Source organism: Pantoea sp. Taur, from assembly GCF_009830025.1.
GTDB lineage: Bacteria > Pseudomonadota > Gammaproteobacteria > Enterobacterales > Enterobacteriaceae > Pantoea > Pantoea communis.
This window is the reverse complement of the sequence record NZ_SZZZ01000024.1, coordinates 1-57,671: the sequence shown is the minus strand read 5'-3', so window position 1 is coordinate 57,671 and position 57,671 is coordinate 1. Positions and strand designations below refer to the sequence as shown.

The 57,671-nt window shown below is 53.9% G+C and carries 51 protein-coding genes and 1 tRNA gene (1 of these 52 running past the window's edge); 27 read left to right on the top strand and 25 right to left on the bottom strand.

The annotated features are described in order from the left end of the window. Window positions 1-2,387, top strand: the 3' portion of a protein-coding gene (gene rcsC / locus FD744_RS22570; RefSeq protein ID WP_160869508.1) for a two-component system sensor histidine kinase RcsC. 466 nt of this gene lie to the left of the window's left edge; 2,387 of the gene's 2,853 nt are visible here — the last part of the coding sequence; its start codon lies beyond the left edge, outside the window; its stop codon occupies window positions 2,385-2,387. Between the two features lie 41 nt (window positions 2,388-2,428). Here the strand turns inward: rcsC and rcsB are convergent, their stop codons facing one another. The 4 genes from rcsB to FD744_RS22550 all read right to left on the bottom strand — a co-directional run bounded on the left by rcsB (window position 2,429) and on the right by FD744_RS22550 (window position 7,270). After that, entirely contained in the window at window positions 2,429-3,079 is a 651-nt protein-coding gene (gene rcsB / locus FD744_RS22565; protein WP_034825012.1) for a response regulator transcription factor RcsB, read from the bottom strand. Between the two features lies 1 nt (window position 3,080). Beyond that, on the bottom strand, window positions 3,081-5,738 hold the full coding sequence (gene rcsD / locus FD744_RS22560) for a phosphotransferase RcsD (protein ID WP_160869520.1): 2,658 nt from the start codon (window positions 5,736-5,738) through the stop codon (window positions 3,081-3,083). 23 nt (window positions 5,739-5,761) lie between these two features. Further along, the gene (locus tag FD744_RS22555) at window positions 5,762-6,916 is read right to left on the bottom strand and encodes an MFS transporter (protein ID WP_034825009.1); all 1,155 of its coding nucleotides are present in this window, start codon (window positions 6,914-6,916) and stop codon (window positions 5,762-5,764) included. An 81-nt stretch (window positions 6,917-6,997) separates the two neighbouring features. Beyond that, window positions 6,998-7,270, bottom strand: a complete 273-nt coding sequence (locus FD744_RS22550; RefSeq protein WP_160869506.1) for a hypothetical protein — start codon at window positions 7,268-7,270, stop codon at window positions 6,998-7,000. A gap of 555 nt (window positions 7,271-7,825) precedes the next feature. On the opposite strand from FD744_RS22550, the gene ompC reads away from it, so the two are divergent. Further along, window positions 7,826-8,926 (top strand): porin OmpC, encoded by a 1,101-nt coding sequence (ompC, locus tag FD744_RS22545; protein ID WP_160869504.1) that lies wholly within the window; start codon window positions 7,826-7,828, stop codon window positions 8,924-8,926. A 312-nt stretch (window positions 8,927-9,238) separates the two neighbouring features. On the opposite strand, the gene FD744_RS25420 is transcribed toward ompC, so the two are convergent. Next, window positions 9,239-9,391, bottom strand: a complete 153-nt coding sequence (locus FD744_RS25420; protein WP_167347126.1) for a hypothetical protein — start codon at window positions 9,389-9,391, stop codon at window positions 9,239-9,241. A 399-nt stretch (window positions 9,392-9,790) separates the two neighbouring features. On the opposite strand from FD744_RS25420, the gene apbE reads away from it, so the two are divergent. The 3 genes from apbE (at window position 9,791) to FD744_RS22530 (ending at window position 13,223) form a co-directional block, all read left to right on the top strand. Then, window positions 9,791-10,828, top strand: coding sequence for an FAD:protein FMN transferase ApbE (apbE, locus tag FD744_RS22540; RefSeq protein ID WP_160869502.1), 1,038 nt, complete (start codon window positions 9,791-9,793; stop codon window positions 10,826-10,828). A 15-nt stretch (window positions 10,829-10,843) separates the two neighbouring features. Beyond that, complete coding sequence (gene alkB / locus FD744_RS22535) at window positions 10,844-11,485, top strand: DNA oxidative demethylase AlkB (protein WP_160869500.1); 642 nt, start codon at window positions 10,844-10,846, stop codon at window positions 11,483-11,485. 85 nt (window positions 11,486-11,570) lie between these two features. After that, window positions 11,571-13,223, top strand: a complete 1,653-nt coding sequence (locus FD744_RS22530; RefSeq protein WP_160869498.1) for a multidrug ABC transporter permease/ATP-binding protein — start codon at window positions 11,571-11,573, stop codon at window positions 13,221-13,223. A gap of 155 nt (window positions 13,224-13,378) precedes the next feature. Here FD744_RS22530 and FD744_RS22525 read toward each other — a convergent pair whose 3' ends face one another. Together FD744_RS22525 and FD744_RS22520 are read right to left on the bottom strand one after the other, a co-directional pair. Then, entirely contained in the window at window positions 13,379-14,104 is a 726-nt protein-coding gene (locus FD744_RS22525; protein WP_160869496.1) for a 4'-phosphopantetheinyl transferase, read from the bottom strand. An 80-nt stretch (window positions 14,105-14,184) separates the two neighbouring features. Further along, window positions 14,185-14,388, bottom strand: a complete 204-nt coding sequence (locus FD744_RS22520) for a hypothetical protein (RefSeq protein WP_034824993.1) — start codon at window positions 14,386-14,388, stop codon at window positions 14,185-14,187. Window positions 14,389-14,598: 210 nt separating this feature from the next. Here FD744_RS22520 and FD744_RS22515 point away from each other — a divergent pair, with 210 nt between their 5' ends. Continuing rightward, entirely contained in the window at window positions 14,599-15,150 is a 552-nt protein-coding gene (locus FD744_RS22515) for a GNAT family N-acetyltransferase (protein WP_160869494.1), read from the top strand. Window positions 15,151-15,203: 53 nt separating this feature from the next. Here the strand turns inward: FD744_RS22515 and FD744_RS22510 are convergent. From FD744_RS22510 to FD744_RS22500, 3 genes are all read right to left on the bottom strand, one after another. After that, a tRNA-Pro gene (locus FD744_RS22510) sits at window positions 15,204-15,280 on the bottom strand. A gap of 72 nt (window positions 15,281-15,352) precedes the next feature. Then, window positions 15,353-17,104, bottom strand: a complete 1,752-nt coding sequence (gene yejM, locus FD744_RS22505; RefSeq protein WP_160869492.1) for an LPS biosynthesis-modulating metalloenzyme YejM — start codon at window positions 17,102-17,104, stop codon at window positions 15,353-15,355. A 23-nt stretch (window positions 17,105-17,127) separates the two neighbouring features. Continuing rightward, on the bottom strand, window positions 17,128-17,355 hold the full coding sequence (locus tag FD744_RS22500; protein WP_034824987.1) for a YejL family protein: 228 nt from the start codon (window positions 17,353-17,355) through the stop codon (window positions 17,128-17,130). A 158-nt stretch (window positions 17,356-17,513) separates the two neighbouring features. Here FD744_RS22500 and yejK point away from each other — a divergent pair, with 158 nt between their 5' ends. After that, a complete protein-coding gene (gene yejK, locus FD744_RS22495; RefSeq protein WP_034824985.1) occupies window positions 17,514-18,518 on the top strand; it encodes a nucleoid-associated protein YejK in 1,005 nt (334 codons plus the stop codon). Between the two features lie 57 nt (window positions 18,519-18,575). Here yejK and rplY read toward each other — a convergent pair whose 3' ends face one another. Further along, window positions 18,576-18,860, bottom strand: coding sequence for a 50S ribosomal protein L25 (gene rplY, locus FD744_RS22490; protein WP_034824983.1), 285 nt, complete (start codon window positions 18,858-18,860; stop codon window positions 18,576-18,578). A 128-nt stretch (window positions 18,861-18,988) separates the two neighbouring features. Beyond that, complete coding sequence (locus FD744_RS22485) at window positions 18,989-20,743, bottom strand: DEAD/DEAH box helicase (protein ID WP_160869490.1); 1,755 nt, start codon at window positions 20,741-20,743, stop codon at window positions 18,989-18,991. Between the two features lie 168 nt (window positions 20,744-20,911). On the opposite strand from FD744_RS22485, the gene rsuA reads away from it, so the two are divergent. The 3 genes from rsuA (at window position 20,912) to FD744_RS22470 (ending at window position 23,580) form a co-directional block, all read left to right on the top strand. Next, window positions 20,912-21,634 carry a 16S rRNA pseudouridine(516) synthase RsuA gene (gene rsuA / locus FD744_RS22480; RefSeq protein ID WP_058961320.1) on the top strand — a complete coding sequence of 241 codons (723 nt, stop codon included), beginning with the start codon at window positions 20,912-20,914 and terminating at the stop codon, window positions 21,632-21,634. A 12-nt stretch (window positions 21,635-21,646) separates the two neighbouring features. Then, on the top strand, window positions 21,647-22,837 hold the full coding sequence (locus FD744_RS22475; protein WP_160869488.1) for a Bcr/CflA family multidrug efflux MFS transporter: 1,191 nt from the start codon (window positions 21,647-21,649) through the stop codon (window positions 22,835-22,837). 416 nt (window positions 22,838-23,253) lie between these two features. Continuing rightward, a complete protein-coding gene (locus FD744_RS22470) occupies window positions 23,254-23,580 on the top strand; it encodes a hypothetical protein (RefSeq protein ID WP_034824977.1) in 327 nt (108 codons plus the stop codon). On the opposite strand, the gene yejF is transcribed toward FD744_RS22470, so the two are convergent. The 9 genes from yejF to yeiP form a co-directional block, all read right to left on the bottom strand. Next, window positions 23,574-25,163: a microcin C ABC transporter ATP-binding protein YejF gene (gene yejF, locus FD744_RS22465; protein ID WP_160869486.1), complete on the bottom strand. Its 1,590-nt coding sequence runs from the start codon at window positions 25,161-25,163 to the stop codon at window positions 23,574-23,576. The two genes, FD744_RS22470 and yejF, sit on opposite strands and share 7 nt — an antisense overlap. Next, window positions 25,160-26,185, bottom strand: coding sequence for an ABC transporter permease (locus FD744_RS22460; RefSeq protein WP_058961322.1), 1,026 nt, complete (start codon window positions 26,183-26,185; stop codon window positions 25,160-25,162). The genes yejF and FD744_RS22460 overlap by 4 nt, the downstream gene beginning before the upstream one ends. Next, a complete protein-coding gene (locus FD744_RS22455; RefSeq protein ID WP_034824974.1) occupies window positions 26,185-27,276 on the bottom strand; it encodes a microcin C ABC transporter permease YejB in 1,092 nt (363 codons plus the stop codon). Before FD744_RS22455 ends, FD744_RS22460 begins: the two co-directional genes overlap by 1 nt. Window positions 27,277-27,286: 10 nt before the next feature. Continuing rightward, a complete protein-coding gene (locus FD744_RS22450; RefSeq protein WP_160869484.1) occupies window positions 27,287-29,095 on the bottom strand; it encodes an extracellular solute-binding protein in 1,809 nt (602 codons plus the stop codon). A gap of 65 nt (window positions 29,096-29,160) precedes the next feature. Next, window positions 29,161-30,726: a cyclic di-GMP phosphodiesterase gene (locus FD744_RS22445; RefSeq protein WP_034824972.1), complete on the bottom strand. Its 1,566-nt coding sequence runs from the start codon at window positions 30,724-30,726 to the stop codon at window positions 29,161-29,163. Window positions 30,727-31,024: 298 nt separating this feature from the next. After that, complete coding sequence (mepS, locus tag FD744_RS22440; protein ID WP_034824970.1) at window positions 31,025-31,600, bottom strand: bifunctional murein DD-endopeptidase/murein LD-carboxypeptidase; 576 nt, start codon at window positions 31,598-31,600, stop codon at window positions 31,025-31,027. Between the two features lie 516 nt (window positions 31,601-32,116). Next, complete coding sequence (locus FD744_RS22435; RefSeq protein ID WP_034824968.1) at window positions 32,117-32,824, bottom strand: phosphatase PAP2 family protein; 708 nt, start codon at window positions 32,822-32,824, stop codon at window positions 32,117-32,119. Between the two features lie 45 nt (window positions 32,825-32,869). Then, complete coding sequence (locus FD744_RS22430; RefSeq protein WP_160869482.1) at window positions 32,870-33,844, bottom strand: GTP-binding protein; 975 nt, start codon at window positions 33,842-33,844, stop codon at window positions 32,870-32,872. Between the two features lie 95 nt (window positions 33,845-33,939). Further along, window positions 33,940-34,512, bottom strand: a complete 573-nt coding sequence (yeiP, locus tag FD744_RS22425) for an elongation factor P-like protein YeiP (RefSeq protein WP_034824964.1) — start codon at window positions 34,510-34,512, stop codon at window positions 33,940-33,942. Between the two features lie 149 nt (window positions 34,513-34,661). Between yeiP and FD744_RS22420 the strand changes: the two genes are divergently transcribed. From FD744_RS22420 to fruA, 4 genes are all read left to right on the top strand, one after another. Further along, window positions 34,662-34,916 carry a YkgJ family cysteine cluster protein gene (locus FD744_RS22420; RefSeq protein ID WP_160869518.1) on the top strand — a complete coding sequence of 85 codons (255 nt, stop codon included), beginning with the start codon at window positions 34,662-34,664 and terminating at the stop codon, window positions 34,914-34,916. Window positions 34,917-35,192: 276 nt separating this feature from the next. Further along, window positions 35,193-36,323: a fused PTS fructose transporter subunit IIA/HPr protein gene (gene fruB / locus FD744_RS22415; RefSeq protein WP_034824960.1), complete on the top strand. Its 1,131-nt coding sequence runs from the start codon at window positions 35,193-35,195 to the stop codon at window positions 36,321-36,323. After that, window positions 36,320-37,258 (top strand): 1-phosphofructokinase, encoded by a 939-nt coding sequence (gene fruK, locus FD744_RS22410; protein ID WP_038645831.1) that lies wholly within the window; start codon window positions 36,320-36,322, stop codon window positions 37,256-37,258. The genes fruB and fruK overlap by 4 nt, the downstream gene beginning before the upstream one ends. A gap of 16 nt (window positions 37,259-37,274) precedes the next feature. Then, complete coding sequence (gene fruA, locus FD744_RS22405; protein WP_058962260.1) at window positions 37,275-38,969, top strand: PTS fructose transporter subunit IIBC; 1,695 nt, start codon at window positions 37,275-37,277, stop codon at window positions 38,967-38,969. 51 nt (window positions 38,970-39,020) lie between these two features. On the opposite strand, the gene nfo is transcribed toward fruA, so the two are convergent. After that, on the bottom strand, window positions 39,021-39,866 hold the full coding sequence (gene nfo, locus FD744_RS22400; protein WP_034824954.1) for a deoxyribonuclease IV: 846 nt from the start codon (window positions 39,864-39,866) through the stop codon (window positions 39,021-39,023). A gap of 230 nt (window positions 39,867-40,096) precedes the next feature. Here nfo and FD744_RS22395 point away from each other — a divergent pair, with 230 nt between their 5' ends. From FD744_RS22395 to FD744_RS22370, 6 genes are all read left to right on the top strand, one after another. Beyond that, window positions 40,097-40,414, top strand: coding sequence for a hypothetical protein (locus FD744_RS22395; RefSeq protein WP_160869480.1), 318 nt, complete (start codon window positions 40,097-40,099; stop codon window positions 40,412-40,414). 120 nt (window positions 40,415-40,534) lie between these two features. Beyond that, on the top strand, window positions 40,535-40,912 hold the full coding sequence (locus tag FD744_RS22390) for a YkvA family protein (RefSeq protein WP_160869478.1): 378 nt from the start codon (window positions 40,535-40,537) through the stop codon (window positions 40,910-40,912). A 9-nt stretch (window positions 40,913-40,921) separates the two neighbouring features. Further along, window positions 40,922-41,788, top strand: coding sequence for a DNA-binding transcriptional regulator YeiE (gene yieE / locus FD744_RS22385; protein WP_160869476.1), 867 nt, complete (start codon window positions 40,922-40,924; stop codon window positions 41,786-41,788). 137 nt (window positions 41,789-41,925) lie between these two features. Continuing rightward, entirely contained in the window at window positions 41,926-43,392 is a 1,467-nt protein-coding gene (locus tag FD744_RS22380) for an amino acid permease (protein ID WP_034824946.1), read from the top strand. Between the two features lie 174 nt (window positions 43,393-43,566). Then, complete coding sequence (locus FD744_RS22375) at window positions 43,567-44,646, top strand: iron ABC transporter permease (protein WP_034824944.1); 1,080 nt, start codon at window positions 43,567-43,569, stop codon at window positions 44,644-44,646. After that, entirely contained in the window at window positions 44,646-45,434 is a 789-nt protein-coding gene (locus tag FD744_RS22370) for an ABC transporter ATP-binding protein (RefSeq protein ID WP_034824935.1), read from the top strand. The genes FD744_RS22375 and FD744_RS22370 overlap by 1 nt, the downstream gene beginning before the upstream one ends. Window positions 45,435-45,576: 142 nt before the next feature. On the opposite strand, the gene fghA is transcribed toward FD744_RS22370, so the two are convergent. The 3 genes from fghA to FD744_RS22355 are packed head-to-tail and all read right to left on the bottom strand — an operon-like array spanning window position 45,577 to window position 48,514. Next, the gene (fghA, locus tag FD744_RS22365; RefSeq protein WP_058962266.1) at window positions 45,577-46,419 is read right to left on the bottom strand and encodes an S-formylglutathione hydrolase; all 843 of its coding nucleotides are present in this window, start codon (window positions 46,417-46,419) and stop codon (window positions 45,577-45,579) included. 12 nt (window positions 46,420-46,431) lie between these two features. After that, the gene (locus tag FD744_RS22360) at window positions 46,432-47,556 is read right to left on the bottom strand and encodes an S-(hydroxymethyl)glutathione dehydrogenase/class III alcohol dehydrogenase (protein ID WP_160869474.1); all 1,125 of its coding nucleotides are present in this window, start codon (window positions 47,554-47,556) and stop codon (window positions 46,432-46,434) included. 46 nt (window positions 47,557-47,602) lie between these two features. Beyond that, window positions 47,603-48,514 (bottom strand): LysR family transcriptional regulator, encoded by a 912-nt coding sequence (locus FD744_RS22355; RefSeq protein ID WP_038645851.1) that lies wholly within the window; start codon window positions 48,512-48,514, stop codon window positions 47,603-47,605. Between the two features lie 104 nt (window positions 48,515-48,618). On the opposite strand from FD744_RS22355, the gene FD744_RS22350 reads away from it, so the two are divergent. The 7 genes from FD744_RS22350 to mglC all read left to right on the top strand — a co-directional run bounded on the left by FD744_RS22350 (window position 48,619) and on the right by mglC (window position 56,854). Continuing rightward, on the top strand, window positions 48,619-49,749 hold the full coding sequence (locus FD744_RS22350) for a YbfB/YjiJ family MFS transporter (RefSeq protein ID WP_160869472.1): 1,131 nt from the start codon (window positions 48,619-48,621) through the stop codon (window positions 49,747-49,749). 125 nt (window positions 49,750-49,874) lie between these two features. After that, window positions 49,875-50,540, top strand: a complete 666-nt coding sequence (gene folE / locus FD744_RS22345) for a GTP cyclohydrolase I FolE (RefSeq protein ID WP_034824925.1) — start codon at window positions 49,875-49,877, stop codon at window positions 50,538-50,540. A gap of 51 nt (window positions 50,541-50,591) precedes the next feature. Continuing rightward, window positions 50,592-51,752, top strand: coding sequence for a DUF418 domain-containing protein YeiB (gene yeiB / locus FD744_RS22340; RefSeq protein ID WP_058962269.1), 1,161 nt, complete (start codon window positions 50,592-50,594; stop codon window positions 51,750-51,752). A gap of 141 nt (window positions 51,753-51,893) precedes the next feature. After that, window positions 51,894-52,934: an HTH-type transcriptional regulator GalS gene (gene galS, locus FD744_RS22335; RefSeq protein ID WP_160869470.1), complete on the top strand. Its 1,041-nt coding sequence runs from the start codon at window positions 51,894-51,896 to the stop codon at window positions 52,932-52,934. A 304-nt stretch (window positions 52,935-53,238) separates the two neighbouring features. Beyond that, a complete protein-coding gene (mglB, locus tag FD744_RS22330) occupies window positions 53,239-54,234 on the top strand; it encodes a galactose/glucose ABC transporter substrate-binding protein MglB (RefSeq protein WP_034824919.1) in 996 nt (331 codons plus the stop codon). Between the two features lie 70 nt (window positions 54,235-54,304). Further along, window positions 54,305-55,825: a galactose/methyl galactoside ABC transporter ATP-binding protein MglA gene (mglA, locus tag FD744_RS22325; protein ID WP_034824907.1), complete on the top strand. Its 1,521-nt coding sequence runs from the start codon at window positions 54,305-54,307 to the stop codon at window positions 55,823-55,825. Window positions 55,826-55,843: 18 nt separating this feature from the next. Continuing rightward, window positions 55,844-56,854 (top strand): galactose/methyl galactoside ABC transporter permease MglC, encoded by a 1,011-nt coding sequence (mglC, locus tag FD744_RS22320; RefSeq protein WP_034824905.1) that lies wholly within the window; start codon window positions 55,844-55,846, stop codon window positions 56,852-56,854. Window positions 56,855-57,671: the final 817 nt, after the last annotated feature.

Below are 57,671 nucleotides of genomic sequence, written 5' to 3'. Positions count from 1 at the left end.
GTCTGGCCGATTTCGCCATTGGTAACAACAATTCAGTCGATCGTGAACGGAGCCTGAAAGCCCTGCGCGAGCGGGTGCTGCACTATCGCAGCGGCAACGAAGAAGAGCGGCGTAATCCGATGTACTGGATTACGCCGAGCAGCCAGCCTGGTGTCGGTAATTTCTATATGGTGATGCCGGTGTATGTGGCCAACAAGCTACAGGCGTTGCTGGGCGTGGAACAAAATATCCGTCTTGATGAGTTTATTCAGCCGGGCGGCTTGCCGCTGGTTGCCACCATTACTGATGAGAACTACCGTCCGTTGCTGAGTTCGCGTCGCGGTGGCCCCGGCTACTCTTTTGACGATCTGCCGGATGACAGCACCTGGTTTGGTTATCTTGATAGCTATCGCCAGTTAGTCCTGAAGAAACCGCTGCCGCCGTCCAATCTTAACGTGGTGTGGTCACTCTCTACTGACGTGCTGGTGGATCAGCTCAAGCTGATGCTGATTAACGCGCTGTTGCTGAATATCTTCAGCGCATTGATCTTGTTCACGCTGGCATGGATATTCGAACGCCGTATGTTCCTGCCAGCGGAAGATAACGCACATCGGCTGGAAGAGCACGAGCAGTTCAACCGCAAAATTGTCGCTTCGGCGCCGGTCGGCATCTGTATTTTGCGCACTAGCGACGGCACCAATATTCTGAGTAACGAACTGGCTCACAACTATCTGACGCTGCTGACGCAGGAAGATCGTCAGCGCCTCAATGAGATTATCGGGGGCCAGCAGGTCAACTTTGTCGATGTGCTCACCGGTACCAATACCAACCTGCAAATCAGCTTTGTGCATTCACGCTATCGCAATGAAAACGTAGCAATTTGCGTGCTGGTAGACGTCTCAGCGCGTGTGCGCATGGAGCAGTCGTTGCAGGAGATGGCGCATGCGGCAGAGCAGGCCAGCCAGTCCAAATCCATGTTCCTTGCCACCGTCAGTCACGAACTGCGCACTCCGCTGTACGGCATCATCGGTAACCTCGACCTGCTGCAAACCAAGTCGTTGCCAAAAGGTGTGGAATCGCTGGTGACGGCGATGAACAACTCATCGAGCCTGCTGCTGAAAATCATCAGTGATATTCTCGACTTCTCGAAAATTGAGTCGGAGCAGCTGAAGATTGAGCCGCGCCCGTTCTCGCCGCGTGAGGTGGTCAATCACATCGCCAGCAACTATCTGTCGCTGGTGGTGCGTAAACGTCTAACGTTATATGTGATGATCGAAAATGATGTGCCGCTGACAATGGATGGCGATCCAATGCGTCTGCAGCAGGTCATTTCTAACCTGCTGAATAACGCGATCAAGTTCACCCATACCGGCTGCATTATTCTGCATGCTTATGTCAAAGATGGGTATTTAGCCTTCCGCGTGCGCGATACCGGCGTCGGTATTCCAGCGAAAGAAGTGACGCGTCTGTTCGATCCCTTCTTCCAGGTGGGCTCTGGCGTGCAGCGCAACTTCCAGGGCACCGGGCTGGGTCTGGCAATCTGTGAAAAGCTGATCAACATGATGGACGGTGATATTGAGGTCGACTCTGAGCCGGGCATGGGTAGCCAGTTTATCATCCGTATCCCCATTTACGCTGGACAACAGCCTGCGCCGCCGCTGCTGGATGGTTTGCAGGAAAAAGCCATCTGGCTGGATATGCGCAATGATTATCTCGCGGTCTTCCTGCTGCGTCTGTTGCAGCAACAGGGCATTGCGATCGCGCATTATCAGGGTAATGCCGGTAGCGACGATGTGATTATTAGCGACCATCAGGATACGGTGTCACAGTCCGTGCGCGCGCAGATTCACATCTGCGGTCAGCACATCGACATGCCGCAGGAAACCGCGCCGGGTCAGTGGGTGCAGAGCAGTGCGATGCTGCACGATCTGCCTTCATTACTTGGCCGCATCTATCGCCTCAATATTGATAGCGAAACCAGCACGCCGTTGCAGTTGGCCGCACCGCAAGAGGCCAACCGTTACGATGACATTATGGTATTGATTGTTGATGATCACCCGATTAACCGTATGTTGCTCTCCGAGCAACTCGGCACACTGGGCTATCAAACCAAAACTGCACAGGATGGGGTCGATGCGCTGAATGTGCTAAGCCGTAATCACATTGATATTGTGCTGAGTGACGTCAATATGCCGAATATGGATGGTTATCGCCTGACGCAGCGCCTGCGTCAGCTGGGCCATGCCTTCCCGGTGATTGGGGTGACAGCCAATGCGTTGGCAGAAGAGAAGCAGCGCTGTATGGATGCCGGGATGGATAATTGCCTATCCAAGCCTGTTACGCTTGATGTGTTGAAATCGACGTTGGCAATCTATGCCGAGCGGGTAAGAAAAAGCAGGAAAGGGTAGTACAGAAGAACAGGCGCACCGAAGTGCGCCTTTTTTACATCTTAATCTCTTTCAACCTGAGTCGCGCTCACGGAAGAGAGGTAATTCAGCAGGGCGATATCATTTTCCACCCCGAGCTTCATCATCGCCGATTTCTTCTGGCTACTGATGGTTTTGATACTGCGGTTCAGTTTCTTAGCGATTTCCGTTACCAGGAAACCTTCGGCAAACAGGCGCAGAACTTCACTCTCTTTCGGCGACAGACGTTTGTCACCGTAACCGCCAGCACTGATTTTCTCCAGCAGTTTCGCCACGCTTTCAGGCGTATATTTTTTGCCTTTCTGCAGGGCTGCCAGCGCTTTTGGCAGATCGGTCGGTGCACCTTGCTTCAGTACAATCCCTTCGATATCCAGATCCAATACGGCGCTCAGGATCGCTGGGTTATTGTTCATGGTCAGAACGATAATTGAGAGATCCGGATAGTGACGTTTGATGTACTTAATCAGTGTGATGCCATCACCGTATTTCTCGCCTGGCATAGAGAGATCGGTAATCAGAACGTTAGCATCCAGTTTGGACAAGCTGTTAATCAGTGCTGTTGAGTCTTCAAACTCACCTACAACGTTGACCCATTCGATCTGTTCCAGAGACTTACGGATACCGAACAGAACAATCGGATGGTCATCGGCAATAATTACATTCAGGTTATTCATCTTATGGGTTACCTTGCTGCAGCAGTTGGTTGACGTATGCGTCAATTTCACTGGTGGTATTTATAATGGTTAAATCTTCACATAGTTTTATGTGATTTTCTAACTCTTCACAAAGCTGTTTACCTGGAACCAGATTTAGCATGGCGAACACGCCTTTCAGGCGATGTGCAGTCTGAGCAAGCGAGGGATAATCCTTCTCCGCTGCCTCAGTATACAGTCTCTTCACATCAGGCGGTACTGTCTCGGTAAACAGCTGGAAATAGCCTCCGCTCAACAGCGGCGTGGCAGCCTCATCTTCACTACTTTCCTCCATCAAATCATGAGCCATTTGCTTTTCAATCAGTGCCAGCAGCGCGTCAAGCAGCGCATTGCTGAGATTGAAATTGACCCGGTATTGCTGATCGTTCAATGCGTGGTGACCCATTTCGTCACCGGCTAATAGCAGAGCCCAGCCATTGAGGCGGGCGGGATCGTCAGTGATCAGCACATCATGATCCTGACCGGATAAACGTTCGTCAGAGGTCAGGCAATTCGCTCCCCAGTTTTCTAACTGGCGGCAAACAATTTTGTGCACATCCTCGACGGCGATATCGACCAGTGCGGTTACACCTTCCAGCAGCTTCTCTTCCTGCTCGCCTTGTAGTTCCAGCGCGAGGGGCAGTTGAATATTATAGCGTGTGCCGATATCGGGTTTGGCGATGATCTCCAGCTGGCCACCCATTTGCTTGCACAGCTGCTTGCAGAGGAAAAATGCCATGCCAGAGGCCTGACCGTAACGATCCTGGGTGGTTTCGCCCAGATACGGGAAATCAACATTGGCCAGCTCATCGACACTCAGGCCTGAGCCGGTATCCACCAGTTGCAGCAGCACTGAGTTAGGTTTGTTCTCGCTGGCCTTAATCTCCAGCGTAATTTTGCCCCACTGCGTGGTGGTGAGCGCATAGTGCATCAGGGTGGTCAGGACTTTGCGCAGTGCACGGCGATCGCCAAAGCGCATCTCGTCGTTGGCCAGATGGTTGTTGACCACCAGCGCCAACCCTTTACGGCGCATCAGCGGTAGGCTCTCTAGCGCGATGTCATCCAGCAACTCCTGCAAATTGAACACGCTAGCATCCGGCGACCAGTCGTGTGCTTCCAGGCGGTTCAGCAATACAATGTCATCGACCAAACGAGACAGGCCCTGACTTTCATCAAGCAAATCCAGCACGCTTTCGTCTTCATCACGCTGGCTGAGTTGCACCAGTTGCGCCACCATACTCTCTAGCGGACGGTTGAGGGCGTGGCCGAGATTTTGCATCAGCTGCTGACGCATCTGATGATTACGATCCAACACTTGCTGTGCCTTCTGCAGTTTTTTATTCACCAGCAATTCACGGTCCTGATCGCGCATCATAAACAGCTGAGTATGCGGTGACAGCACGCTACGGGCGTGGCGGATCTCATACACCTCGTTGTTGATGGTGGCCTGCAGCACGCCCTGATGCTGATCGGACATATTGATGATTTTCTGCAGGTTCAGATGGGGTAACAGATGCTCAGCAATCTTGTTGCTCAACAGCGTGCGATTGGTAGCGAAGTCATACACCAGCAAACCCACCGGCAGGCTCGCGACAATCTCTTCATTCAGCATGCGCAGCGAATCTAACTCGGCGCTTTGGTTCTCGTTCGGGCGCAATGACTGCTGACGCAATAAGGTGATGCCGGCAATCGAGAGCAGTAACAGCACCAGATTGATCAACAGCGGCCACATCAGATTATGCAGGGTATCCAAAGCGAGGCTGGTGAGCGGCACGCGATATACTAACTGTAACGAAGTGCTGGGCAGTGACGCCGCAATGACGAGATTAGGATTCGCCAGTGAAACAGATGTCGTTTCGCTAGTGGCATCGTCGCTGCTGGTGCTGGAAGATTGCGTGGCATCCTGAATCAACTGGAAATTTTCCAGCGGCATGCTGTGCGGGATCAAATCGTTGATCGGCAGATCAAAAGCGACCACCGTGGCGAGGTGACCAGGCTGGTTGAAGGTGGTGCGCAGGGTAAAGTAGTGATCGTTCTGCCAGGCGAAATGGCGCAGCGGTGAGAAGCTTTCACGTTCGTCCAGCGCATTGGCCTGTTGCAGCATCTCGGCACGGCGGCTGTCGACCAGCGTATTGATGGCGCTCTCTTTATAACGCGTTGCCATATCTTTTAATGGCAGCGTCGAGATCATGATCAGGCTGTTGTCCTGGCCATTGAGGAAATACATCGACCAGCTGGGATTCTCTGCACCCCACAGCGTATCGAGGTAGTTGGACATGCGCATCGTCATATCCAGCGTGCTGCTGTCGTGGGAGCCAAAGATCAGCGCCTCCGTTTTACGGCGCGTCTTTTCCAGGTAGTAAACATCCGGGCGCAGGCGGGTTTCCAGAAGATTGGTGTTGGGTGCAGATCCGGCCGCACTGGTGGCGAGATTTTCATAAATCTGCCAGGTCGCGAAACGCGAAGCGTCGATGCGTTTTTGTACGGCACGCGCTAAATCGGTCATCGCGTAACGCTTCTCAGTAAGCCAGGCGTTAACACTGTTGTGCACCATAGCTCCCAGGGCCAGAAACAGCACCAGGTTGAACACCACGAAGAAGCGGGTGACGTTACCCGAGGTCAGCGGAAATTTGTAAGGCAGCATAGTGTCTCAGGATCCTGCGATTAGCGCGCCACCAGGCGAGCACTGGCGGCAACGGCCAGCAGCAGCAGGGCGATCAATAAAAATGCGCCACTCAAACTGAGCCACTGGGAAATAAATCCGATTAGAGCCGGACCTGAAAGAATACCTGCATAGCCTAATGTTGTCATGGCAGAAATCGCCAGATTCGACGGCATATCGTGTTGATTCCCGGCCGCATTAAACAGCATTGGCACGGTGTTGGCTAAGCCGAATCCCACCAGCAGGAAAGCCAGCAGTGCAACCTGTGGCCACGGCAGTAACACCGCCAGCGTCATACCCGCTGCAGCGGCTAACGCACCCGTGACCATGACGGGATAGCGGCCAAAACGTTGAATGACTTTATCACCGGTGAGACGTCCGATTGTCATCGCCACGGAGAAGATGGCATAGCCCAATCCCGCATGTGCTACGTCCATCTCTGTGTTTTGCAGTAACAGCAGTGCGCTCCAGTCAAGCACCGCGCCTTCTGCCAAAAACAGAATGAAGCACAGTAACCCCAGGAAAGCGACCCAACCGCGTGGGATCACCAGCCAGGGTTGATCGGGCTGATGCAACCGTTCAGTCATTAACGTTGGCAGGCTGATCACCAGCAGCACCACGATTAACACCATCACCACCGCGACAGCATGCAGGGGCGAGAGACCACTGGCCAGCAATAAACTGACGCTACCGGCACCAATAATCCCGCCAAGGCTGAAGAAACCATGGAAACCCGACATCATCGGCTTGCGTGCCGCTTTCTCCACTTCAACGGCCTGCACATTCATGGCGACATCCAGCATGCCTAACCCGGCACCGAAGATCATCAGTGCCGCAGCCATCAACCACATCACATTTAGCAGAGTGAGCAGTGGCAGGATCGCCAGCACCACTAACGTGGAACATAACATCACCCGGCGGCCGCCCACGCGGGCAATCAGCGCACCGGTAATCGGCATCGCTGCTAGCGATCCCACACCGAGACACAGCAGCAGCCCACCTAACGATGCGCCGCTCAGTGCCAGACGCTGGCTGGCAAAGGGCACCAATGGCGCCCATGCCGACATGCAAAGTCCGGCGATCAGAAAGACGATGCGTGTCCCCATGTTGACACGCTGATGCAAATGATTGTGCTGTGCGGCGTCCAGTGCTGTCATAAAAGTCTTTTTCAATAGCCGTCAAAGCGACGAAGTTTAGCATTAAAGCTGACGTCTCACCGCAGTTCAAAACCGATGAGTTCAGAAAAGATGAGCGCCAGAAACAGGCATATTACCGAGTTTTGGCGTGGCGTGACGCTTTTCCAGAACTTTCCTGGCACTTTCACGGCCTTCCTGCCGCGAACAATCGGTCGCAAATTGAAATTTCATGATGGAAAAGGATGAATATAAAATCATCATCGGTAATAAATCAGCGCTGCACTTTGCCTTAACCAATTGAATAAGAGAAGACTCATTTAGGCTAATAGGAGAGAGTCTGGGCCAGTGCATATTCCAGTATTCTTCATTACGCACAGAAATTAACATTGCAGAATGATGGCTATCGATTGAACAAAAAGTGCGAAAAATAGCTTATAATGCGCCGGAGAGATTGTGTTAATTTAACCCAATCAACTAACTTTACTTAAAATTACGCGGGGATGAGTGATTTTGGCAAAAAAAATGCCGGACAAACATGTCCGGCGGGAATTAGGGTAAAACAACTCATTCGGGGTGAATGAAGGGAATAATGAAATAAATGATGATAGCGGGAGTAATTGTATGCGCTGAAGTGACTTTAGTTTTATCATTCAGTGCGGCAGGGTGAGTCAATTTAAGTTGTTGTTATTAAATGGATAAATAATCGATTACCAATATGTGCTGTATTCTTTGTTGATCCGTGCTGATTATTAGTTCCACGATATTTACATTTGGAAATAACTATTAAATATAATGAAACACTTTTGGAAATTTAGTATCATTTTCGTGATAGATTATTGCCCCGTATAAAATAACAATGGCTTGCCGGCTGAATTTTAATCGTTCAGTTTGCAGTGGCATAAATAAAGGCACATTAAAGAGGGTAATAAAATGAAACGTCGCGTTCTCTCCCTGATGATCCCTGCATTGCTGGTTGCAGGTTCAGCAAGCGCAGCTGAAATTTACAACAAAGATGGCAACAAATTAGACCTCTACGGTAAAGTCGATGGTCTGCACTATTTCTCCGACAACTCAGGTTCAGACGGTGATCAGTCTTACCTACGTTTCGGTTTCAAAGGTGAAACTCAGGTCACAGACCAACTGACCGGTTACGGCCAGTGGGAATACCAGGCTGCCCTTAACACCTCTGAAAACGAAGGCACCGCCAACAGCTTTACGCGTGTCGGCTTTGCCGGTGTGAAATTCGGTGATGCCGGTTCATTCGACTACGGTCGTAACTATGGCGTGATCTATGATGTTTCGGGCTGGACTGACGTATTGCCAGAGTTCGGTGGCGATACCTACGGCGCGGACAACTACATGTTCCAGCGCGGTAACGGCATGGCGACCTACCGCAACACCAACTTCTTTGGCCTGGTGGATGGCTGGAACTTTGCAGTCCAGTATCAGGGCAAAAATGACAACCCAACTGAATCCTCTAGCGGCCGTGATGTGCTGGGTGAGAACGGTGATGGTTACGGCCTGAGCACCACTTATGACATCGGCTCCGGTTTCGGTATCGGTGCAGCGATGTTCCAGTCTGACCGTACTAATAACCAGAACACCGGCGCTATCCTGGGTCGTGGTGATAAAGCTTCTGCTTACACCGGTGGCCTGAAATATGACGCCAACAACGTGTATCTGGCCGCGATGTACACTCGTTCGTACAACGCAACGCGCTTCGGTTCCAGCAGCGCAACTTCTTACGGTTACGCGGATACGGCGGATAACTGGGAATTGGTGGCACAGTACCAGTTTGACTTCGGTCTGCGCCCATCCCTGGCGTTCGTTTCTTCTCGCGGCAACGTGCAGAACTACGGCGATCAGAACCTGAAAAAATATGTTGATGTGGGTGCGACTTACTACTTCAACAAAAACATGTCGACCTATGTTGATTACCAGATCAACATGCTGGACGACAACAACTTCACCAATGCGGCCGGTATCAACACCGACGACATTGTGGCACTGGGCCTGGTTTACCAGTTCTAAGTTGAAGCTTGGTAGGGCGCGCCACCGTGCGCCCTCGGCGGCCTTCGGGTCGCCGCTACTGCATCTGTTGCATTAACGCACTTAGTCATACCTCCACGATCTCCTTTGCCTGTTTCCTCCTCTGTATTCGCACAATGGCACCGTCGACCAGCAACATCATCTGTGCAGCCTTAAACTGCCTTTATGCTGGCAACTTCTCAGGGATTTTCTTTTTTAACGGCTGACCGATAGCGGCAGAAGAGTCTTTGTTTCACTGTAAGGCAGGAAGACGCCCGGATGACCATCCGGGCCTGGGCGAGCGGAGTGATGATATTACGATACAGGGCGCCATTTTTTGGCTTTTGGCGCGGGCACTACCGACGTATGGGGCGTGGGTGTGCTGCCTTCCATTGCGACGCCTGCCAGCGTAAACGCGGAGAAGCGCAACCAGTGTTGCCAGGTTTGTTGGGTTTTTGTCTTATCCATTTTGCACCTCGCTGATGTTCAACTCAGTCTCAACGGTGCAGAATTCATGCCAGGTCACCGCTCTCAGCGCCACGCGGCCTCAATCTGATTTGCTACACTCCGGCAGCGCTGAAGCGGTGCATATCATTAATCCATGGTGCAAAAATTTAACGTTTGCGCGAGGGGTAATGCTGAATCAGGCGATGGCGATAGTGTTGCCAGCAGCGGAAAGTCCCGAAGATGAACAGAACGGCGGATACAGCGAGAATCATAAAAATCATCTGTCGCTCCTGTGCGGTTGGGGGCTTGAACGCTCAATCCTGTGCAAGTCAGGTATGAACATCAAGCAGCTTTAGCCTGTTTTACAAGCGATTTATGCTTTGAAACAGGATGAATTAATGAGTTACAGATGAGGAAGTGATGAGTATTAAGAATATTCTGCTAATTGGTGTTATGACCAGCGCGTTGTTCGGCTGCGACCAGCAGGCCTCCCGTAGCGCACTGGTGCTGGAAGGGAAAACCATGGGCACCCAGTGGCACGTCAGCCTGGCGGGCGTCGATCCCCAACGGCAGGCCGCTTTGCAGCAGGCTATTCAGCAGCAGCTTGATCGCGATGATCATGAGCTCTCTACCTGGAAAAAGGATTCGGTGCTGTCGCGCTTCAACCAATATCAGGGTAATCAGCCGCAGCCGGTGAGCGCGGATATGGCGGATATCGTGGTTGAAGCTCTGCGCATCGGTCATAAAACCGAGGGTGCGATGGATATCACCGTCGGCCCGCTGGTCAATTTGTGGGGGTTCGGGCCCACCAAACAGCCTGCGCACACACCGAGCCAGACGCAGATTGATGCAGCGAAAGCGCAAACCGGCTTACAACATCTGCATGTGATCCAGAGCGTAGACGGACAGTGGTTGCAGAAAGATCTGCCCGCGCTGGATGTCGATCTTTCGACCATGGGGGAGGGATATGCCACCGATCATCTGGCACGATTGATGGAGCAGCAAGGCATTACCGACTATCTGGTGTCGGTGGGGGGCGCAGTACTAACCCGTGGGCAGAATGCCAGTAACCAACCCTGGCGTGTGGCGATCCAGAAACCCACCGATCGTGAAAACGCCGTCGAAGCGCGCGTTGACTTACAGGGGCACGGAATCAGCACCTCAGGCAGCTATCGCAACTATTATGAGCTGGACGGCAAACGCATTTCGCACGTGATCGATCCCGCGACCGGACGCCCCATCGAACATAAACTGGTGTCGGCCACCGTGATTGCGACTACCGCGCTGGAAGCCGATGGCTGGGATACCGGGTTGATGGTGCTGGGCAGCGAACGGGCACAAGCGTTGGCAATCAAGGAACATTTGGCGGTTTATCTGATCAGCAAGCAGGGTGACGGCTTTACGCACTGGATGTCACCCCAGTTCAAATCCTTCCTGATCGATCAGGAAAGCAAATAACGGCAGGAGGCGCAGATGTTGGATCTGTTTAGTGAAGAAGCACCCTGGCAGGAACCGTTAGCGGAAGGCGCGGTGATTTTACGGCGCCGCGCGCGCGATGAAGCGGACGCATTGCTGGCGGCAATACAGGAGATTGCCGGGCAAAATCCCTTTGCTCACCGCATCACGCCGGGCGGGCATCGCATGTCGGTGGCGATGACCAACTGTGGCGACTTAGGCTGGTCAACGGATTCGCGCGGCTACCAATACACGGAGCAGGATAATGCCAGTGGGCACAAATGGCCGCCGATGCCTGCGCTGTTCCGCACGCTGGCGCAGCAAACCGCGCAGGAAGCGGGTTTTTCCGGCTTTAACCCGGATGCCTGCTTAATCAACCGCTATGAACCCGGTGCCAAACTCACCTTGCACCAGGACAAGGACGAGAGGGACTTGCGTCAGCCGATAGTTTCAGTGTCATTAGGCCTGCCAGCGGTGTTCCAGTTTGGTGGTTTTGAGCGCGGTGATGCCACGCAGCGGGTGCTGCTGGAGCACGGTGATATCGTGGTGTGGGGCGGCCCCTCACGCCTGCGTTATCACGGCATTCTGCCGCTCAAACCCGGTATTCACCCGGCAGCGGGCGCCTTTCGCTTTAATCTCACTTTCCGCCGCGCCCACTAACGGCGCGGTGAATGAGAATTAATCTTGCTATCATCCGGAGCGCCATTAAACTGCAGGCTGCTTGGTTGACCTCCGGAATCTGTTAATGGTATTGCTGCATGTGGTTTATCGCCAGTATCGCTGGCCTTTTATTGGCGTCATTTTGCTGACGTTGTTAAGCGCCGCGCTCGGCATCGGCTTAATCGCCTATATCAATAACGAGCTGATCGTCGCGGTGAATACCTCGATTTCTGTGCTGCCGAGTTTTCTGGGGCAGCTGTTTCTGCTGATGGCCGTGACGCTGGGATCGCAACTGGCGTTGACTCAGCTTGGTCATCACTTTGTCTGGCGCCTGCGCGGCGAATTCATCAAACGTATCCTCGATACACGCGTCGAACGCATTGAGCAGATAGGTAACGCGCAACTGCTGGCAGGACTCACCAGTGATGTGCGAGCCATCACCATCGCCTTTGTCCGCCTGCCGGAACTGATTCAGGGCATCATTATTACCCTGGGTTCCGCGCTCTATCTGGCGTGGCTGTCACCTAAAATGCTGCTGATCACCTCGCTGTGGTTAGTAATCACGCTGGTCGGCGGCTGGCTGCTGGTGTCACGCGTTTATCAACACATGGCGAAGCTGCGTGAAATCGAAGACGATCTCTATCGTGATTTCCAGACCATTATTGAAGGACGCAAAGAGCTACAGCTCAACCGCGAGCGCGCTCAACTGATTTACGACAACGTCTATCAGGAAAACGCCACAAGCTATCGTCATCATATCGTTCGTGCCGATACCTTCCATCTCAGCGCGGTTAACTGGTCAAATATCATGATGCTGGGCGCGATTGGCATTGTGTTCTTTATGGCTAACGGTCTGGGTTGGGCGAACACGGCGGTGGCCGCTACCTATTCACTGACGCTGCTGTTCCTGCGCACGCCGTTACTGGCCGCAGTAGGTGCCTTGCCGACCTTGCTCAGTGCGCAGGTCGCCTTCCGTAAAATCAACACCTTCGATCTCGCGCCTTATGATGCACAGTTCAAAGTGCTGCCACAGGTGAGTAACTGGCAAACATTGGAACTGCGCGATGTCTGCTTCCATTATGGCGATCACGGTTTCCAGGTTGGACCGATTAATCTGACGCTGCGTCGCGGTGAGTTAGTGTTCCTGATTGGGGGCAACGGCAGTGGCAAGTCCACGTTGGCGATGCTGCTCACCGGCTTGTACCAGCCACAATCGGGCAGTTTGCTGCTGGATGGCAAAGTGGTTGACTGGCATAACCTCGATGCTTACCGTAAACACTTCTCAGCGGTGTTTACCGATGTACATTTGTTTGATCGCCTGATCGGTCACGGCGGTCAGCCAGCGAATCCTGGGCTGGTGCAGCAGTGGCTGGAACGCCTGAAGATGCAGGATAAATTGAAGCTGCAAGGCAATAAGGTGCTGAATCTGCAGCTCTCTAAAGGGCAAAGTAAGCGACTGGCGTTGCTGCTGGCAGCGGCAGAGGAACGCGACATCTTGCTGCTGGACGAGTGGGCTGCCGATCAGGACCCGCATTTCCGCCGCATCTTCTACCGCGAACTGCTGCCCTGGCTGCAGGCGTCGGGCAAAACCGTGTTTGCTATTAGCCATGATGATCACTACTTCATTCACGCCGACCGCTTGCTGGAGATGCGCGAAGGCCAGCTGAGTGAACTCACCGGTAACGAACGTGAGATGGCTACGCTGGATGCGGTGAAGCGCACCGACACCGGCCATTAACATCTGTCGGGAAAGCTTAGCAAAAAGCCTTATTGGGCAAGGTGTTGCCAGGCGAGTAAGGTGAGTTTCAACAGAGATTCCTCGTCTCTGTCTCCCTGGAACACTTCTGTCGTTTTGTGTTGTCACCGGCTTAGATTGATTCTGAGCCGGTTTTTTTATGGGTTATTCAGGGGATGAGCGATCAGCGTGATAACGCGGTCGCCGCGTCGCCAGAAGTGCGCCTGCAGGCGAGTACCGGCGTTAAACTCGCGTGAAAAGTCCTGCGTCAACGTGAGCGTGGCGCGGCCTTGCGTCAAATCCCACTCCAGCAACTCCGCTTGCAGAAAATCCATCAGCTGATGCAACTGTGGCCACAACGCTTTATAGACACTCTCTTTCAGTGAAAACAGCAAAGTGGCCGCCGCTGCAAACGGCAGTGCAGCGGCGGTTAACCGTTGACGCTCTGCACTGCTCATCAGCATCTCCGCCGTTTCCTCTGCGGTCTGTTCTGCCATCACTTGCTCGACATCAACGCCTATACACAGGGGCGCCTTCGTTGCCGCGATGACGGCCATTTGCTGCGAATGCGAGAGCGAGGCCTGAATCCCCACCGGCCATACAGGCGAGCGATCGGGCGCATTACGCAGGATAAAGTCAGGCATCGCGAAGCGCGCCAGCATCTGTTGTGCCAGCCAACGACTGGCTAAATGCTCAGCCTTACGCTTGGTGACGGCACTGTGTAGCGCCAGTGGTAGCGGGAGCTGCCAGTGTTGATGCAGATCGCTGTGCCATGCCTGCTGATTAAATTCACACCACGCAATAGGGAGCGGAGAACTTGTCATAGCCGCAGCGGTAATAAACGGAGAGGGGGGCAGTGCCAGGGGAATTTCAGAAGCAAACATTAAGCATCACGGCTGAAGGTTAAAACGCTATTTTTACCCGTCAGCCGTGAAAAGAGCAAGCCAAAGCGGCTCACCCACGTTTAGTGATTAGGCGGAATTGACATGCCTTTGATCTGTACCACAAAGTGCTCGTTGCCTTTGGTTATACGCGCACCGCGGTCACACCACCGCGAAGCCAGGCGGAAAAAATCGTCGCTGCCGATATCGTAAGCCAGTTCAACTTTACTGATACCTGAATGCAGGAGTTCTTCCGCGTCCTGCAGGTTTTTAGCTTTGATGACCATAATAAGTGTCCATCGAAAAACAGGAAGGATAAGAGTAATTAAACTGTATGACAGTTTTGTTTCAATCAGATGAAATGCTGTCATATTTGACGAAAAATGTGATCCCGCTCCGCTTTGATTGCTTTCGGTAACTGACTGATTATTTCCGAGAAGATTTCCCACTCAGGCCGTTTTACGATAATACTGAATGGGTTAACCAAGGAGCTTGTTATGGAAATACCGCGTCTGGAAACGCCCCGTTTACTGCTGCAACCGCTGCGAAGCGAAGATGCGATTCAGGTACAGCAGGTTTTCCCGCGCTGGGAAATCGTGCGGCATCTGATCGGTTCTGTGCCCTGGCCTTATCCCGCTGATGGCGCCCGTCAATATATTGAGGATATGGCGCTGCCCGCAATGAAAGCAGGGCAGGCGTGGCACTGGAGCCTTCGCCATCGATCTGAACCTGATAGTCTGATTGGTTTAATCTCACTACGTCTGGGGCCGGAAGATAACCGGGGATTCTGGTTGGTGCCTGAATGGCAGAAGCAGGGATTGATGAGTGAAGCCTGCGCAGCAGTCACCGAATTCTGGTTTATCCATCTCGACCAGACGCGTCTGCGTGTGCCCAAGGCGATGGATAATCTGGCTTCTCGTCGCATCTCGGAACGCACTGGCATGCGGTTAGTGGATACCTATCGCAAAACTTTTGTTGAGGGCGAGTTACCTGCGGGCACCTGGGAGCTGACGCGTGACGAATGGCTGGCGCAGCGTGACAGAGGGTAGCGGCCTTCAGAAAGCAAAAAAGCAGCCTTAATGGCTGCTTTTTTATAGGATTTTGGTCGGCACGAGAGGATTTGAACCTCCGACCCCGGACACCCCATGACCGTGCGCTACCAGGCTGCGCTACGTGCCGAACGTGGAGAAGTAGTCTACTGGTTCCGCTCACGATTGCAATATGCGCAGGTTTTAACTGCCTCATTATTAATCAGTTTGCGGTAAAGCGCTTCTCTTCTGTCAACACCTGAAGCAGCAACGCCAGCTGCGGTTTATGATCCTTCAGCTTATTGCCCTGTGCATCGTAGGCGCTGTAACTGCCGTTGTTATTCAGCACCAGCGTCACGGTTGGCGTAGTCACCACCAGTTTGCCCTCTTCACTACTGGCGACCCAGTTGTGGCTGCGCTGAGCAGCAAACAGGTCTTCACCCTGTGAATAGTTGGCCGGATTGGTGCGCACGTGCAGCAGACGTTGCATTAACGTCGTCATCACATCCTGCTGGTCGGTCAGACGATCGATGGTCTGCGCCGGCGTATTCGGCCAGTGCACCACCAGAGGCACCCGTAACGTTGCACGGTTGCCCGGATTATCATCATTATCCGGCGTAACCGCACGCTGGGCGGTAATCACCACCACGGTATTTTTGAGCAAATCGCGTTGCTGCAACGTCTGTAGCACGGCCGCAATTTGCTCATCAACGCTGTTAGCCTGGCGCAAATAGCTGCGCTGACGCGCTTTAATGCTTTCGCCAGTCACGTTGACGCCATCAAGTGAAATCCAGGAGAACCACGGCGCACCCTCGGCTTTCTGGCCATTGAGCCAGTTTTGCCATTGGTTCACCGTCGTGCTGTTTGGCTGAGCCTCCGCCTCTGGCAGGCTGTAATCCGCTAACAGCGCCTGGCGATACAAGGGCTGGCTGAAGCCGTCGGAGGAGAACAGACCAAACTGATACCCCTGCGAATTCAGCGCACCAAGTAATGCCGAAGGCATGCGCGCAGCAAGTACGCCATCCATATAGCTGGAGGAGATGCCGTAGAACAGACCGAACATGCCTTTTTCCGGCGCAATCCCGGCACTGTAGTGTTGGGTAAAACGTACGTTGTCACTGGCAAACTGATTCAGCGATGGCAGTGCCTTATCCAGATTGTCATGACTCAAACCATCAACGGTCAGCAGCAGCAGGTTGTGCCGCGTGCCGCCATCGCGGAAGGTGATATCACTCAGCGGATACTGCACTGACAGCGCCTCAGGATCACCCTGTTGCACCAGACGACGCTGATACTCCTGCGCATCCAGCAAGCCATGACGTTCAAGAAAACGTCGCGCGGTCATCGGATAGGAGAGCGGCAGATTGGCGCGCTGCATGGTAATCGGGCGATAGAAATTAGCATCGGCCCAGATATACAACAGATGGCTGGCAAAGAAAGCACAGATAAACAGCGCGGCCAGCGGCTTACCAAATGAGCGTCGATTCAGGCTGCGCAGCTTCTGCCAGCTCCAGGTGGCAAACAACATCTCCACGAGGAAGATGACTGGTACGCTAATAAACATCAGCTGCCAGTCACGCGCCATCTCGCTTTGGTCGGGGTTGATGACCAACTCCCACACCACCGGATTCAGATGGAGGTGGAAGCGGTTGAATACCGCGCTATCGACCATAATCAGCGTCAGCCCGGCAGTGGCGATAATCGCCGACAGCACCCTAAGCAATCGCTGTGACATCACCACAAAGGTGAGTGGGAAGATAATCAGCAGATAACCGGCAAACACAATAAAGCTAAAGTGGCCAATCCAGCTGGTATAGGCATAAATACGGCCCGCAAGCGAGGCGGGCCAGTCGGCGACCAACAGGTAGCGGCTGCCTAAAATCAGCGCGAAGATGATGTTAAACAGGGCAAACCAGTGCCCCCAGCTGATCATCTGGGAGACTTTTTCGCGGTAGCGCTGCCGGTTGGTTACCATATTTATGAGGTCAGATCTGCAATTTAGTGGGCGTTGTCATCGCGAACGGAAGACTGCAACGCTTCCGCGAAAGATTTCGCCAGGCTGCGGCGCTGGGCCGGCGAGACACTGGTGTTAATCAAATTGGTTACCATGTTCCCTAACACCATCAGGGAAAGGTCGGTTGGCGCTTTGTCTTTTTCAAGAATCTGCGCCATCTGCGCGAGAAGCTTCTCTACGCGCTCGTCGCTATAACGGGATGATTGTGGCATATCGTCGACTAATCAAGTGTGAAAAGGCGGTATATTACCGTAACAACGCGCTTTTTTCCGCAATTAAATCGCAAGCAGAGCGATCAGTTTGTGCGTGGAGTTGAAAGCAGCGGCGGGCGGTGTTTGAATACGCGCCTGAGCCCAAAGGAGAGTCTACCATGAGTCTGGATATCGACCAGATTGCCCTGCATCAGTTAGTCAAACGTGATGAAAACCAGCTTGAGGTGGTCCTGCGCGACACTTTGCTGCCCGCGACCCGTGCGGTAGAAGAGATGGCAGAAGAGCTGCATCGGGTGTACAGCGCCAAAAGCAAAGCCTATGGCCTGTTTAATGAAGAGAGTGAACTGGCCGATGCGCTGCGCAATTGCCGCAAAGGGGAAGATGACTTTCTGGCCTTTAGCCGTGCCGCGACCGGGCGTCTGCGTGATGAGCTGGGCAAATATCCGTTTGCGGAAAGTGGCGTGGTGCTGTTCCTGCACTATCGCTATCTGGCGGTGGAGTATTTGCTGGTGGCGATGCTGAGCAGCCAGTCAAGCATGCGCGTCAATGAACAACTGGATATTAGCAGCACTCATTATCTCGATATTAATCATGCGGATATTGTGGCGCGTATCGATCTTACTGAATGGGAAACCAACCCAGAATCCACCCGTTATCTGACCTTCCTGCGTGGACGCGTCGGGCGCAAAGTGGCCGATTTCTTTATGGATTTCCTCGGTGCCAGCGTTGGACTCGATACCAAAGCACAGAACCGGGGGTTGCTGCAGGCGGTAGATGATTACTGCGCGGAATCGAATCTCGATAAGAACGAGCGCCAGAACTATCGTCAGCAGGTTTACAGCTACTGCAACGACCAACTGCAGGCAGGTGAGGAGATTGCGCTGGAAGATTTGTCCAGTGAACTGCCGCCGCTGGGAGAGAAAACCTTCCAGGCCTTTACCCAGGAGCAGGGTTATGAGTTGGAAGAGCACTTCCCGGCTGACCGTAGCACATTGCGCCAGTTGACCAAGTTTGCTGGCAGCGGTGGCGGCCTGACGCTGAATTTTGATGCCATGCTACTGGGCGAGCGCATTTTTTGGGATCCCGCGACCGACACCCTGACCATCAAAGGCACACCGCCTAATCTGCGCGATCAGTTACAGCGTCGAACCGGCGGAAACTGATTTCCAGGCAAAAAAAAACGCCGCGTAAGCGGCGTTCTCTTTTCAACTCGTTGGCGATTAAGCGCGAACGAAGTCGATGTGGTGCAGTTTTGGCTTGAACGGATGACGCTGCACCGCCTGAGCCTTAACTTTAACTTCTTTACCATCAACAACGATGGTCAGCACGTCGGTGTAGAACTCAGGCTTAGCCTGCAGGTTCATTACAACGTCGTGGTCCAGTTCGATAGCAACTGGAGCTTCGTTTCCGCCATAGATGATGGCTGGGAATTTATTTGCTACACGCAGACGGCGGCTCGCACCCTTACCCTGCTCTTTACGTACTTCAGCGTTGAAAGTGGTCATTTGATTTCTCTTCAATCATTTCTGCTACAGGCGACCCAGCAACAGACGGTTATTCATACGCTTTTACGGATGCAAAAGCGGGCGGCATTATAGCCGCAATAGAAGACGCGGGCAAATGATTCCGTCGCTTAACGCAGCTCATTCGCGCGTCGATAACGTCCCTGATAATCGAACATCTTCTCGCGAATTTGCCAGAAATGACCTTTCGCGCGAGCCACCACAAAATCGGGATGACGCAGCAGTGGCTGCAAAGCGATAACATCCGCAGCAGTTTGCCAACCGAGTTCCACGCCGGGTGCGCGCTGGTGTGGGCGCATAAACAGCTGCTCGAAGGCTTTACGTTGTGCAGGCGTTTGCAGACGAAAACGTTCACTGACGCTGGTGCCATCTTCATCAAAGTAGGTCGCTTTTAGCCATTCGCCTTTCTCGTCGCGCCCTTGCTCCAGCGTCATACCGCCGCAGCGCAGCACACGTGCATCTTTAAGTTTTAGCGCGGCTTTCAACATATCATCAGGGTCGACCATAATACGATCGCACTGATGGCAGCGGCGAGCCGCAATATCGTTTTCTGCACCGCAGTCGGGACAACTTTTAAAGCGGAAGCGATAGTCGCACTGTTCACGATTGCCCTCATCATCCTCCATCACGCCCTGGCAGCGACGACCAAAATGTTCAATGATGTGGCCATCTTCGGTGGTTTTTCCCCAAAAGGTATTGGCGAAACCACAGGCGGGGCAGAACACCTGCACCGGCTGGTTGTCACTGGCGCCTTTTGGCGTGCCGACTTCCGGTGTAAAGAGATCGTGCGGATTGCCAGCATAATCGAGGATCAGGCAGTCGGTTTTGTTTGGTGACAAACGCAGGCCGCGCCCGACAATCTGTTGATACAAACTGACCGATTCGGTGGGGCGCAATATGGCGATAAGATCTACATGCGGCGCATCAAAGCCGGTGGTCAGTACCGCCACGTTCACCAGAAACTTTAACTGCTGTGCTTTAAATTCGCTGATCAAGCGGTCACGTTCTTTCACCACCGTTTCCGCTGAGACTAATGCACTGTTTTCCGGCAACAGAGACAGAATTTCACGCGCATGTTCTACCGTAGCGGCGAATACCATCACGCCACGACGATCCTCCGCGAACTCCACGATCTGTCTGATGATGTGCGGCGTGACGCGATTCTGCTGCTTTAATTCGCGATTGAGATCGGCTTCGCTGAATAAACCGTTATTTTGCGGGATCAGGCGGCTGAAATCGTACTGTACGACCGGCATATCCAGCCGTTCGGGTGGCACAAGGAAACCGTGCTTGATCATGTAGCGCAGCGGCAATTCATAAATACAGTCACGGAATAGCGCGTGATGATCGCCGCGTACCATGCCGTGATAGTGAAACTGATAAATCCAGCCTTTACCGAGGCGAAAGGGCGTCGCGGTGAGCCCCAGCAGACGCAGTTGCGGATTATGCTGCCGCAGATGGGCGAACAGCTGCTGATACTGACTCTCTTCGTTGTCGCTGATGCGGTGGCACTCATCGACGATCACCAGAGAAAAGGCGCTGTCGAAGCGATCCAGATTGCGCGCCACGGATTGCACGCTGCCAAATACCACTTTGCTTTCGCTCTGTTTGCGCTGTAAACCGGCGGCAAAAATATCGGCTTCAAGACCATACGCCTGATATTTGCTGTGGTTCTGCTCGACCAACTCTTTCACATGCGCCAGCACCAGCACGCGGCCTCGGGCAATGCGCGCCAGTTCAGCAATCACCAGACTTTTACCGGCACCCGTCGGCAGCACAATCACGGCGGGCGTATCGTGGCGGCGAAAATGCTGGAGCGTGGCGTCAACGGCCTCTTGCTGGTACGGGCGCAGGGTGAAAGACATCAGGGCAAACTTTTTTTTCAAACGGGCACGCATTATGCCATGAAAACAGCTGAAACGCAGGCGCGGTACTGTTAGCAGGCGAAGGATCAAGCTATACTGCCCACACTTTTTTAACGGTTTAAAAACGCCGTTTCAGTTCCCTCCGTAGTAACAGGCAAAAGCGAATTCATGCGACTCGAAAAATTCATATCCCAGCAGCTGGAAGTCAGCCGTGCTATCGCTGGCCGCGAAATCCGCGCCAGGAAAGTCACCATTAATGGCGAAGTGGTTCGCGACGCGGGCTACAAAGTGTTGCCAGATGACGAAATCGAATACGACGGCAACCCCCTGGTGGTGCAAACCGGTCCACGCTACTTCATGCTGAATAAGCCGCAGGGCTATGTCTGCTCCACTGACGATCCCGATCATCCTACCGTGTTGTTCTTCATGGAAGAACCGGCTGCCTTTAAGCTGCATGCGGCGGGCCGCCTGGATATCGATACCACCGGTTTGGTGTTGCTGACGGACGATGGTCAGTGGTCACACCGTATTACCTCTCCGCGCCATCACCTCGAAAAAACCTATCTGGTTGAGGTGGAAGAGCCGATTGACCCTGCGTTGGTGGAGAAGTTTGCGACGGGGATTCAACTGCACAATGAGAAAGAACTGACCAAGCCGGCGGTGCTGGAGATCCTCGACGAAAAGGCCGCTCGTTTAACTATCACGGAAGGCCGCTATCATCAGGTCAAACGCATGTTTGCCGCGATGGGTAATCATGTGTCCGCGCTGCATCGCGAAAGCATTGGCGAGATCGTGCTGGATGACGACCTGGCTGAAGGTGAATACCGTGAACTCACGGAAGAAGAGGTCGACAGCATCGGCCTGCCAGAAGAGCTGAAAAAACGCAAATAGCGGGAGAAAGCGGTGCGTAAGGAAAAGAATTCACCGGTAGGGTTGGTCGTGATTCTGGGATTGCTGGCGATGCTGATGCCGCTCTCCATTGATATGTATTTGCCGGCAATGCCGCAAATCGCACGCGAATTTGCCGTTTCGGCAGGCAGCGTGCAGATGACGCTTAACCTTTACATTCTGGGGTTTGCTATCGGGCAGTTGGTGTATGGCCCGCTGGCGGACAGCTACGGACGTAAACCGGTGATTGTGCTGGGCACGCTGATCTTTGCCTGCGCCGCGGCGGCATGTGCCTTGTCGCAGTCCATTGATCAACTGATCTTTATGCGCTTCCTGCACGGCTTGTCGGCGGCAGCGGCCAGCGTGGTGATTAACGCGCTGATGCGAGACAGTTATTCGAAAGAGGATTTCTCGCGCATGATGTCGTTTGTCATGCTGGTCACCACCATTGCTCCGTTACTGGCACCCATTATCGGCGGTTGGCTGTTGCTGCTGTGGAACTGGCACGCGATTTTCTGGACGCTGGCTGTGGCCGCATTGATCACTACCGTACTGGTGGTAACGCAGATCCGCGAGACGCTCAAGCCTGAACAGCGGCAGCGCTTCCATTTGCGAACTACGCTGAGTAACTTCGTTGCGCTGGTGCGCCATAAACGTGCGTTCAGCTACATGCTGGCAAGCGGCTTCTCCTTTGCGGGATTGTTTACCTTCCTCAACGCCGGGCCTTTTGTTTACATCGAAGTGAATCACGTTTCACCGCAAAACTTTGGCTACTACTTTGGCCTTAACGTGGTGTTCCTGTTTGTCATGACGCTGATCAACAGCCGCGCGGTACGCCGCTTCGGGCCTTTGGCGATGTTCCGTATCGGACTGATCATACAGTTTGCGATGGGCATCTGGCTGCTGATTGCTAGCGCGCTGGATTTAGGTTTCCTGTCGCTGGTGTTTGGCGTGGCGATGTTTATCGGCTGCGTCTCGACGGTTTCTTCGAGCGCGATGGCGGTGATTCTCGATGAGTTTCCGCATATGGCGGGCACCGCATCGTCACTGGCCGGTACTTTGCGCTTTGGCGTGGGTGCGCTGGTGGGGGCATTGCTGTCACTGGTGAGTATTAACAGCGCCTGGCCGATGGTGGCGACCATTGCCCTGTGCGCAACCGTATCCATTGTGTTGTTTAGCTACGCCGCACGTCCACGCCACGCGTAAATCTGCGCTTTCCTCTCACGGCGCGGTTGATCGCGGAGTTCACTGGTTTTTAGAGCCATTGAATTCGCGAATAAAAAACCGCGCCGTTATCACATTCCCTCTTGCCGTATGCGATCAATTCTTCACGTTCACTCGCGAATCCCCACATATTCGTTATGCTTAATGTTTCCATAATGTGAAAATTTAGGTGTAAAAAAGTAACTATATTGCGTCTAAAATGATTGTTAACTGCCGCCGAACAAGGTACACATAGGCATAAATGCGAGAAAGCTCGCAAATAATAACTTTGCTACATGCTTTGTGTTTAAAACGAGAAGGCAAACCTTGACGTCCGTATTCTGAGTTTACCAGGTAGGGATTCACTGCGTAATCGCCGTCGTCGTGAATAAGCGTTAACGTCTCTGGGGACTGTAATTATGCTGCAACTTTCGGTTATGCATCGCTTACCGCAACATTATCGTTGGTCAGCCGACCATGTCGGTGAAATTGAACGTCAGGAAGCGGTCAACGGTGTGCACGATGAAGATCTCGTCGCACTGCGTCTGTTAAGCCACGATGGCCATCCGGCGCTGGAAATTCTGCACCAGCTGCAAGAGACGCTGGCGCAGATTCAGGTCGAATGCAAAATTGCCCTGTGTGAAGGGCAGCCCTGTTTACTGATTCAGCGTGGCGACGAAAGCACTACCAACTGCTGCCTGAAAAACCAAGGCGTTGCCATCGCGGAGACCTTTGAAGGTCACTGAGTTAACGATTCGCCCTGTGCGGAGGCTAAAAGCTGACGGGTATAATCGCTGGCCGGTGCGTTAAACAACGCTTCGCATTCTCCCTGTTCCACCACTTCACCCTGGCGCAGCACAATTAGCTGATGGCAGAGTGCGCGCACCACCTGCAAATCATGGCTAATAAACAGATACGCTAACTGGTGCTGCTGCTGTAAACGGCGCAGCAGGGTGAGAATTTGCTTCTGCACTGAGCGATCCAGCGAAGAGGTCGGTTCATCCAGCACGATTAATTGCGGCTCCAGAATCAGCGCTCTGGCAATGGCGATGCGCTGACGTTGACCACCGGAAAACTCTGCGGGGTAGCGTGAACGGCTTTCCGCATCCAGCCCCACTTCCTGCATCACGGCGATCACTTTCGCTTCCTGCTCGGCGGCACTTAATTCAGGGCGATGTACTGCCAGCCCTTCTGCAATCACCTGTTGTACCGTCATGCGCGGATTGAGTGATGAGTTGGGATCCTGAAACACCACCTGAATATGCGGACGCAGCGGCAAAAGCTGTTTACGCGATAGGCTATGCAGCGGCTGACCGTCAAACCAAATCTCACCGCGCGCGGCAATCAAACGCAGCAGCGCCAATCCGGTGGTGCTTTTGCCTGAACCGGATTCCCCCACCAAACCAAGGCTTTCACCCCGGCGCAGTGTGAAGTTGAGATCGCTGAGCACGGTTTTTTCCGCCACGCTGCGTTTGAACAATCCGCGTTTAATCGGAAAGCCCACGTGCAGGTTTTTGACCTGCAGCAGCGGTTGGGTATCGATAAGCGGCACCGGTTGGCCATCCGGCTCTGCGGCGAGTAATTCGCGTGTATAGGGATGCTGTGGCTGGCTAAACAGTGGCTTGCAAAGGTTGTGTTCCACTTCCTGACCATTGCGCATCACCGTAACGCGATGCGCCAGCTGGCGGACGATATTGAGGTTGTGGGTGATGAATAGCATGCCCATATTCAGTTCACGCTGCAGTTCCCGCAGCAAGCGCATAATCTGTGCCTGTACCGTGACATCCAGCGCGGTGGTGGGCTCATCGGCAATCAGCAGTTTTGGTTGCGTCAGTAACGCCATGGCAATCATCACGCGCTGACGCTCTCCGCCGGACAGCTGATGCGGGAAATCGCCGAGGCGTGATGCTGCATTGCGGATGCCAACGCGATCGAGACAGCTAAGAATTTCGCCGCGCGCCGCTTCTTTGCGCATCCCGCGATGCAGAGACAGCACTTCATACAGCTGCTTCTCAACGTTGTGCAGCGGGTTGAGCGACACCATCGGTTCCTGGAAAATCATCGCCATCTGGTTGCCGCGCAGGCCGCGCATCTCGCGTTCGCTGGCCTGCAAGATGCTTTGGCCATTGAATAGGATCTCACCTTGCGGATAGGTCACAGGTGGTTGCGGCAGCAGGCGCATAATCGAGAGCGCGGTGACACTTTTGCCTGAACCGGATTCACCGACCAGCGCCAGAGTTTCACCGGCCTCAATCTGCAGAGAGATATCTTCCACCACGCGCCGCTGATTGAAGGCCACGGCGAGATGATTGACGCTTAACAGGCTCATTTCACCCCCCGGCTGGGATCAAAAGCATCACGTACCGCTTCACCGATAAAGATCAACAGCGAGAGGAGCAGCGCGAGGGCGAAGAAGCCGGAAAGTCCCAGCCACGGCGCCTGTAAGTTGTTTTTGCCCTGTAACAGCAGTTCACCCAGCGAAGGAGAACCCACCGGCAGGCCGAAGCCAAGGAAATCCAGTGAGGTCAGGGTGGTAATCGAACCGCATAAAATAAAGGGCAGGAAGGTCAGCGTGGCCACCATGGCGTTCGGCAGCATGTGACGCAGCATAATGCGTCCGTCACTCACGCCGAGCGCGCGCGCCGCACGCACATAATCAAAGTTACGCGTGCGCAGAAACTCGGCCCGCACCACGCTCACCAGGCTCATCCAGCCAAACACCACGGTGACCAGCAATAGCCACCAGAAGCCGGGTTGAATCACACTGGAGAGCAGAATCAATAAAAACAGCGATGGCATACCAGACCACACTTCAATCAGACGCTGGCCAACCAGATCAACGCGACCACCAAAATAACCCTGCACGGCGCCGATCACGATGCCGATCACGCTGGAGAACAGCGTCAGTAAGATACCAAACAGCAGCGAGATGCGTGTACCGTACAGTAAACGCGCCAGTACATCACCACCATTAGCGTCAGTACCCAGCCAGTTCTGCTTCGAGGGCGGAGAAGGGAAGGGCACATCGGTGGCGAAATTAATGGTGCTGTCACTGAAACGAATCGGTGCCCACAGCGCCCATCCCTGCTGATCGATCCGCTGTTTTAGCCACGGGTCCTGGTAATCGGCCGGGGTGGCAAAGTCGCCGCCAAAATCACTCTCGCTGTAATTGAACAACAGCGGCATATACCAGCGTTGCTGATAGTGCACCAGCAGTGGCTTGTCATTGGCCAGTAACTCCGCACCGAGTGAAAGCACAAAAATCACCAGAAAAATCCACAGCGACCAGTAACCACGACGGTTATGGCGAAAGCGTTGCCAGCGCTGCTGGTTGATTAGTGATAAACCCATTAGCGACCCTCAAAATCGATGCGCGGATCGACCAGCGTATAGGTCAGATCGCTGAGAATATTCATCAGCAAGCCAATCAGCGTAAAGATATACAGCGTGCCAAACATCACCGGATAGTCGCGCTGAATAGTGGCATCGTAACCCAGCAAGCCGAGTCCGTTGAGAGAGAACATCACTTCAATCAAGACCGAACTGGTAAAGAACATGCTGATAAAGGTGGCAGGGAAACCGGCGATCACCAGCAGCATGGCGTTGCGAAATACGTGGCCGTACAAAATACGTTTTTCATCCAGCCCTTTGGCGCGTGCGGTGACCACATATTGTTTGCGGATCTCATCGAGGAATGAGTTTTTGGTCAACATAGTGAGCGTGGCAAAACCGCCGATCACCGTGGCCAGAACCGGCAGCGTGATGTGCCAGAGATAGTCGCCAATCTTGCTGTACCACGGCAGCGTATCAAACTGCGGCGAGGTCAGACCGCGTAGCGGGAACCAGTCGAAATAGCTGCCCCCGGCAAACAGCACAATCAGCATGATGCCGAAGAGAAAGGCCGGGATGGAGTATCCAATGATGATAAAGGTACTGCTCCAGATATCGAAAGCGCTGCCGTTGCGCACTGCCTTTTTAATCCCCAACGGAATCGAGACCAGATAAATGATCAACGTACTCCACAAGCCCAGGCTGATGGAAACCGGCAAGCTCTCTTTGATCAGCTGCAGCACCGAGGCGCTGCGGAACAGACTGTCGCCAAAATCAAAACGAATATAGTTCCACAGCATTTCGCCATAGCGCTGCAGCAGCGGTTTATCAAAACCGTAGCGGTGTTTGATCTCGGCGATCACCTCAGGATCAAGGCCACGCGCGCCGCGATATTGGCTGTCGCCCGGATTATCATGCGCCAGCGCACCGCGACCGCCGACATCTCCAGCACTACCCGAAGAAAAACCGGAGCTATGACCAAATTGCGCATTTGCCAGCGCCTGATCCACTGGTCCACCGGGCGCAATCTGCACGATAAAAAAGTTCAGGGTGATGATCGCCCACAGTGTGGGAATAATCAGCAGCAACCTGCGCAGGAAATAGGAACCCAAACCGCTCTCCTCAGCGTCTATCGGCCGGCAATTGTGCGGCTTTGTTCACGTCATACCACCAGTTCTCTAACCCGGTTGCATACGCGGGTTTGATTTCAGGGCGGGAAAATTTATCCCAGTATGCCAGCCTCTGTTCGGCGTTGTACCACATCGGGATCATATAGGCATTCCATAACAGAATACGATCCAGCGCCTGACCCAGCGGTAGCAGCGCTTTTTCATCGCCCTGATGATCGACGATCTCCTGCACGAAATGGTCCACGATGGGATCTTTCACCCGAGGGGTGTTCCAGGAGGAGTCGATGTATTGCGACTGCCAAATGGTACGCAGGCTGGTGGAAGGCGAAGGCATTGCGTAGTAAAGCGAGGGGATCATATCGTAATCGCCTTCGCGCAAACGGCGCAAATACTGCGAGCTATCAATTTGCCGCAACGCTACCTGAATCCCCAGACGCTGCAAGCTATGCTGGAACGGCAGCGCCCAGTCGTTCTGCGTGCCGCTGCGCATCAGCAGTTCAAAGCGGAAGGGCTGACCGGTTTTATCGTTCACCAGCTGCTGATTTTTAATCTGCCAGCCCGCTTCTTTCAGCAGCGTCATGGCTTTTAGCAGATTACCACGATCGAAGCCGCTACCTTCTGAACGCGGCGGTGCGTATTCGTTGTTGAATACTTCAGCAGGCAACTGCGCTTTGTACGGTGCCAGCAGAATGAGCTGGTCGGCTTTCGGGTAGCCTTTGGCCGCATAAGCGGTGTTCTGGAAATAGCTGTCAGTGCGTTTGTAGGCCCCGTAAAACAGCGCTTTGTTCATCCACTCGAAATCAAATGCCAGCGTCAGCGCCTCACGCACACGACGATCGGCGAACAGCGGTTTTTCATTGTTAAAGGCCAGCCAGCGAGTATCGGTAGAGACGGTATTTGGCGTGGTCGATTTCACGATGGCGTGGCTATCAAAGTTGCGCCCACGGTATTGTGTGGCCCACTTCTTCGCCGACCCCTCTTCGCGCAGATCGGAGGCGCCGGCTTTGAAGGCTTCGAAAGCGACGTTGTCGTCAAGATAGTAATCGTAGCGCAGCGTATCAAAGTTAAAACGTCCCCGATTGACCGGCAGATTTGCCGCCCAGTAGTTTTTCACCCGACTGTATTGAATGAACTGACCTGGCTTATAAGACGTGATGCGATAGGGGCCGCTGGAAAGCGGGGGATAGCCGATCGGCTCGTTGAATTTTTTATTCTGCCAGAAGGCTTGCGGCAATACCGGCAGCGTTAACCAGCTCAGGATCATATCCTTGTCCGGTTTCGGCATGTCGATACGCACGGTGAGATTGTTGAGCGCTTTTACTTCAACCCCACGAAACGCCACGCGAAATTGTGGCACCCCTTCGGTCAGAAATTTCTGGAAGGTGAAGGCAACATCTTTGGCGGTGATCGGGCTGCCGTCCTGAAAACGCGCATGCGGATTGATGGACACTTCCATCCAGTGATAATCGCTGGGATAACGGGCGGATTCAGCAATCAAGGGATAGTAGCTGCCAGGCTCATCATCGGAGGTGGTGAACAGCCCGTCATACAGCGTATCGGTGCCGACGCCAGGATTACCGCGTGAAGCAAAGCGATTGAAGTTATCGTAAGTGCCCACCACCGCGATGGTCATCTTGCCGCCTTTAGGCGCAGCGGGATTCGCGTAATCATAATGGGTGAAATTCACCACATACTTCGGTTCGCCCAGCTTGGCAAAGGCATAACTCTCATTGATGGTTTCCGCATGCAGTGGCGCGATGGCGCTACAAACCAACAACGCGGTGACAAGACGCAGCAGCATAAGTGGGGCGCTCTCCTTAAATAATCCGCACTGAATGGTAGCAGTTTCGTGACGATAGCGTGACGTTAACCGAGTGCTGCCTGACGTTGGTAATAACTGATCAGGTTTTCCGGACGCAGCGGGCGGCTGAATAAATATCCCTGCAGATGTGTCACACCACGGTTCACCAGCCACGCTGCCTGATCGCCGGTTTCAACGCCTTCTGCCACGGTTTTGAGATTGAGCTTCTTCGCCAGCAGCAATACCGCGTCCAGTACCGGTGAGGTCACCGTTTCGGTACCAATACTCTGTACAAAACCGCGATCGATTTTGAGGTAATCAAACGGATAGCGTTCAAGATAGATCAATGCGCTGTGGCCAGTGCCGAAGTCATCAATGGCAATTTTAATATCCTGCTCATGCAGCCAGGCAAAAATCTCGCCAGCATTTCTTTCGCCCACCATGGTGCGTTCGGTGATTTCAAAAACATAGTTGAAGTGGTCTTTTGGCATGTCGGCAATCCACTCCTGCACATGCTGACGAAAACTTTCTGATGCGAGATGCAGAGGGGAAAGGTTCAGGCTCATACGCGTGCCGCGCGGCAGTTGCTGGCAGAGGAACTTCGCATCGCGTGCCACCAGCTTAAACAAATGCTGAGTCAAGGGAATAATCAGATTTTGCGCTTCGGCGTTGCTAATAAAGGCATCCGGGGGAATCATTCCCTCGGTGGGATGTGTCCAGCGCAGTAGTGCTTCAACGCCATACGGTTGCCCATCGTGGGCGGTGACCAGGGGCTGATATTCAACATGAAACTGACCACGTTTAATGCCCTGCATAATCTCTTTGCCAGGACGCTGATACAGCGTCAGCAGCAGCCAGCTACCCGCACTCATAAACAGGGCTGAGAGGAGGCCGGTCAGCAGGATCAGATGATAATCGCGTTGCGCCAGCGTCGTACCGTACAGCACGAAGCGCATGCCATTATCTTTAAAACTCATTTCTTTCAAGGCTGGTGGTAAATCGTGGATGTTCACCACCTGATTCTTGCCACTCAGCAGGGCTTTATCGCCAATCACCAACGCCATACCGGTGATTTCGGGATGATAAGAAGCCAGCAGCTGATAAGGCGTCAGGCTGATATTCATGGTGGCGAGAATGCCGGTCTCAGCTGAGCCTGGATTCTTCATCCACAACGCCAGCGCCGGTTTGGTCGGCAAGAGGGGCGTGCCTTCCAGTAAGCGTAAATCGCGATCGCGCTCCAGCTCCGATTGTGGCGAAATATCATTCGCAGGCAGCAGAAAGGCGCCGGTGGCAGATGAACAATAGGCATTACTGTTACGTACCAGCAAAATCGCGCGGATATTGCCGGCAAAGGCGGCACGTGAAGTGAGTTCGCGGCTGACGCTACTGCATTCAAGCTGGGTGTATTGTTGCAATGGATAAAGGGTATCCACCAGGGTCGACATCACCTGTTGTAGATCGTCGCGGCTATGGATCAGCAACTGTTCATGTTGTTGTACGCGTTTTTGCCAGGTGAGCGTCAGCAGTACGATGACAAACAACAGAAAGAACACACCGCCGATGATCGCACTACTCCAGGCGATACGGCGCGAATAGGTTGCATGACGTTTTAACGTCCCCGACAGTGGCATGGAGTGCATTCCCCTTTATGGCGCCATTATTATTATGTAAATCGTGCACTACTGCTCGCTGGTGTCTGGCGTAAAACATTGCATCAGGGCGGGTTTTTTCAGCCGACGAAGACGCAACAATTTGCTGCCAGTAAGCAAACGAGAATATAACGAGGAAGCGCGAAAAGTCTCGTTATATTTCTGATTCTCAATTACTTTTTATCTATCGGATTTGCGTTAAGAAACGGCAGGCGAAAAAAAACGCTGCCTGGGCAGCGTTTTCTGATTCTCTGGCTGAGAGGATCTTCAAAAGGATACGTTAGCTAGGGTTTTTAGCTAAAACCCTACGGGCTTCACGGTAACGCGTTTTCCAGTAACTGTCGTTTAAACTGGAGATCATCACACCACTGCTGGTGGACGCGTGAACGAAGTTATCGTTACCCAGATAGATGCCAACGTGTCGTCCGGTAGAACCGGCACGGAACAGCACTAAATCACCCGGGCGCAGTTTGCCGCGAGAAATCTCTTTGCCCGTATCCTGCTGTTCTGACGTTGAACGGGGTAAATCTAAACCGAACTGCTCGCGAAAGGTGCGCTGAACAAAAGCAGAACAATCAATGCCGCGTTTGGTGTCGCCGCCTAAGCGATAACGAACACCTTTCCAGTCACTGTACTGTTCCATGATGCGGGACTTAACGTCCACATTCTGCACCATTTGTTCAAATTCGTCCTGAGACGCTTGAAGTAAAAAACCATTCTGGTTGTTAACTTCATGATTCTCGTTATTCGCGTTCTGACCGTTATGCGTACTACTACATGCCGATAAGAGTGTTGCTAATGCTACTGCGGGAAGGATCCGCCTGAGGTATCTCAGTATTGGTTGAGACTTGACCATTATACGTGTGTTCCTTTGAAGTCCTTACGACACAATGTCGCCAGCCAGATGACAAAACGGGTTTGAGATTAATAAGAGCTAAGGCTTAAGACAATTCCTTAATTACTAAAATGTGTTAATGAACACATTTTTGTTGCATAAGGCACCGAATTTTATGCTGCACTCTAAGTAATCGCGTTTGAGGTTAACCGATTACAGACCGCGTGGCGAGTGCTTTTATATAAATTTTTATAGCTTTTATTGATGTGAAATCAATCCGTAACACAATGGTTACTTTATCAACGATTGGTAGCGATTTAATAGCCAATAAGGCGGGTTTTCAGGGGCTAATTCCGGCGCTAGGGCTGATTTTGAGAGGCTTCTGGCTGGACAAGCCAGGAAAAAGGCGATTGTTACGCGTTTTGCATCATAATGTTTTCTTTTAATAGAAAAACGTTAGCCTGCTAATAATGTATTTCTGAATTCGATAAGCGCGGATGATCGACTTTTCTGCTTATTGTCATCCGCGCTTAACAATTATGTGCGTGGCTTATATTTCCCCGGCAGGGCGCGATTGAGCCAATTCACCAGTTTGTCACTGAGCGGAGTTAATAAACACCAGCTCAATCCCACCAGAATCACCGACATCGATCCCACGGCAATATCCGTAAACCAGTGCGCACCGGCCATCACGCGCGGCAGAGCGAACACCACCACAATCACCAAACCGACCAGGAAAGCGCGGAAGCCGAAATAACGCCACATAAAGCAGGCGAAAATAATCAACATCATGCCGTGATCGCCAGGGAAGCTATCGCTGGAAGCATCTTTCGCCGGAATCCCGGTCAGTTCACTCACGCGATGCACGTTATCAAAGAACAGCGTTGGGCTGGCGTGTTGCACAGGGATCAAATGACCCAGTTGATTCAGCACCACGGCGGTGAGCAGCATGGTAATGCCAATGGCCAGCATACGGCGGCGGCCTTGCGGCGTTTCACGACGCCAGAACCAGAGATACAGCAGACCCATCGCCAGCAGCGATACCGCGTCAAAACCACGGAAATTGGTGATCGCCACCAGTAAAGCGAAGCCGTGGTGATCCACCATCCGATCGTTGAAGCTATAGAAGATGGCTTTGTCGATACCAAACCAGAAGCCATGGTCCGGCGGCAGGTACCACGAAAAGAACAGCATGATCCCCAGTGCATTGAGCAGCAGGATGGTGATTAAACGAGACGCGCGCATAAAAAATAGACTCAAAAAGAAAAATAACGGGGCAACCTAACGCAGCTAATTTAAACGAATCTTCAACAAGGTTGATTGCAAAACGTTCCAGTCCACAGATTGGTGGTGGATTAACTCGATACGGCTGTCCGGCGGTGTGGTGGGGCGCGTTTCCATAAAGAAGTCATCACCCTGACGATTAATGTTCACCAGACCGTCTGGTGTGCGCAGTACGCCTTTGACGCGATCCACCGGTGCAAGCCGCGCCCACTCTAGCGCCGGGATGGTATCGAACACGGTATCACCATCAAAAATCCAGCCACAGGAAGCATAGCCCTGGCCTTCATTTAATGCACGGCGCCAACGTGCGGAACCCTCAAGTTTCAGTGCTGCCAGTCCTTTTGGACGTGAAGTATGATGATGATGGGCCGCTTCAGGAACCGCACGATCTGTCAACGCGGGCTGGCTGAGCAGGGCGGGGTCGACTTTACCCCAGGCCGACTCGACCAGTTGGCGATCGCCCAGGTTGTCCTGTTGCCATTGCTGCAAACGCTGACGATCTTCCTCGCTCCAGCGATCGCTTTTATTGGCGACGATAATATCGGCAGCGGTGAGCTGATCGCGGAAATTTTCATTCTCGACAACACGCGCATCGGCTAACTGACGGGGATCGAGCAGCGTGATGGTGGCATCAACCTGAATCCAGGGTTGATACACGGCCGCACGCAGCATATCCAGCAGTTGTTTAGGGTGGCCAAGGCCGGTGGGTTCGATAATCAGACGGTCGGGCTTATTTTGCTTGAGCAGCATATTGAGTCCGACTTGCAGCGGCAGGCCGTTCACACAACACATGCAACCGCCAGGAATTTCCTTCAGCGTGGCACCACGATCGGCGAGCAGTGCGCCGTCAATACCCACTTCGCCAAACTCGTTAACCAGAATCGCCCAATTTTCATTGGCGGGTTTGTGGGCTAACAGATGCAGCAGGGTGGTGGTTTTACCGCTGCCGAGAAATCCGGTGATTACATTAACGCGCGTCATTACAGGCTCCATTTTCAGGCGCGCGGACAACATACCCGGCGCGCACGACGTTGTTATACTATAACAACCTTCAGCGGCCGGATAAAATCGTGCGGTTAGTCCGCGCGACTCATATAGCGGCGTTCAGCCACGTGAATACGGATGCGATCGCCATTGCTCAGGTATTCCGGTACCTGGATCGACAAGCCGGTGCTCATGCCCGCGGGTTTGGTGCGTGCGCTGGCGGAAGCGCCTTTAATGCCTGGTGAAGTATCGACAATTTCCATGTCCACGGTCTGTGGCAGTTCCAGCGCCAGCACCTGACCTTCCATCGTTAACACCTGGATGCCAGGAATGCCGCCTTCAGGGATGAACAGCAGTTCTTCTTCAATCTGATCTTTCTTGAAGCTATAGGGCGTGTAATCTTCATCATCCATAAACACGTACTCGTCACCGTCTATATAAGAGAAGGTCACGGCGCGACGGCTAAGCTGAATGGCATCGATAATATCGTCACCCTTGAAGCGCTCTTCCACTTTCAGGCCAGTACGCACATCGGTAAAACGCATTTTGTAGAGGGTGGCAGCACCGCGTGCGCTTGGGCTCTGGACATCAATGTCCTTTACCAGCAACAGTTTGCCGTTCCAGGTAACAGCCATTCCTTTTTTGATTTCATTTGCCTTTGGCATGGGGATAACTCGCTGTGAAAAGGTTAATGCGCGCCACGTTACTCGCGCGGTGAAAAACAGGCAAGGGAGGCAGTGTAAAATTGTTGCCCGCGCATGGCATTCCCGTCATCAGCCTGCTATTGTCGCGACGAAATCCTCAGGAGCGCATGATGTATTGTCGTGACCAGTGCGGTGCCTGTTGCACAGCCCCCTCAATCTCTTCCCCGATTCCCGGCATGCCCCAGGGCAAACCGGCCAATACCCGCTGCGTTCAGCTGGATGACCATCAGCGCTGCAAAATTTTTGGTTCTCCGCTGCGTCCCGCAGTCTGTGCGGGTTTACAGCCCAGCGCAGAGATGTGCGGTAGCAGTCGCGAAGCCGCGATGACCTTCCTGTTACAACTCGAAGCAGATACCGCGCCTTAAATTGCTGACGCGGTGCTGAAGAATTTGCCTTATGTGACCTATGCGTTACAGCAATGACGTCAGCCGTACAGGCCTGAAAAATCTTAAATCCGATCTGAAGTGTGCGGAACATCAAAAATCTGCTACGCCGATCGCGCATTTTCTTGCCTGCTTTCTCATGCTGTACCATATTCCCTGAAACGTTTCAGCGTTGTCTTCTCGGTAAGCCACGAGAAGTACAGCGTAATTTTTCGCCATTAAGCTGAAACGATTCAATTTCAGCAAGCGAGGAGAAATATGTTCCAGCTCGACGTTCAGGCCATCCATACCGGTGCCAGTGCACAAAATAAAGAAGAGGCTATCCGTCAGGTTGCCGCTGCGTTAACCGCAGCCGGTAATGTGTCGGAAGGCTACGTTAACGGCATGCTGGCGCGCGAACAGCAGACCACCACTTTCCTGGGTAATGGTATTGCCATTCCGCATGGCACCACCGATACGCGCGATATGGTGCTGAAGACCGGCGTACAGGTTTATCAGTTCCCGCAGGGCGTGGAGTGGGGTGACGGGCAAACGGCTTATGTCGCCATCGGTATCGCGGCAAAATCAGATGAACATCTTGCGCTGCTGCGCCAGCTGACTCACGTATTGAGCGATGACAGTATCGCAGAGCAGTTGAAAACCGCCTCAGCCGAAGATCTCCGTGCCATCCTGATGGGTGAAAAGCAGGCGGCTGAGTTCAAATTCGATACCTCGCTGATTGCGGTTGACGTTGCAGCCAGTGATCTCATCACCTTGCAGGCGCTGAACGCTGGACGTTTACAGGCAGCAGGAGCTGTTGAAGCGGCGTTTGTGGCGGATGCGGTTTCGCGTACGCCGCTGAGCCTCGGACAGGGCATCTGGCTGAGTGACAGCGCCAATGGCAACCTTGGTAGCGCCATTGCAGTCAGCCGTACCGCCACGCCATTCGTGCATCAGGGCGAAAATGTGGCGCTGCTGTTGACCGTGGCCGCCACTGACGATCGTCCGCTGGAAGTGCTGGGTTATCTGAGCAATCTGCTGCTGAGCAACAAAGCTGAACGTCTGCTGAAAGCCGACGCGGCAGGCATCCTCGCGCTGCTGACCAGTGAAGTGGACGAAAGCGCGGATCAACTGGTGGCTGAATTTACTATCCGCAACGAGCACGGACTGCACGCACGTCCGGGTACTGCGCTGGTTACGGTCATTAAACAGTTCAACAGTGACATCACCGTCACCAACCTTGACGGCAGCGGCAAACCGGCCAACGGACGCAGCCTGATGAAAGTTGTCGCGCTGGGTGTGAAAAAAGGCCATCGCCTGCGCTTTACCGCCAGCGGTGAAGATGCACAGCAGGCGCTGAATGCCATCGAAGAGGCCATCAATTCTGGCCTGGGCGAGGGGGTCGCATGAGCCGCCGCGTTGCCACAATCACATTGAATCCCGCTTACGATCTGGTGGGCTATACGCCAGAAATCGAACGTGGCGAAGTTAACCTGGTGAAAACCACCGGTCTGCACGCGGCGGGTAAAGGCATCAACGTTGCCAAAGTGCTGAAAGACCTGGGTATCGACGTCACCGTCGGTGGATTCCTCGGCAAAGAGAACCAGGATGGCTTCCAGCAGCTGTTCAGCGAGCTGGGTATCGCCAACCGTTTTCAGGTGGTGCAGGGCCGTACCCGCATCAACGTCAAGCTGACGGAGAAAGACGGTGAAGTCACCGACCTGAATTTCTCTGGCTTTAACGTCACCGCGCAGGACTGGGATCGCTTCACTGCCGATTCACTGACCTGGCTGGGACAATTCGACATGGTGTGCGTCAGCGGCAGCCTGCCAGCAGGCGTGGCGCCCGAAGCGTTCACCAAATGGATGAGCGATCTGCGCACCCTGTGTCCGTGCATTATTTTCGACAGCAGTCGTGAAGCGCTGGTGGCGGGGCTGAAAGCTGCGCCGTGGCTGGTGAAGCCGAACCGTCGTGAACTGGAAATCTGGGCCGACCGCAAACTGCCAACCTTGCAGGATGTGATCGAAGCCGCGCATGAACTGCGTGAGCAGGGCATTGCCCATGTGGTGATTTCCCTTGGTGCGGAAGGCGCACTGTGGGTCAACGCCTCTGGCGAATGGATTGCCAAACCACCAGCCTGTGAAGTGGTCAGCACCGTAGGCGCGGGAGATTCAATGGTCGGCGGCCTGATTTACGGGCTGCTGATGCGTGAATCCAGCGAGCATACCTTGCGTCTGGCTACCGCAGTGGCTGCCATGGCGGTGAGCCAGAGCAACGTTGGTGTGACCGATCGTACCCAGTTGGCCGCGATGATGGCGCGCGTCGACTTACAACCCGTTAACTAACAGCAGGAGAGCGATAATGAAAACGCTGCTGATAAAAGATTCTTCACTGGGACTGGCATCAGGACATCTGGCTTTAGAACGTCTGCGCGCAACCGCAGCACAGGCTGGCCTGACGCTGACTGACAACGCGGCCGATGCTGAACTGGTATTGGTTGCTGGCCATGCTGTGCCGAACGATGCACAACTGGCAGGCAAATCCGTGGCGCTGGTCGATGTGCAGCAGGCGCTGCGCGATCCGCTGGCGGCCATTAATCAGGCTAAAGCCAGTGCCAAGGTCTGGCAGGCCGCTGCGGCGGTTACTGCTCCAGCTGCCGCTCAGAGCACCGGTCAGAAACGCATTGTTGCGGTCACAGCTTGCCCAACCGGCGTAGCGCACACATTTATGGCGGCTGAGGCGATTCAGGCAGAAGCGACCAAGCGTGGCTGGTGGGTGAAAGTGGAAACCCGCGGTTCCGTGGGTGCAGGCAATGCCATTACCCCTGAAGAGGTGGCGGCGGCCGATCTGGTGATCGTGGCGGCGGATATCGATGTGGACCTGGCGAAGTTCGCTGGCAAGCCGATGTACCGCACCTCAACCAGCCTTGCGCTGAAGAAAACCGCGCAGGAACTGGATAAAGCGCAAGTTGAAGCCAAAACCTATCAACCGAGCGGCAACGCGTCTGCCAGCACGCAAAGCGACAGCAAAGAGAAAGCCGGTGCTTATCGTCACCTGCTGACCGGCGTGTCCTACATGCTGCCGATGGTTGTAGCGGGTGGTTTGAGCATCGCGCTCTCCTTTGCCTTTGGTATCACCGCATTTAAAGAGCAGGGCACCTTAGCGGCTGCGCTGATGCAGATTGGTGGCGGCAGTGCCTTCGCGCTGATGGTGCCGGTGCTTGCAGGCTTTATTGCTTTCTCGATTGCCGACCGTCCGGGTCTGACTCCGGGTCTGATTGGCGGTATGATCGCCACCAGCATTAACGCCGGTTTTCTTGGCGGTATCATCGCTGGCTTCATTGCCGGTTACGCCGCGAAGATGCTGAGCAGCAAAGTTAAACTGCCGCAAAGTATGGAAGCGTTAAAACCGATCCTGATCATTCCGCTGGTAGCGAGTTTGATTACCGGCCTGCTGATGATTTACGTGGTGGGTAAACCTGTTGCGGGCATCATGAGCGGTCTGACGCACTGGCTGGCGAACATGGGCACCGCCAATGCGGTACTGCTGGGGGCGATCCTCGGTGGCATGATGTGTACCGACATGGGTGGTCCGGTGAACAAAGTGGCGTACGCCTTTGGTGTCGGCCTGCTGAGTTCGCAAACCTATGCGCCGATGGCCGCGATCATGGCCGCCGGTATGGTGCCACCGTTAGCGATGGGTCTGGCGACGATTGTTGCACGTCGTAAGTTCAACAAAGGTCAGCAGGAAGGTGGCAAAGCGGCACTGGTGCTCGGTTTGTGCTTCATCTCTGAAGGTGCGATTCCGTTTGCGGCGCGTGACCCTATGCGTGTACTGCCTTGCTGCATCGTCGGCGGTGCAATCACTGGCGCGGTATCCATGTTGGTTGGCGCGAAACTGATGGCACCTCACGGTGGTCTGTTTGTACTGCTGATTCCAGGTGCAATCACCCCGGTGCTGGGTTACCTGATGTCGATTGTGATTGGTACCGCAGTGGCTGGCCTCGGTTACGCGATTCTGAAACGTCCGGAAGAAGAGCTGGCGAAAGCCGCGTAATTTTCACGGGATAAGAAAAAGGGAGCTGCGGCTCCCTTTTTGCTGTCTGTTTTACGCCTGTTGTTCCGACTTCAGCCACGCAATCTCATCTTTCCAGATATCCGGATTGATGGTTTCCAGAATCATTGGGATGCCATCAAAGCGCTTATCCTTCATCAGCCAGCTAAACACCGTCTTGCCAATGTTGCCTTCACCTAAGCTGTGGTGGCGATCCACGCGGCTGCCGAGCGTGCTTTTGGCGTCATTCAGGTGCATGCCGCGCAGGAACTGGAAACCAACGATGCGTTCAAATTCCGCAAAGGTCTCCACGCAGGCTTCTTCTGTCCGCAGATCGTAGCCGCCAGCAAATGCATGGCAGGTATCGATACACACCCCAACGCGAGATTTATCTTCGACGTGCTCAATAATGGTGGCGAGGTGTTCGAAACGGAAGCCAAGATTGCTGCCCTGACCGGCGGTATTCTCAATCACTGCCACCACGTTCTGGGTCTTATCCAGCGCGATATTGATCGATTCGGCGATGCGCTTCAGGCACGCCTCTTCTTCAATCTGCTTCAAATGGCTGCCAGGGTGGAAATTCAGCAATGTCAGCCCCAATTGCTCGGCGCGCTGCATCTCATCCAGAAACGCCTCTCGGGATTTCTCCAGCGCATCCATCACCGGATGGCCAAGGTTAATCAGGTAGCTGTCATGCGGCAAAATCTGCGCGGAAGTGAAGTTGTATTTCTCACAGGCGGTTTTGAAGGCATCAATCACTTCACCTGAAAGCGGGGCGGCTTTCCACTGGCGCTGATTTTTGGTGAACAGCGCAAAGGCTGTGGCTTCGAGTTCGTGGGCACGGATAACTGCCTGGTCTACGCCGCCTGATGCACTGACGTGTGCGCCGATATATTTCATGCCGCTCTCCTGATTGGGCGATTGCTGCTGCAAAGCGCACATCATAGCGGATGCGCTACGCCCATGAAATGTCGCATTGCCTGCGGGGAGAAAAACGGCACGGGTAGACACTTATCCAATATGAGAAGACACCTACTAAAGTTAGCAGGTGCACTTTTTTTCTGGTTAACTATAGTTTAACAAATTAGAAACTTTTAACTATAACCATGAAAACAGCTTATAGAAGTACTTTGGATACCGCTTTACAGCATGAAAAATTCAACGTAATCCATAAATTAACTTTAGGTAAAACCGACTCAGTCACCCTTTTTTATAATGGAAACGGCGCAGTCGGATTCACGCTTGCTGTGCCTGATACCGACAACTCGCTGGTCCATTTTTATCGCTATGGGGTGAATAAAGGCGACCCGAAAAAATTGTATCGCTCGGAATGCCTCTATTCCCGCCGCGAAAACTTTGGCTATCAGGACTGGCTGATTCGCACCATCACCGATGAGTTCACGGCCTGTGACACAGAACTGGAAGAACTGATCGGTATGAAAGCCTGACACACACTCTGCCGCCAATCTCCTGGCGGCTGCTTGCATGCGCCTAAACCTGACTGGTTTAAAAGTTAAATTGGTAATATATTGTCCATTGACCAGTATAACTAATAAGGAAGAGTCGGGATGTTTATGCGCTTGCGCCGCTGGGCACGCTTAATTAAACGCGATGTGCTCACGCTGTGGTTTGCCTGCCGCGATCCGCGTACCCCCTGGTGGTTTAAGCTGCTGGCATTTGGCATTGTCGCCTATGCACTCAGCCCCATCGATCTCATTCCTGATTTCATTCCCATTATCGGCTTACTCGACGATGCCATCATCGTCCCGCTGGGTGTGATCATCCTGCTACGTTTGCTCCCGCGTGAAATTCGCATCAGCAGCGCAGAACGCGCTGATGTACAGCGGGCACGCGGCAAAAAGATCGTCAGCTGGGCAGGATTCTTCCTGACGGTGATCGTCTGGTTAGCGGTGGTGGCTTATCTTGTGAAGCGTTACGCAATGTGAGGAGGGCGCATGCATATTACGCTGCGTCAGATTGAAGTCTTTACCGAAGTGCTGAAAAGCGGATCTACCACGCAGGCCTCGCAGGTGCTGGCACTGTCACAATCAGCGGTGAGTGCCGCGCTGGCCGATCTGGAAAACCAACTCGGAGTACAACTGTTCGATCGCGTCGGCAAACGACTGGCCCTGAACGAGCATGGTCGTTTGCTCTATCCACGCGCAGTCGGATTGCTGGAACAGGCCGGCGAGATCGAACAGCTGTTTAAAGAGGATAATGGCGCCATTCGTCTGTTTGCCAGTAGCACCATCGGCAACTATCTGCTGCCAGGGATGATCGCCGCCTATCGTCGTGACTTCCCCACGCTGCCGCTCGAACTGAGCGTCGGCAACAGCCAGGATGCGATTAACGCAGTAGCGGATTTCCGTGTGGATATCGGCCTGATTGAAGGGCCGTGCCACGAGCCGGATATCGTCAGTGAAGCATGGCTGGAAGATGAACTGGTGGTGTTTGCCGCTCCTGATGCCGACATCCTGCAACAGCCGATCACGCTGGCATCACTGGCGGCCGCGCCCTGGATCCTGCGTGAGCGCGGTTCGGGCACGCGTGAAATTGTTGATTACCTGCTGTTGTCTCACCTGCCGCAGTTTCAACTCGGCATGGAGCTGGGCAATTCTGAGGCAATCAAACATGCGGTGCGTCACGGCATGGGCATCAGCTGTTTATCGCGCCGGGTGATCAGCGATCTGCTGGAGGCGGGCACGCTGGTGGAAGTGGCTGTGCCGTTACCACGTCTGACGCGCACGCTGTATCGCATTCATCATCGGCAGAAGCATTTGTCGAAAGCGCTAAGCCGATTTCTCTCCTATTGCCGCGAGTAATCGCGGCTGTCATGAAGTAAACGGCTAATAATTTCGCGCCGATTATGAAGGTAACTAATAACCCGACGTGAATGCTATACAGCCTGGGGTTAGCTGCTACAATCGCGCCTTATTTTTATCCAGCATAGCGTTTACACATGCATAATGACTCAAAAACAACACAACAACCTGGGCTGCGCCGTGAATTAAAAGCGCGCCATCTCACCATGATCGCCATCGGCGGTTCCATTGGCACCGGCCTGTTTGTCGCCTCGGGTGCCACCATTTCTCAGGCAGGTCCCGGTGGCGCATTACTCTCTTACGCGCTGATTGGCCTGATGGTTTACTTCCTGATGACCAGCCTTGGCGAACTGGCGGCGTTTATGCCGGTTTCTGGCTCCTTCGCCACCTACGGCTCTAAATACGTTGAAGAAGGCTTCGGCTTCGCGCTCGGCTGGAACTACTGGTACAACTGGGCGGTCACCATCGCCGTTGATCTCGTCGCCTCGCAACTGGTGATGAACTACTGGTTCCCGGATACGCCGGGCTGGATCTGGAGCGCGCTGTTCCTTGGTCTGATGTTCCTGCTTAACTACATTTCCGTCAAAGGCTTCGGCGAAGCGGAATACTGGTTCTCGCTGATCAAAGTCGCCACCGTCATCATCTTTATCGTTGTGGGTGTGCTGATGATCGTCGGCATTATGCGCGGTGCAGAAAACGCCGGCTGGCATAACTGGACCGTGGGCGACGCACCTTTTGCCGGCGGTTTTGCCGCGATGATTGGCGTGGCGATGATTGTCGGCTTCTCGTTCCAGGGTACAGAGTTGATCGGCATCGCAGCCGGTGAATCACAGGATCCCGCGAAAAATATTCCACGCGCCGTGCGTCAGGTGTTCTGGCGTATCCTGCTGTTCTATATCTTTGCGATTCTGATTATCAGCCTGATTTTGCCGTACACCGATCCGAAACTGCTGCATAACGATGTCACTGATATCGCCATCAGCCCGTTCACGCTGGTGTTCCAGAATGCCGGATTATTGTCGGCAGCGGCGGTAATGAACGCGGTGATCCTGACGGCGGTGCTGTCAGCGGGTAACTCAGGCATGTACGCTTCAACGCGCATGCTGTTCAACCTGGCGCAGGAAGGCAAAGCCCCACGTATTTTTGCCAAACTGTCGAAAGGCGGTGTGCCGCGTAATGCCCTGATTGCCACCACCGTGGTGGCGGGTTTGTGCTTCCTGAGCTCGAAGTTCGGCAACCAGGAAGTCTATCTGTGGTTGCTGAATACCTCAGGCATGACCGGCTTTATCGCCTGGCTGGGTATTGCGATTAGCCACTATCGCTTCCGTCGCGGCTACGTGGCGCAAGGGCATGATTTAGCGGCTCTGCCATACCGTTCCGGCTTCTTCCCGCTCGGTCCGATTTTCGCCTTCGTGCTGTGCCTGATTATTACACTGGGTCAGAACTACCAGGCGTTTCTGGCGGATCGTATTGACTGGTATGGCGTGGCGGCGACCTACATCGGCATTCCGCTGTTCCTGCTGATTTGGCTCGGTTACAAGCTGGCACGCGGCTCGCGCTTCGTGAAGTACAGCGAAATGGAATTCCCGACGTTTAAAGAGTAATGCGTTAAACGTGGGTGACATAACGCCGCTACCTTTGGCTAGCGGCGTTTTTTTTTGGCAAAGATGAACCGTGTTACAACGTTTTGGGCTTTGTCATACAGATATAATTGATAATTATTATCACCTGCACTATTGTGGCTGCCGTTATGATTTCGATAAGAAACAGGTAGAACAATGCAGACCACGGATTCCGCGCTGCTGGCGGAAAATAACCGCGAAGCCGATACCATGACGCGTTATCGTCAGGTATTACGTCAGCGCCTGATGCTGATTGGCGTACTGGTGCTGGCAATACTGGCGTCAGTGATTCTTGATTTCACTCTCGGCCCGGCGGGGCTCTCCCTTGATACCCTGTGGCAAACGCTCACCCATCCTGATGCAGTGGATGCGGGCACGCGCGTGATCGTCTGGGATATCCGATTACCTTATGCGTTGATGGCTGTCGTCGTCGGCTTTTCGCTGGGTCTGGCGGGTGCTGAGATGCAAACTATCCTCAATAACCCACTGGCGAGTCCGTTTACGCTCGGCGTCTCTTCAGCGGCAGCCTTTGGCGCGGCGCTGGCCATTATTCTCGGCATCGGTATTCCCGGTGTGCCAGACCAGTGGTTTATCTCGGCGAACGCCTTTGTGTTTGCGCTGTTTGCCGCACTGATGCTGGATGGCGTGACGCGCTGGACCAAAGTGTCAACGTCGGGCGTGGTGCTGTTTGGCATCGCGCTGGTGTTCACCTTCAACGCGCTGGTCTCGATGATGCAGTTTATCGCCAGTGAAGATACCTTGCAGGGCCTGGTGTTCTGGACCATGGGCAGCCTGGCGCGTGCTTCGTGGGAAAAACTCGGTGTGCTCACGGCGGCTTTCGCCATCCTGATCCCGTTCTCGATGCTCAGCAGCTGGAAACTGACCGCGCTGCGCCTGGGTGAAGATCGTGCCGTGAGTTTCGGCATTGATGTGCGCCGCTTGCGCCTCGCCACGCTACTGCGCATCAGTATTCTCTCCGCGCTGGCGGTGGCTTTTGTCGGGCCGATTGGCTTTATTGGCCTGGTGGCACCGCACATCGCTCGTATGATGTTTGGTGAAGATCATCGCTACTATCTGCCGGCCAGTGCGTTGGTCGGTGCACTGGTGCTGTCACTGGCCTCGGTAGCGTCGAAGAACCTGATTCCAGGCGTGATCATTCCGGTGGGTATCGTCACTTCACTGGTTGGCGTGCCATTCTTCCTGAGTATTATTCTGCGTCATCGGGGGACGGTGTAATGGAACAGGGATTAGGTCTCAGCCATTTCTACGCCGGTTATCCGAAGCGTAAAGTCATTGAAGATCTCAACGTGCCGATGCTGCCACGCGGCAAAATCACCGTACTACTTGGACCTAACGGCTGCGGTAAGTCTACCTTGCTGCGCGCGCTGGCGGGCCTGAGCAAAGGGCAGGGCGAACTGTGGTTGAATGGCGAAGAGCTGATGTCACAGCCGTTTGCCCGTCGTGCCCAGCGCGTGGTGTATCTGCCGCAAAGTTTGCCGGCAGGCGTGCATCTGCATGTGCTGGAGTCAATCATCGTGGCGCAACGTGCGTCCGGTGGCTTACACAGCGCATCAAGTGAAGCCGAGATTATGCATCTGCTGGAACAGCTGGGCATTGCCCACTTAGCGATGCGTTATCTGGACCAGTTATCAGGTGGGCAGAAACAGCTGGTGGGTCTGGCGCAATCGCTGATTCGCCGTCCGGAACTGCTGCTGCTGGATGAACCGCTGAGTGCGCTCGATCTCAATTACCAGTTCCACGTAATGGATTTAGTACGTCGCGAAACCCGCCTGCGCAATATCGTCACGGTAGTGGTGGTGCATGATATCAACATTGCACTGCGTCATGCCGATCATGCGTTGATGCTGAAAGAGGGCACCTTGCTGGCTGACGGCGAGCCGTCACAGGTAATCACGCCGGACACGCTGGCGCAGGTGTATGGCGTACGCGGGCGTATTGAACACTGCTCGCAGGGCATGCCGCAGGTGATGATCGATGGGCTGGTGGCGGAATCGCTGGCTTAAACCTCGCAAAAGACGCTTAAGCTCAACATCAAGAGAAGCTGAGGATGAATGTTGGTGCGGCTTTTAGCCAATCACAGTCAGCCATAGCCAAAAAAGGGCGCAACTGGTGCGCCCTTACTGTCTCCACATCAACTGACGTGAACTACACCAACAGATGCTTCGCGTGGAACCGCAGATGGTCCTCGACAAAGCTGGCGATAAAGAAGTAGCTGTGGTCATAGCCCGGCTGCACGCGCAGCTCCAGCGGAAAACCTTGCTCACGCGCTACCGCTTCGAGGCGATCCGGACGCAGCTGATCGGCGAGGAACTGATCGCTATCACCCTGATCGATCAGAATCGGTAAGCGCTGTTCCACTTCACGCATCAGCAGGCAACTGTCCCACTCGCGCCAGGTCTGGCGATCTTCACCCAGATAGGCGGTGAAGGCTTTTTGTCCCCACGGCACTTCGGTTGGATTGACGATTGGAGCGAACGCGGATGCCGAAGCAAAACGTCCACCCTGACGCAACGCCAATACCAGCGCGCCATGGCCGCCCATCGAATGACCCATTACCGACTGACGATCGCTCACTTTGAAGTTGTCCGCCACCAGGGCCGGCAACTCCTCACTGAGATAATCGAACATACGATAGTGCGCCGCCCAGGGCTGCTGCGTGGCGTTGAGGTAAAAACCTGCGCCCTGACCGAGATCGTAACCGCTGTCGTTGGCCACTTCGTCACCGCGTGGGCTGGTGTCCGGCATAATCAGCACCAGGCCCAGCTCAGCGGCAACACGCTGCGCACCGGCTTTGGTGGTGAAGTTTTCGTCGGTACAGGTCAGTCCGGCGAGAAACCATACCACCGGTGGCGGCGTGTCATCCTGCGGTGGCGGCAAGAAAATGCTGAAGGTCATCGGGCAGTTCAGCACCGCCGACTGATGACGCCAGCGCTGCTGCCAGCCGCCGAAGATACGATGTTCTTCCAGCAGTTCCAGAGTGGATGCCATAACGCCTCCTTTTTACTTGTTAAAATGCACAACCGAACGAATGGATTTCCCTTCGTGCATCAGATCAAAGGCTTCGTTAATCTCTTCCAGCGGCATGGTGTGCGTGATGAAATCGTTCAGCGCGAACTTACCGTCCAGATAATCCTGCACGATGCCCGGCAGCTGGGTACGGCCTTTCACGCCACCAAACGCCGAACCGCGCCATACGCGACCGGTCACTAACTGGAACGGACGCGTGGAAATCTCTTTACCGGCACCGGCTACGCCGATAATCACTGACTCGCCCCAGCCTTTGTGGCAGCACTCCAGCGCGGAACGCATCACGTTCACGTTACCGATGCACTCAAAGGAGAAGTCCACGCCGCCGTCGGTCAGTTCAACGATCACATCCTGAATCGGCTTATCGTAATCTTTCGGGTTGATCAGATCGGTGGCACCCAGTTTGCGCGCCAGATCGAATTTGCTGGTGTTGAGGTCGATACCGATGATGCGACCGGCCTTCGCCATTTTCGCGCCGATGATCGCCGACAAACCAATGCCGCCGAGGCCGAAAATCGCCACGGTATCGCCTTCTTTCACTTTGGCGGTATTCATCACGGCGCCCATGCCGGTGGTCACGCCGCAGCCCAGCAGGCACACTTCTTCCAGTGGCGCTTCTTTGCTGATCACCGCCAGTGAAATTTCCGGCACCACGGTGTACTCAGAGAACGTTGAAGTCCCCATGTAGTGGAAAATTGGCTTGCCGTCTTTGAAGAAACGGGTGGTGCCATCTGGCATCAAACCTTTACCCTGGGTGGAGCGGATCGCCTGGCACAGGTTAGTTTTGCCTGACAGACAGAACTTACATTTGCCGCACTCTGGGGTGTAAAGCGGGATCACGTGATCGCCGACCGCCACGCTGGTGACGCCTTCGCCCACCGCTTCCACCACGCCGCCGCCTTCGTGACCGAGGATCGCCGGGAACACGCCTTCCGGATCTTTACCGGACAGGGTGTAAGCATCGGTGTGGCACACCCCGGTGGCGACGATGCGCACTAACACTTCACCTTTCTGCGGTGGCATCAGATCCACTTCTTCAATTTTCAGCGGTTCGCCCGCTGCCCAGGCAACGGCAGCGCGGGTTTTAATCATGTTCATGCAATCCCTCTTCTTCAGATGTCGTGATTTACTTAAAATTAAAAACTCACTCAGCGGTTTGCAGCGGATGCAGCAACTCATCGTTAAGTGGGCGGTCGTCAAACATTTCAATAATCAAATACTTCAGCGCTTCCACGTTGGGCGTGAAGGCATCGCGGCGCCACATCAGCCAGGTGGCGGTATCGCGGTACGCAGGCGGCAGTGCATGCTCCTGCACGCGCGCGCGGCCGGGCATCTGCGTCAGGACCGACGCCGGAATCATTGCCACGCCCGCACCGCCTGCCACACACGCCACCATCGCGTGGTAAGACTGAATCTCCATCACGCTTTTCGGTGAGGTCTGGCTTTCGCGATACCAGGACTCCAGTTTGGTGCGATACGAACAGCTGTTACCAAAGGCAAACAGCGTGTCATGCTGCGTGTCGCGGGCGCTGGTAATCGGGTCGTGATCGAGACTGGTGATCAGCACCATCTCCTCGCGAAAGGCGATGCAGCCGTTGAGATCATCATGGGTGGCTGGGCCATCCACCAGCGCGGCCGCCAGCGTACCGGCGCGCACTTTATCGATGATATCGCCCGAGGTGCCCGTCACCAGCGATAGCGCCACATTGGGAAATCGTTGATGATAAGCCGCCAGCAGACCAGGAAGACGGGTCGCGGCGGTGCTCTCCATCGAACCAAAAGCAAAGTTCCCGCCCGGTTCTCCGGCACGGGCCATATTCAGCGCCTCATCGCTCAGGCTAAGGATGCGCTGAGCATAATTCAGGAAATTGTGGCCCATTGGCGACAATCGAATACGCTGCTTCTCACGGATAAACAGGTCGACGCCAATCTCTTCTTCCAACTGGCGCAGACGAGTGGTGAGATTAGAGGGCACGCGATGCAATAGCTCCGCGGCGCGCGCCAGCGAACCGGTTTCAGCCACAGAACAGAACATGCGGAGTTGTACTAAATCCATATTCTCTTTCCGTAAACAACTTGGTTAATATTATTCACTTTTCGTGAGTGTAATCGTCATGCATGCTAATAACAAGTGCTAAAAGAATCTGAACGGGAGTGGGAATGGCGTTTCGTGTCGCGCTGAGCGCGTTTTTAAGTTTAGTGGTTGCGATGGGGATTGGGCGATTTGCTTTCACCCCGCAGGTGCCACTGATGATTCAGGACCATCAGTTAACGCTGACCAGCGCCAGTCTGGTGGCGGCGCTCAACTATCTCGGTTATCTGTGTGGCTCCTTTGATGCCATGCGTGCGCACAAGCGTGTCGAATGGCGTCTGCAGGCTGGCGTGTGGGGCGCAGTGATCCTGACGTTGCTGTCTGCCTGCGTCAGCGGGCCGTGGCTGCACGGTTTGATCCGCTTCGTGATTGGTGGCGCCAGCGGTTGGGCCATGGTGCTGATCGCTGCGTGGAGCAATGAGCAACTACTGCATCATGGACGGCCGGGCTTGTCGGCGGCGGTGTTTGCCGGACCCGGCACCGGGATTTTCATCAGCGGAATGCTGGCGGTGGCGCTGCATGCCAGCGGTGCCAGCGCGGCACTGGGCTGGGCGGCTTATGGTTTGCTGGCGTTGCTGTTCATTGCCGCCATTGCGCGTTTTTTACCGCGCACGGGACAGTTACATCGTCCCGATCAGGCGCCTGCGCCGCTGGTGCTCAACGGTAATCTAAAACGCCTGGTGCTGAGCTACAGCCTCGCCGGTTTTGGTTACATTCTCCCTGCGACCTTCTTGTCGCAGATGACCGCCGCGCGTTTCCCGGACAGTGCGCTGGCGCAGTTTGTCTGGCCGGTGTTTGGCGGCGCAGCGGTGATCGGCATTGTGCTCGGCATTTTGACGCGGCGCTGGGGCAGCAGCCATCTGCGGCTGGCAGTGGTGCTCTGGGCGCAGGCTTTGGGCGTGATCTCGGCAATTGTCCTGCCAGGGCTGGATGGGCTGTTGATTAGCGCGCTGTTAGTCGGCGGCGGATTCTTATGCGTGGTGCAACTGACGCTGCAATACGGTCGTGAGCTGGCGCCGCATCACGCGCGCTATCTGGCCGGTCTGCTGACCACCGGCTACGCAGTCGGTCAGTTGGGCGGGCCGTTGCTGTCATGGATCTCCAGTTTGCTGTGGCACCGCCTCGATCCTGCCTTGTGGGTAGCGGGTGTCGCACTGATTCTGGCGGGCTTACTGGTGTTACGCCGTTCGGCACCATGAAAAGCTTTCATCTCCGATTGGATTGATTGCTGGATTACGCGCGCGTTGTGTTTCACAATACGCGCTCAGAATTTCCCCCGCAGGCGACGATCTGCGGGCGCATCACCTGCCGGAGAAAGAGTACGATGAGCACCTTAAGTCAGGAAGCCGCCCTGGTTCACGAAGCGCTGCTGGCGCGTGGCCTGGAAACGCCGTTACGCGCCCCGGTGCGCGAGATGGATGACGAAACCCGCAAGCGTGAAATCGCCGGTCATATGACCCAAATCATGCAGCTGCTGAATCTGGATCTGGAAGATGACAGCCTGATGGAGACGCCACATCGCATCGCCAAGATGTACGTGGACGAGATCTTCTCAGGCCTCGATTACGCCAACTTCCCGAAAATCACCGTCATCGAAAACAAGATGAAGGTGGATGAGATGGTCACCGTGCGTGATATCACCCTGACCAGCACCTGTGAGCACCACTTCGTGATTATCGACGGTAAAGCCACCGTCGCTTATATCCCGAAAGAGAAGGTGATTGGTCTGTCGAAGATCAACCGCATCGTGCAGTTCTTTGCCCAGCGTCCACAGGTGCAAGAGCGCTTAACCCAGCAAGTGCTGGTGGCGCTGCAAACTTTGCTTGGCACCAACAACGTGGCGGTGTCGATTGATGCGGTGCATTACTGCGTGAAAGCGCGTGGCGTGAAAGATGCCACCAGCGCCACCACCACCACATCACTGGGTGGCCTGTTCAAGTCCAGCCAGAATACGCGCCAGGAGTTCTTACGCGCGGTGCGTCACAGCTAATCCTTTGGGCGGCTTATTGCCGCCCGTTTTCTCTCTCCGTCAGGTCACTCGATGCAACGCTATCTTGCGCTGGATTTCATTCGTGGTTGCGCCATTCTCGGCATTCTGCTGCTCAATATCGTGGGTTTTGGCTTGCCATCGGCTGCCTATCTCAATCCGGCGTGGCAGGGCACTATCTCGCTTTCTGATGCCTGGACCTGGGCGATCATGGATGGCCTGGCGCAACTGAAATTCCTCACGCTGTTTGCGCTGTTGTTTGGCGGTGGCCTTTATCTGCAGATCCCGCGTGGCAGTCGCTGGATGTCGGCGCGCCTGACGTTGCTGGTGCTGCTGGGTTTTATTCACAGCATCTTCTTCTGGGAAGGGGATATCCTGCTGGATTACGGTCTGACCGGGCTGATTATCTGGCGGATGCTGCGTGAAGTGCCTTCGGACAAAGCTCTGTTGCAAACTGGCGTGTTGCTTTACCTGATTGGTTGCGGCGTACTGCTGGTGTTTTGGGGCATTTCCAGCCCGGAACCGGGCCGTTCGTGGCTGCCGGGTGCTGCCGATATTGAGTATGAAAGCTACTGGAAACTGGTCGGCGGCTGGGAAGCGATTCAGAACCGCCTCGACCATCTCTCATCCGGCTTGATGGCGCTGGCCGCGCAGTACGGCTGGCAGCTGGCGGGACTGATGCTGATTGGCGCGGCGTTGATGCGCAGCGGCTGGCTGAAAGGCGAGTTCAGCGTGCAGCACTATCGTCGCTCGGCCGCGCTGCTGCTGACGATCGGCTGGCTGATAGCCATTCCCGGCATTGTGGCGCAATGGTTACTGGACTGGGAGTTCCGCTGGAGCGGCTTCTTACTGCAGGTGCCGCGCGATCTCGCTAGCCCGTTTATCAGTCTCGGCTATGCGGCGCTCTGTTTTGGCTTCTGGCCGCAAATCGGTGCCACGCGCTTCAGTTATGCGCTGCAATGCGTTGGCCGCATGGCACTCAGCAACTACCTGCTACAGACGCTGATCTGCACCACGCTGTTCTATCGCTTCAATCTGTTCCTCAAGTTTGATCGCCTGCATCTGCTGGCACTGGTCCCGGCTATCTGGTTGGTCAATATCCTGTTTTCAGTGCTCTGGCTGCGCTTTTTCCCGCAGGGCCCGATGGAGTGGATTTGGCGCAAACTGACACGTCTCGCCGCCGGCAAAACGGAACCTTCCTCCCGCATCAGATAATGATGTTCATCACAAAGGTTGCAGATTTGTATGTAACCGTTTTCATTCGTGTGACGTGATTCACGCAGCTGAATAAAATGCCCTGACAAAATAGCGCCGTTACGCGCTTGTCGCGCATTTTCTCCTCTGTGGAACAGCTGCATGATAACGATTCGAGATGTCGCCCGTCAGGCCGGTGTATCAGTAGCCACCGTGTCGCGTGTGCTCAATAACAGCAGTGCAGTCACCTCTGATACCCGTGAAGCCGTACTCCAGGCGGTAGAGGCGTTAGGTTATCGCCCCAATGCCAATGCGCAGGCACTGGCCACCCAGGTCAGTGACACCATCGGCGTGGTGGTGATGGACGTATCCGATCCCTTCTTTGGCGCGTTAGTAAAAGCGGTAGATACCGTGGCACAGCGCGTGCACAAACACGTGTTGATCAGCAACTCATGGCACCAGGAAGAGAAAGAGCGCCATGCGATTGAAGTGCTGATCCGTCAACGATGTAACGCTTTAGTGGTCCACGCGAAAACGCTTTCAGACGCTGAACTAACTCAGTTTATGGATCAGGTTCCAGGTATGGTGCTGATTAACCGGACTATTCCCGGGTACGAACATCGTTGCGTCTGCCTGGATAATGTAACGGGTTCACTGATGGCAACGCGCATGTTGTTACAACAGGGCCATCAACGCATTGGTTATCTCAGTTCCAGCCACCCGATTGAAGATGTGACGCAACGGCGTGAAGGCTGGCTGCAAGCCTTGTCAGAGCAGGGGATTCGCCCGCAGGAGTCCTGGATTGCCCATGGCGAACCGGACATGCAGGGCGGGGAAGCGGCGATGGTGGAGTTACTGGGCCGTAACCTGCATTTAACCGCCATCTTCTCCTACTGCGACGGCATGGCCGCCGGTGCGCTGACCGCATTGAAAGATAATGGCATTCAGGTGCCACAGCACTTCTCCGTCATCGGCTTTGATGATATTCCCATCTCGCGTTACACCGATCCTCAACTCACGACTGTCCGCTATCCTATTGTTTCTATGGCTAAATTGGCCACGGAGTTGGCCTTAAAAGGCGCAGCGGGCGAACTCGATCCCGACGCCACACACTGCTTTATGCCGACCCTGGTGCGCCGCCATTCGGTCGCTCAGCGGCAAATTGTGGAGTCGGTCACTAATTCGGGCGATAGCGCTGTGTAACCGTTTCCAATCTGTGATTACATTCACAGTTAATTAACATGGCGCTCACTATGATGGCTGCGTCTTACCGGACTGAAACATCATGTAACGCCGGGTTCTCCTTCTCCGGTCAGGTTTCAGTAGCCGATTGAAATAGTTCACAACACTCTTCAGGAAGCGTTTACGTACAGGGAAGTCAGGATAGCGATGGTGGCCCGGCTTTGCGTTACGCGTCCGCCCCATAAATGAGTTTGAACCGACTGCGCTGGTTGCCCGCAAGCAGCACAGCGCGATGATATGCCCTACATAAAAAACCGGAGATACCATGAATAAGAAGGTTTTCACGCTCACAGCACTGGTTGCCAGCATGATGTTTGGTGCAACTGCGCACGCCGCCGATACCCGCATTGGCGTGACAATTTATAAATACGACGACAACTTTATGTCTATGGTTCGCAAGGATATCGACAGCGAAGCCAAAAAACTGGGCGGCATCCAACTGCTGATGAATGACTCGCAGAACAGCCAGTCCACCCAGAACGACCAGATTGACGTACTGATGGCCAAAGGCGTGAAAGCGCTGGCAATCAACCTGGTTGACCCTGCTGCTGCGGCAGTGGTGATCGACAAAGCGAAAGCGAATGATGTGCCAGTGGTGTTCTTCAACAAAGAGCCGAATGCCAAAGTGCTGGCCAGCTACCCGAAAGCCTACTACGTGGGTACCGACTCTAAAGAGTCAGGCATCATCCAGGCCAAACTGATTGAGAAGCACTGGAAAGCCACCCCAGCCTGGGATCTGAACAAAGATGGTCAGATTCAGTTTGCTCTGCTGAAAGGTGAGCCGGGCCACCCGGATGCTGAAGCCCGTACCAAATACGTGATCGAAACCCTGAACACCGATGGTTTCAAAACTCAGCAGCTGGCGATGGATACCGCGATGTGGGACACCGCACAGGCAAAAGACAAAGTTGACGCCTGGCTGTCTGGACCGAACGGCAACAAAATTGAAGTGATCATCGCGAACAACGATGCGATGGCAATGGGCGCAGTAGAAGCCCTGAAAGCGCACAACAAAACCAGCATTCCGGTGTTTGGTGTGGATGCGCTGCCAGAAGCGCTGGCACTGGTGAAATCCGGTGCGATGGCCGGTACCGTGCTGAACGATGCGGAAAACCAGGCAAAAGCCACCATTGATATCGCGAAGAACCTGGCCGATGGCAAAGAGCCAACCGCCGGTACTAACTTCAAGATGGAAAACAAAATCGTACGTGTTCCTTACGTACCAGTCGATAAAGAAAACCTGTCTCAGTTTGTGAAGTAATACGTACCGGGCGCGGCAGCACGCCGCGCCTTATTGCATCTGACCCAAGTTTTATTTAGCCAGGTAAATTATGGCCAGTGAGAATCCGACCGCACAGCGTGAATATCTGCTGGAGATGACGAATGTCTCGAAATCATTTCCAGGGGTGAAAGCCTTAGATAATGTGAATTTGAAAGTGCGGCCGCACTCCGTCCATGCCTTAATGGGCGAAAACGGCGCCGGAAAATCCACATTATTAAAATGCCTGTTTGGTATTTATAAAAAGGATACGGGGAGCATCCTGTTTCAGGGTGAAGAAATTGATTATAAAAGTTCCAAAGAAGCGCTGGAAAATGGCGTTTCAATGGTGCATCAGGAATTAAACCTGGTTTTACAACGCAACGTGATGGATAACATGTGGCTTGGCCGCTATCCACGTAAAGGCGTGTTTGTTGATCAGGATAAAATGTATCGCGATACCAAAGCGATCTTTGACGAATTAGATATTGATATCGATCCACGCGATAAAGTGGCTAATCTGTCTGTTTCGCAAATGCAGATGATTGAAATTGCCAAGGCATTTTCCTATGACGCGAAAATCGTCATCATGGATGAGCCAACATCGTCGCTGACCGAAAAAGAAGTGAATCACTTGTTCACTATTATCCGTAAGCTGAAAGATCGTGGCTGCGGTATTGTGTATATCTCACACAAGATGGAAGAGATTTTCCAACTGTGTGATGAGATTACGATTTTGCGTGATGGACAGTGGATTGCCACCCAGCCGCTGGAAGGGCTGGATATGGACAAGATCATCGCCATGATGGTCGGTCGTTCACTGAACCAGCGTTTCCCGGATAAGACCAACGTGCCGGGCGAAACTATTCTTGAGGTGCGTCATTTAACCTCGCTGCGTCAGCCGTCGATTCGCGATATTTCCTTCGACCTGCGCAAAGGTGAGATTTTAGGCATCGCCGGATTGGTGGGCGCTAAACGTACTGACATCGTTGAGACTTTATTTGGTATTCGCGAGAAGTCAGGCGGTACCATTAAGCTGCACGGTAAAGCGATTAATAACCACAGTGCCAATGAAGCGATTAACCACGGCTTTGCGCTGGTAACGGAAGAGCGTCGTTCAACCGGGATTTATGCTTATCTGGATATTGGTTTTAACTCGCTTATTTCCAATATTAAAAAATACAAATCCAGCATGGGCTTGCTTGATAATAAGCGCATGAAGAGTGATACCCAGTGGGTGATTGATTCAATGCGCGTGAAAACGCCAGGTCATCATACGCAAATTGGTTCGCTTTCCGGTGGTAACCAGCAGAAGGTTATTATTGGTCGCTGGTTATTAACCCAGCCGGAAATTCTGATGCTGGATGAACCGACGCGCGGTATTGACGTTGGTGCTAAGTTCGAAATTTATCAGTTAATTTCTGAGTTGGCGAAGAAAGAGAAGGGCATCATTATTATCTCTTCTGAAATGCCAGAATTGCTGGGAATTACCGATCGTATTTTAGTGATGAGTAATGGCCTGGTAGCGGGCATTGTCGAGACCAAAACGACCTCGCAGAATGAAATCCTGCGTTTAGCGTCATTACACCTTTAATGAAGCAAGGGCTTTAACATGAAAGCGACTACTAAAAAGAATGCGCTAACCTGGTTAAAAGAGGGCGGCATTTACGTTGTCCTGTTGGTACTGCTGGCAATTATTATTTTCCAGGATCCGACGTTTTTAAGTTTAATGAACCTGAGTAACATTCTGACCCAATCTTCAGTGCGTATTATTATTGCATTGGGCGTGGCCGGATTGATCGTGACGCAGGGTACTGACCTGTCAGCCGGGCGCCAGGTCGGTCTGGCCGCGGTGGTTGCGGCGACCTTGCTGCAATCCATGGATAACGCCAATAAGGTGTTCCCGCACCTGGATACCGTACCGATTCCACTGGTTATCCTGACCGTGTGCATTATCGGTGGTGTGATTGGCCTGGTGAACGGCGTGATCATCGCTTATCTGAAAGTGACGCCATTTATCACCACGTTGGGCACCATGATTATCGTTTACGGCATTAACTCGCTGTATTACGACTTTGTTGGCGCATCACCGGTAGCCGGTTTTGACGCGGGCTTCTCGACCTTTGCTCAGGGCTTCTTCCGTTTCGGTGATTTCAAGCTGTCGTTCATTACCTTCTACGCGTTCATTGCCATTATCTTCGTGTGGATTCTATGGAATAAAACGCGCTTCGGTAAGAACATCTTTGCCATCGGCGGTAACCCGGAAGCCGCGCGTGTTTCAGGCGTTAACGTGCCGCTGAACCTGATTCTGGTGTATGCGCTGTCAGGCGTGTTCTACGCCTTCGGCGGGATGCTGGAAGCGGGCCGCATCGGCAGTGCCACCAATAACCTCGGCTTTATGTATGAGCTGGATGCGATTGCGGCCTGTGTGGTCGGCGGCGTGTCATTTGCGGGTGGTGTGGGTACAGTTGCGGGTGTGGTGACCGGTGTGATCATCTTCACCGTTATCAACTACGGTTTGACCTACATCGGCGTGAACCCTTACTGGCAGTATATTATCAAGGGCGGCATTATCATCTTCGCTGTAGCCTTGGATTCACTGAAGTACGCACGTAAAAAATAAGACTGACACACAGCAACACATCACTGCAAAAGGCTGCCATTTTATAAATGGTGGCCTTTTTTATTTGTGCAAACTGCTAAGGGCTAAGGGCTAAGGGCTAGGGGCTAAGGGCGAAGGGCGAGGACTAAGGGCGGGTGCGGTGTGGGCTCAAAGCACCTCTGCTGCTGCCGGGCAGTCCTCGCGCCGCTGACGCGGTGCCCTCGGCTTCCACGTCGTGCCTACGGACCGTTCGGGGATCGACCATCCCTGGTCGGCCCCGAACTGATCCACGCATCCCTGCGTGGATCTCCTGGCCCAACGTAAAAGCCTCAGCGCTGCGGATAGCCCTTGCATCAGCAGAGGTGCTTTGGCCTCAAACGTTGTGCCCGTTTTTTCAAAAATATGCGGCTTCTGCGAATACTTCTTTCAGCGGTGAAGGGACATGGCTTCAAACATCGAGCCCGTTTTCTGAACGGATATTGTACTTTTTGCAGATGGCTTTTGCGGTGGAAAAGAAAGGAAGCAACATCGTTGTGCCTGTCTTGATACCAAATGCACGGCATCCGAGCATAGCCCTTGCAGCTATTCGATTATGGTCTGACGCTGCGTGCCTTCTTTTAACAGCACGCAATTAAGTTCAATAGCAGGCTGGTGTCGCTTTGGGGGCAGGCATTTCGCAGCGCTGAACAGAGTGAGGATGCCAGGATAGCCCGCAGCTACCGTCTTGCACGTCAAGCCGCTACTGCGTAATTCTCGTCATATCTCTGCTGTTTCATCAGCACACCGAAGCAGATATGCACCAGCTTTCTCATCACACCACCCAGCGCTGATCTCTTCG

Bases quoted from the DNA above. Each gene is read 5' to 3' on its own strand.
- mglB (WP_034824919.1), top strand. From the start codon at position 53,239: ATGAATAAGAAGGTTTTCACGCTCACAGCACTGGTTGCCAGCATGATG.
- mepS (WP_034824970.1), bottom strand. From the start codon at position 31,600: ATGGTCAAGTCTCAACCAATACTGAGATACCTCAGGCGGATCCTTCCC.
- FD744_RS22460 (WP_058961322.1), bottom strand. From the start codon at position 26,185: ATGGGTTTATCACTAATCAACCAGCAGCGCTGGCAACGCTTTCGCCAT.
- rplY (WP_034824983.1), bottom strand. From the start codon at position 18,860: ATGACCACTTTCAACGCTGAAGTACGTAAAGAGCAGGGTAAGGGTGCG.
- fruK (WP_038645831.1), top strand. From the start codon at position 36,320: ATGAGCCGCCGCGTTGCCACAATCACATTGAATCCCGCTTACGATCTG.
- yieE (WP_160869476.1), top strand. From the start codon at position 40,922: ATGCATATTACGCTGCGTCAGATTGAAGTCTTTACCGAAGTGCTGAAA.
- alkB (WP_160869500.1), top strand. From the start codon at position 10,844: ATGTTGGATCTGTTTAGTGAAGAAGCACCCTGGCAGGAACCGTTAGCG.
- FD744_RS22445 (WP_034824972.1), bottom strand. From the start codon at position 30,726: ATGCCACTGTCGGGGACGTTAAAACGTCATGCAACCTATTCGCGCCGT.
- FD744_RS22375 (WP_034824944.1), top strand. From the start codon at position 43,567: ATGCAGACCACGGATTCCGCGCTGCTGGCGGAAAATAACCGCGAAGCC.
- FD744_RS22525 (WP_160869496.1), bottom strand. From the start codon at position 14,104: ATGTTTGCTTCTGAAATTCCCCTGGCACTGCCCCCCTCTCCGTTTATT.
- yejF (WP_160869486.1), bottom strand. From the start codon at position 25,163: ATGAGCCTGTTAAGCGTCAATCATCTCGCCGTGGCCTTCAATCAGCGG.
- FD744_RS22470 (WP_034824977.1), top strand. From the start codon at position 23,254: ATGCTGCAACTTTCGGTTATGCATCGCTTACCGCAACATTATCGTTGG.
- FD744_RS22530 (WP_160869498.1), top strand. From the start codon at position 11,571: ATGGTATTGCTGCATGTGGTTTATCGCCAGTATCGCTGGCCTTTTATT.
- FD744_RS22515 (WP_160869494.1), top strand. From the start codon at position 14,599: ATGGAAATACCGCGTCTGGAAACGCCCCGTTTACTGCTGCAACCGCTG.
- fghA (WP_058962266.1), bottom strand. From the start codon at position 46,419: ATGGCATCCACTCTGGAACTGCTGGAAGAACATCGTATCTTCGGCGGC.
- yejM (WP_160869492.1), bottom strand. From the start codon at position 17,104: ATGGTAACCAACCGGCAGCGCTACCGCGAAAAAGTCTCCCAGATGATC.
- FD744_RS22435 (WP_034824968.1), bottom strand. From the start codon at position 32,824: ATGCGCGCGTCTCGTTTAATCACCATCCTGCTGCTCAATGCACTGGGG.
- FD744_RS22450 (WP_160869484.1), bottom strand. From the start codon at position 29,095: ATGCTGCTGCGTCTTGTCACCGCGTTGTTGGTTTGTAGCGCCATCGCG.
- FD744_RS22420 (WP_160869518.1), top strand. From the start codon at position 34,662: ATGTATTGTCGTGACCAGTGCGGTGCCTGTTGCACAGCCCCCTCAATC.
- FD744_RS22485 (WP_160869490.1), bottom strand. From the start codon at position 20,743: ATGTCTTTCACCCTGCGCCCGTACCAGCAAGAGGCCGTTGACGCCACG.
- FD744_RS22500 (WP_034824987.1), bottom strand. From the start codon at position 17,355: ATGCCACAATCATCCCGTTATAGCGACGAGCGCGTAGAGAAGCTTCTC.
- rsuA (WP_058961320.1), top strand. From the start codon at position 20,912: ATGCGACTCGAAAAATTCATATCCCAGCAGCTGGAAGTCAGCCGTGCT.
- FD744_RS22360 (WP_160869474.1), bottom strand. From the start codon at position 47,556: ATGAACATGATTAAAACCCGCGCTGCCGTTGCCTGGGCAGCGGGCGAA.
- FD744_RS22380 (WP_034824946.1), top strand. From the start codon at position 41,926: ATGCATAATGACTCAAAAACAACACAACAACCTGGGCTGCGCCGTGAA.
- galS (WP_160869470.1), top strand. From the start codon at position 51,894: ATGATAACGATTCGAGATGTCGCCCGTCAGGCCGGTGTATCAGTAGCC.
- folE (WP_034824925.1), top strand. From the start codon at position 49,875: ATGAGCACCTTAAGTCAGGAAGCCGCCCTGGTTCACGAAGCGCTGCTG.
- FD744_RS22350 (WP_160869472.1), top strand. From the start codon at position 48,619: ATGGCGTTTCGTGTCGCGCTGAGCGCGTTTTTAAGTTTAGTGGTTGCG.
- ompC (WP_160869504.1), top strand. From the start codon at position 7,826: ATGAAACGTCGCGTTCTCTCCCTGATGATCCCTGCATTGCTGGTTGCA.
- FD744_RS22390 (WP_160869478.1), top strand. From the start codon at position 40,535: ATGTTTATGCGCTTGCGCCGCTGGGCACGCTTAATTAAACGCGATGTG.
- yejK (WP_034824985.1), top strand. From the start codon at position 17,514: ATGAGTCTGGATATCGACCAGATTGCCCTGCATCAGTTAGTCAAACGT.
- FD744_RS22555 (WP_034825009.1), bottom strand. From the start codon at position 6,916: ATGACAGCACTGGACGCCGCACAGCACAATCATTTGCATCAGCGTGTC.
- FD744_RS22520 (WP_034824993.1), bottom strand. From the start codon at position 14,388: ATGGTCATCAAAGCTAAAAACCTGCAGGACGCGGAAGAACTCCTGCAT.
- fruA (WP_058962260.1), top strand. From the start codon at position 37,275: ATGAAAACGCTGCTGATAAAAGATTCTTCACTGGGACTGGCATCAGGA.
- yeiB (WP_058962269.1), top strand. From the start codon at position 50,592: ATGCAACGCTATCTTGCGCTGGATTTCATTCGTGGTTGCGCCATTCTC.
- rcsB (WP_034825012.1), bottom strand. From the start codon at position 3,079: ATGAATAACCTGAATGTAATTATTGCCGATGACCATCCGATTGTTCTG.
- FD744_RS22430 (WP_160869482.1), bottom strand. From the start codon at position 33,844: ATGACGCGCGTTAATGTAATCACCGGATTTCTCGGCAGCGGTAAAACC.
- apbE (WP_160869502.1), top strand. From the start codon at position 9,791: ATGAGTATTAAGAATATTCTGCTAATTGGTGTTATGACCAGCGCGTTG.
- FD744_RS22370 (WP_034824935.1), top strand. From the start codon at position 44,646: ATGGAACAGGGATTAGGTCTCAGCCATTTCTACGCCGGTTATCCGAAG.
- yeiP (WP_034824964.1), bottom strand. From the start codon at position 34,512: ATGCCAAAGGCAAATGAAATCAAAAAAGGAATGGCTGTTACCTGGAAC.
- FD744_RS22355 (WP_038645851.1), bottom strand. From the start codon at position 48,514: ATGGATTTAGTACAACTCCGCATGTTCTGTTCTGTGGCTGAAACCGGT.
- nfo (WP_034824954.1), bottom strand. From the start codon at position 39,866: ATGAAATATATCGGCGCACACGTCAGTGCATCAGGCGGCGTAGACCAG.
- FD744_RS25420 (WP_167347126.1), bottom strand. From the start codon at position 9,391: ATGGATAAGACAAAAACCCAACAAACCTGGCAACACTGGTTGCGCTTC.
- fruB (WP_034824960.1), top strand. From the start codon at position 35,193: ATGTTCCAGCTCGACGTTCAGGCCATCCATACCGGTGCCAGTGCACAA.
- mglC (WP_034824905.1), top strand. From the start codon at position 55,844: ATGAAAGCGACTACTAAAAAGAATGCGCTAACCTGGTTAAAAGAGGGC.
- mglA (WP_034824907.1), top strand. From the start codon at position 54,305: ATGGCCAGTGAGAATCCGACCGCACAGCGTGAATATCTGCTGGAGATG.